Origin of the sequence: uncultured Arthrobacter sp. (assembly GCF_964021775.1) — a bacterium.
In the GTDB taxonomy this organism is placed as follows: domain Bacteria; phylum Actinomycetota; class Actinomycetes; order Actinomycetales; family Micrococcaceae; genus Arthrobacter.
The window spans coordinates 57,672-114,251 of record NZ_CAXHZI010000008.1; the positions used below are offsets into that span (position 1 = coordinate 57,672).

At 70.2% G+C, this 56,580-nt stretch carries 47 protein-coding genes (1 of these 47 cut by a window edge); 28 read left to right on the forward strand and 19 right to left on the reverse strand.

Features of this window, described 5'->3' with window-relative positions; genetic code table 11:
- From mca to ABIN76_RS09635, 4 genes are all read left to right on the forward strand, one after another.
- Positions 1–846, forward strand: the 3' portion of a protein-coding gene (gene mca / locus ABIN76_RS09620) for a mycothiol conjugate amidase Mca (protein ID WP_346959486.1). 60 nt of this gene lie to the left of the window's left edge; 846 of the gene's 906 nt are visible here — the last part of the coding sequence; its start codon lies beyond the left edge, outside the window; its stop codon occupies positions 844–846.
- Positions 847–927: 81 nt separating this feature from the next.
- A complete protein-coding gene (locus ABIN76_RS09625) occupies positions 928–1,311 on the forward strand; it encodes a hypothetical protein (RefSeq protein ID WP_346959487.1) in 384 nt (127 codons plus the stop codon).
- Positions 1,286–3,478, forward strand: coding sequence for a thioredoxin domain-containing protein (locus ABIN76_RS09630; protein WP_346959488.1), 2,193 nt, complete (start codon positions 1,286–1,288; stop codon positions 3,476–3,478). The genes ABIN76_RS09625 and ABIN76_RS09630 overlap by 26 nt, the downstream gene beginning before the upstream one ends.
- A complete protein-coding gene (locus ABIN76_RS09635) occupies positions 3,475–4,152 on the forward strand; it encodes an HAD family hydrolase (protein WP_346959489.1) in 678 nt (225 codons plus the stop codon). The genes ABIN76_RS09630 and ABIN76_RS09635 overlap by 4 nt, the downstream gene beginning before the upstream one ends.
- Before the next feature lie 50 nt (positions 4,153–4,202).
- Here ABIN76_RS09635 and ABIN76_RS09640 read toward each other — a convergent pair whose 3' ends face one another.
- Positions 4,203–4,844, reverse strand: a complete 642-nt coding sequence (locus ABIN76_RS09640; protein ID WP_346959533.1) for a hemolysin III family protein — start codon at positions 4,842–4,844, stop codon at positions 4,203–4,205.
- Between the two features lie 256 nt (positions 4,845–5,100).
- On the opposite strand from ABIN76_RS09640, the gene ABIN76_RS09645 reads away from it, so the two are divergent.
- Together ABIN76_RS09645 and ABIN76_RS09650 are read left to right on the forward strand one after the other, a co-directional pair.
- Positions 5,101–5,862 carry an isoprenyl transferase gene (locus ABIN76_RS09645; RefSeq protein ID WP_346959534.1) on the forward strand — a complete coding sequence of 254 codons (762 nt, stop codon included), beginning with the start codon at positions 5,101–5,103 and terminating at the stop codon, positions 5,860–5,862.
- A gap of 236 nt (positions 5,863–6,098) precedes the next feature.
- The gene (locus ABIN76_RS09650) at positions 6,099–7,538 is read left to right on the forward strand and encodes a PhoH family protein (RefSeq protein WP_346959490.1); all 1,440 of its coding nucleotides are present in this window, start codon (positions 6,099–6,101) and stop codon (positions 7,536–7,538) included.
- A gap of 294 nt (positions 7,539–7,832) precedes the next feature.
- Here ABIN76_RS09650 and ABIN76_RS09655 read toward each other — a convergent pair whose 3' ends face one another.
- A complete protein-coding gene (locus ABIN76_RS09655) occupies positions 7,833–8,483 on the reverse strand; it encodes a GNAT family protein (protein WP_346959491.1) in 651 nt (216 codons plus the stop codon).
- Between the two features lie 93 nt (positions 8,484–8,576).
- On the opposite strand from ABIN76_RS09655, the gene ABIN76_RS09660 reads away from it, so the two are divergent.
- From ABIN76_RS09660 to ABIN76_RS09670, 3 genes are all read left to right on the forward strand, one after another.
- The gene (locus ABIN76_RS09660; RefSeq protein ID WP_346959492.1) at positions 8,577–9,101 is read left to right on the forward strand and encodes an A24 family peptidase; all 525 of its coding nucleotides are present in this window, start codon (positions 8,577–8,579) and stop codon (positions 9,099–9,101) included.
- 9 nt (positions 9,102–9,110) lie between these two features.
- Positions 9,111–9,581: an NUDIX domain-containing protein gene (locus ABIN76_RS09665; protein WP_346959493.1), complete on the forward strand. Its 471-nt coding sequence runs from the start codon at positions 9,111–9,113 to the stop codon at positions 9,579–9,581.
- 107 nt (positions 9,582–9,688) lie between these two features.
- Positions 9,689–10,357 carry a vWA domain-containing protein gene (locus ABIN76_RS09670; RefSeq protein ID WP_346959494.1) on the forward strand — a complete coding sequence of 223 codons (669 nt, stop codon included), beginning with the start codon at positions 9,689–9,691 and terminating at the stop codon, positions 10,355–10,357.
- 127 nt (positions 10,358–10,484) lie between these two features.
- Here the strand turns inward: ABIN76_RS09670 and ABIN76_RS09675 are convergent, their stop codons facing one another.
- The 3 genes from ABIN76_RS09675 to ABIN76_RS09685 form a co-directional block, all read right to left on the reverse strand.
- Positions 10,485–11,921, reverse strand: a complete 1,437-nt coding sequence (locus tag ABIN76_RS09675) for a class II fumarate hydratase (RefSeq protein ID WP_346959495.1) — start codon at positions 11,919–11,921, stop codon at positions 10,485–10,487.
- A gap of 65 nt (positions 11,922–11,986) precedes the next feature.
- Positions 11,987–12,601: a carbonic anhydrase gene (locus tag ABIN76_RS09680; RefSeq protein WP_346959496.1), complete on the reverse strand. Its 615-nt coding sequence runs from the start codon at positions 12,599–12,601 to the stop codon at positions 11,987–11,989.
- 9 nt (positions 12,602–12,610) lie between these two features.
- On the reverse strand, positions 12,611–13,300 hold the full coding sequence (locus ABIN76_RS09685; RefSeq protein ID WP_346959497.1) for a DUF4245 domain-containing protein: 690 nt from the start codon (positions 13,298–13,300) through the stop codon (positions 12,611–12,613).
- A gap of 211 nt (positions 13,301–13,511) precedes the next feature.
- On the opposite strand from ABIN76_RS09685, the gene glpX reads away from it, so the two are divergent.
- Complete coding sequence (gene glpX, locus ABIN76_RS09690) at positions 13,512–14,534, forward strand: class II fructose-bisphosphatase (RefSeq protein WP_346959535.1); 1,023 nt, start codon at positions 13,512–13,514, stop codon at positions 14,532–14,534.
- Between the two features lie 3 nt (positions 14,535–14,537).
- Here the strand turns inward: glpX and ABIN76_RS09695 are convergent, their stop codons facing one another.
- The 6 genes from ABIN76_RS09695 to ABIN76_RS09720 form a co-directional block, all read right to left on the reverse strand.
- The gene (locus ABIN76_RS09695) at positions 14,538–15,527 is read right to left on the reverse strand and encodes a hypothetical protein (RefSeq protein ID WP_346959498.1); all 990 of its coding nucleotides are present in this window, start codon (positions 15,525–15,527) and stop codon (positions 14,538–14,540) included.
- A gap of 189 nt (positions 15,528–15,716) precedes the next feature.
- Positions 15,717–16,688 (reverse strand): peptidoglycan bridge formation glycyltransferase FemA/FemB family protein, encoded by a 972-nt coding sequence (locus ABIN76_RS09700; protein WP_346959499.1) that lies wholly within the window; start codon positions 16,686–16,688, stop codon positions 15,717–15,719.
- A gap of 3 nt (positions 16,689–16,691) precedes the next feature.
- Positions 16,692–17,975, reverse strand: coding sequence for a mannose-6-phosphate isomerase, class I (gene manA / locus ABIN76_RS09705; RefSeq protein WP_346959500.1), 1,284 nt, complete (start codon positions 17,973–17,975; stop codon positions 16,692–16,694).
- A 69-nt stretch (positions 17,976–18,044) separates the two neighbouring features.
- The gene (locus ABIN76_RS09710; protein ID WP_346959501.1) at positions 18,045–19,688 is read right to left on the reverse strand and encodes an LCP family protein; all 1,644 of its coding nucleotides are present in this window, start codon (positions 19,686–19,688) and stop codon (positions 18,045–18,047) included.
- Between the two features lie 11 nt (positions 19,689–19,699).
- Entirely contained in the window at positions 19,700–20,224 is a 525-nt protein-coding gene (gene purE / locus ABIN76_RS09715) for a 5-(carboxyamino)imidazole ribonucleotide mutase (RefSeq protein ID WP_346959536.1), read from the reverse strand.
- A 74-nt stretch (positions 20,225–20,298) separates the two neighbouring features.
- On the reverse strand, positions 20,299–21,495 hold the full coding sequence (locus tag ABIN76_RS09720; RefSeq protein WP_346959502.1) for a 5-(carboxyamino)imidazole ribonucleotide synthase: 1,197 nt from the start codon (positions 21,493–21,495) through the stop codon (positions 20,299–20,301).
- A 205-nt stretch (positions 21,496–21,700) separates the two neighbouring features.
- Between ABIN76_RS09720 and ABIN76_RS09725 the strand changes: the two genes are divergently transcribed.
- Complete coding sequence (locus tag ABIN76_RS09725; RefSeq protein ID WP_346959503.1) at positions 21,701–22,273, forward strand: GtrA family protein; 573 nt, start codon at positions 21,701–21,703, stop codon at positions 22,271–22,273.
- Positions 22,274–22,317: 44 nt separating this feature from the next.
- Here the strand turns inward: ABIN76_RS09725 and ABIN76_RS09730 are convergent, their stop codons facing one another.
- Positions 22,318–23,052, reverse strand: a complete 735-nt coding sequence (locus ABIN76_RS09730; RefSeq protein ID WP_346959504.1) for a TIGR03089 family protein — start codon at positions 23,050–23,052, stop codon at positions 22,318–22,320.
- Positions 23,053–23,436: 384 nt separating this feature from the next.
- Between ABIN76_RS09730 and ABIN76_RS09735 the strand changes: the two genes are divergently transcribed.
- From ABIN76_RS09735 to ABIN76_RS09745, 3 genes are read left to right on the forward strand one after another with little or no spacing between them, the layout of a single operon-like run.
- Positions 23,437–23,982, forward strand: a complete 546-nt coding sequence (locus ABIN76_RS09735; protein ID WP_346959505.1) for a WhiB family transcriptional regulator — start codon at positions 23,437–23,439, stop codon at positions 23,980–23,982.
- A gap of 29 nt (positions 23,983–24,011) precedes the next feature.
- Complete coding sequence (locus ABIN76_RS09740) at positions 24,012–27,416, forward strand: glycosyltransferase family 2 protein (protein WP_346959506.1); 3,405 nt, start codon at positions 24,012–24,014, stop codon at positions 27,414–27,416.
- On the forward strand, positions 27,409–29,157 hold the full coding sequence (locus ABIN76_RS09745; protein WP_346959507.1) for a DUF5719 family protein: 1,749 nt from the start codon (positions 27,409–27,411) through the stop codon (positions 29,155–29,157). The genes ABIN76_RS09740 and ABIN76_RS09745 overlap by 8 nt, the downstream gene beginning before the upstream one ends.
- 68 nt (positions 29,158–29,225) lie before the next feature.
- Here the strand turns inward: ABIN76_RS09745 and ABIN76_RS09750 are convergent, their stop codons facing one another.
- Positions 29,226–29,726 (reverse strand): metallopeptidase family protein, encoded by a 501-nt coding sequence (locus tag ABIN76_RS09750; protein WP_346959508.1) that lies wholly within the window; start codon positions 29,724–29,726, stop codon positions 29,226–29,228.
- A 191-nt stretch (positions 29,727–29,917) separates the two neighbouring features.
- On the opposite strand from ABIN76_RS09750, the gene ABIN76_RS09755 reads away from it, so the two are divergent.
- The 5 genes from ABIN76_RS09755 (at position 29,918) to ABIN76_RS09775 (ending at position 34,925) form a co-directional block, all read left to right on the forward strand.
- Positions 29,918–30,307, forward strand: a complete 390-nt coding sequence (locus ABIN76_RS09755; protein WP_346959509.1) for a DUF3499 domain-containing protein — start codon at positions 29,918–29,920, stop codon at positions 30,305–30,307.
- Positions 30,308–30,389: 82 nt separating this feature from the next.
- On the forward strand, positions 30,390–30,638 hold the full coding sequence (locus tag ABIN76_RS09760; protein ID WP_346959510.1) for a hypothetical protein: 249 nt from the start codon (positions 30,390–30,392) through the stop codon (positions 30,636–30,638).
- Between the two features lie 109 nt (positions 30,639–30,747).
- Entirely contained in the window at positions 30,748–32,235 is a 1,488-nt protein-coding gene (ahcY, locus tag ABIN76_RS09765) for an adenosylhomocysteinase (RefSeq protein ID WP_346959511.1), read from the forward strand.
- A gap of 144 nt (positions 32,236–32,379) precedes the next feature.
- A complete protein-coding gene (locus ABIN76_RS09770; RefSeq protein ID WP_346959537.1) occupies positions 32,380–33,603 on the forward strand; it encodes an Ig-like domain-containing protein in 1,224 nt (407 codons plus the stop codon).
- A gap of 59 nt (positions 33,604–33,662) precedes the next feature.
- Entirely contained in the window at positions 33,663–34,925 is a 1,263-nt protein-coding gene (locus tag ABIN76_RS09775) for an Ig-like domain-containing protein (protein ID WP_346959512.1), read from the forward strand.
- A gap of 43 nt (positions 34,926–34,968) precedes the next feature.
- Here ABIN76_RS09775 and ABIN76_RS09780 read toward each other — a convergent pair whose 3' ends face one another.
- Entirely contained in the window at positions 34,969–35,775 is an 807-nt protein-coding gene (locus ABIN76_RS09780) for an RDD family protein (RefSeq protein ID WP_346959513.1), read from the reverse strand.
- A 182-nt stretch (positions 35,776–35,957) separates the two neighbouring features.
- On the opposite strand from ABIN76_RS09780, the gene ABIN76_RS09785 reads away from it, so the two are divergent.
- Positions 35,958–36,950: a stage II sporulation protein M gene (locus tag ABIN76_RS09785; RefSeq protein WP_346959514.1), complete on the forward strand. Its 993-nt coding sequence runs from the start codon at positions 35,958–35,960 to the stop codon at positions 36,948–36,950.
- 125 nt (positions 36,951–37,075) lie between these two features.
- Positions 37,076–38,437, forward strand: coding sequence for a TIGR01906 family membrane protein (locus ABIN76_RS09790; protein ID WP_346959515.1), 1,362 nt, complete (start codon positions 37,076–37,078; stop codon positions 38,435–38,437).
- An 87-nt stretch (positions 38,438–38,524) separates the two neighbouring features.
- Here ABIN76_RS09790 and ABIN76_RS09795 read toward each other — a convergent pair whose 3' ends face one another.
- Positions 38,525–40,354, reverse strand: coding sequence for an AMP-dependent synthetase/ligase (locus ABIN76_RS09795; protein ID WP_346959516.1), 1,830 nt, complete (start codon positions 40,352–40,354; stop codon positions 38,525–38,527).
- Between the two features lie 61 nt (positions 40,355–40,415).
- Positions 40,416–42,170, reverse strand: coding sequence for a phospholipid carrier-dependent glycosyltransferase (locus tag ABIN76_RS09800; protein ID WP_346959517.1), 1,755 nt, complete (start codon positions 42,168–42,170; stop codon positions 40,416–40,418).
- A gap of 179 nt (positions 42,171–42,349) precedes the next feature.
- Between ABIN76_RS09800 and rsmI the strand changes: the two genes are divergently transcribed.
- On the forward strand, positions 42,350–43,171 hold the full coding sequence (gene rsmI, locus ABIN76_RS09805; RefSeq protein ID WP_346959538.1) for a 16S rRNA (cytidine(1402)-2'-O)-methyltransferase: 822 nt from the start codon (positions 42,350–42,352) through the stop codon (positions 43,169–43,171).
- 198 nt (positions 43,172–43,369) lie between these two features.
- Complete coding sequence (locus ABIN76_RS09810) at positions 43,370–44,869, forward strand: NAD-dependent succinate-semialdehyde dehydrogenase (protein WP_346959518.1); 1,500 nt, start codon at positions 43,370–43,372, stop codon at positions 44,867–44,869.
- On the opposite strand, the gene ABIN76_RS09815 is transcribed toward ABIN76_RS09810, so the two are convergent.
- The 3 genes from ABIN76_RS09815 to ABIN76_RS09825 are packed head-to-tail and all read right to left on the reverse strand — an operon-like array spanning position 44,866 to position 49,882.
- The gene (locus tag ABIN76_RS09815) at positions 44,866–47,361 is read right to left on the reverse strand and encodes a DUF3488 and transglutaminase-like domain-containing protein (RefSeq protein ID WP_346959519.1); all 2,496 of its coding nucleotides are present in this window, start codon (positions 47,359–47,361) and stop codon (positions 44,866–44,868) included. The genes ABIN76_RS09810 and ABIN76_RS09815 overlap by 4 nt on opposite strands.
- Complete coding sequence (locus tag ABIN76_RS09820) at positions 47,358–48,755, reverse strand: DUF58 domain-containing protein (protein WP_346959520.1); 1,398 nt, start codon at positions 48,753–48,755, stop codon at positions 47,358–47,360. The genes ABIN76_RS09815 and ABIN76_RS09820 overlap by 4 nt, the downstream gene beginning before the upstream one ends.
- A gap of 14 nt (positions 48,756–48,769) precedes the next feature.
- Positions 48,770–49,882, reverse strand: a complete 1,113-nt coding sequence (locus ABIN76_RS09825; RefSeq protein WP_346959521.1) for a MoxR family ATPase — start codon at positions 49,880–49,882, stop codon at positions 48,770–48,772.
- Between the two features lie 161 nt (positions 49,883–50,043).
- Between ABIN76_RS09825 and ABIN76_RS09830 the strand changes: the two genes are divergently transcribed.
- The 5 genes from ABIN76_RS09830 (at position 50,044) to ABIN76_RS09850 (ending at position 56,436) form a co-directional block, all read left to right on the forward strand.
- A complete protein-coding gene (locus ABIN76_RS09830) occupies positions 50,044–50,961 on the forward strand; it encodes a TatD family hydrolase (protein WP_346959522.1) in 918 nt (305 codons plus the stop codon).
- 282 nt (positions 50,962–51,243) lie between these two features.
- Positions 51,244–52,443: a ubiquitin-like domain-containing protein gene (locus ABIN76_RS09835; RefSeq protein ID WP_346959523.1), complete on the forward strand. Its 1,200-nt coding sequence runs from the start codon at positions 51,244–51,246 to the stop codon at positions 52,441–52,443.
- Positions 52,444–52,584: 141 nt separating this feature from the next.
- Positions 52,585–53,496, forward strand: a complete 912-nt coding sequence (gene rsmA / locus ABIN76_RS09840) for a 16S rRNA (adenine(1518)-N(6)/adenine(1519)-N(6))-dimethyltransferase RsmA (protein ID WP_346959524.1) — start codon at positions 52,585–52,587, stop codon at positions 53,494–53,496.
- A gap of 58 nt (positions 53,497–53,554) precedes the next feature.
- Positions 53,555–54,517 (forward strand): 4-(cytidine 5'-diphospho)-2-C-methyl-D-erythritol kinase, encoded by a 963-nt coding sequence (locus ABIN76_RS09845; protein ID WP_346959525.1) that lies wholly within the window; start codon positions 53,555–53,557, stop codon positions 54,515–54,517.
- Between the two features lie 89 nt (positions 54,518–54,606).
- A complete protein-coding gene (locus ABIN76_RS09850; RefSeq protein WP_346959526.1) occupies positions 54,607–56,436 on the forward strand; it encodes an ABC-F family ATP-binding cassette domain-containing protein in 1,830 nt (609 codons plus the stop codon).
- The last annotated feature ends 144 nt before the right edge of the window (positions 56,437–56,580 follow it).

Here is a 56,580-nt window from a genome sequence, read left to right on the forward strand (position 1 = left end):
GACGACGAGTCCAGCAAGGGCGCCGCGACCATGGCCATGTACGCCGCCGCCGGCATCGACGTGATGGTGGCCACCTGCACCGACGGGTCCCGCGGCGACATCCAGAACCCGGCCATGGAGAGCGCGCCGCACCCCAAGCGGGACATGGCGGGCGCCCGCCGGCTGGAGATGGACAATGCGGCCAAGGTCCTGGGGATCCGCCAGCGCTGGCTGGGTTTCGTCGACTCCGGCCTGCCCGAAGGCGACCCGCTGCCGCCGCTGCCCGTCGGTTCCTTCGCCACCCTGCCGCTGGAGCGGGCTGCCGCGCCGCTGGTCCGGCTGGTCCGCGCGTTCAAGCCCCAGGTCATCCTCAGTTACGACGAGAACGGCGGCTATCCGCACCCGGACCACATCATGGCGCACCGGGTCGCCGTCGAAGCGTTCGAGGCCGCCGGGGATCCGGCCCGGTATCCCGGAACCGGCGAGGCCTGGGAGCCCAGCAAGCTCTACTACGACCGGGCCTTCAGCCCCGAACGGTTCCGCGCCCTGCATTACGCGCTGGAGGAAGCCGGGCTGCAGTCGCCGTATGCCGAACGGCTCGCGGCGTGGCTGGAGGCCGACGCCGAGGGGCACACCCCGCCGGCGCCCACGCACCCCACCACTACCCAGATCGAGTGCGGGGACTTCTTTGAATCCCGCGACGACGCCCTGCGCGCGCACCGCACCCAGATCGATCCGGAGGGGTTCTTCTTCGCCGTGTCGCCGGCGATGCAGCGGCAGACCTGGCCGTGGGAAGACTACTCGCTGATCCAGTCCAGGGTCCCCGCGGATCTGCCCGAAACGGACTTCTTTGCCGGGCTAAGATAGATCCAGCAGGGACTTCTATGCCGCGTAGAAGAGTGGCACTGGAAGACCCGCAGAAGACGCTCCCCACAGAAGGTTTCCACCGTGCATTCCTTGCTCACCGCCCTGGCGACATCCCCGGCGCCCACACCGACGCCGTCGCTGCGCCCGGGGCTCAACCAGGACCAGGTCACCCCGGGCCTGCTGGGCTTCCTGCTGACCGCGTTCATCGTGGTGCTCACGGCGCTGCTGATTGTGGACATGGTGCGCCGGATCCGCCGGGTCCGGTACCGCGCCCAGGTGGAGGAAGAGCGCGCGGCTGCCGAGGAGGCCGGCCGGGGCGGGGAAACCGGCGCCTGGCAGGACGACACGGGCCGGCACGACAACGCCGGGCTGCCGGAAAGCGGCGGCCCTGCCGGCCGCCCGCCGGCCCGCGAGGCGGACACCCGGCCGGAGCCCAACGGTGACACAGGATCCGGGAACCGCTGACCGCGGCCCCTCCGAGGCCCGGCCCGGGGCGTCCAACGTCCTGGGCCGGGAACCCTCTGCCTACCTCCGCCAGCACGCCGGCAACCCGGTGCACTGGCAACCCTTCGGCGATGCAGCCTTCGCCTTCGCCGCCGCCCGCGACGTCCCGGTGTTCCTGTCGATCGGCTACGCGGCGTGCCACTGGTGCCACGTCATGGCCCGCGAGTCCTTTGAAGACCAGGACACCGCCGACTTCCTGAACGCGAATTTCGTCGCCGTGAAGGTGGACCGCGAGGAACGCCCCGACGTCGACGCCGTCTACATGACCGCCACCCAGGCCATCAGCGGCGAGGGCGGCTGGCCGATGTCCGTTTTCCTCCTGCCCGACGGCCGCGCGTTCCACGCCGGCACGTACTACCCGCCCCGGCCGATGCCCGGCCGTCCCTCCTTCCGCCAGGTGCTGGAGGCGGTCCGGGAAGCCTGGCTGGAACGCCGCAGCGCCCTCGAAGAGAACGCCGAGTCCCTGGCCCGCGGCATCGCCACGGCCCAGACGGGTTCCGCCGTCCGGCTCGACGCGCCCCCGCCTGCCCTTGACCCGGCGCTGCTCGCCGAGGCGGTGCGTGCGCTGGCACGAAGCGAAGATGCCGCCGGGGGCTTCGGCGCCGCCCCCAAATTCCCGCCGTCGGCCGTCCTGGAGTTCCTGATCCGGCACGCCGCCGCGGGCTCCGGGACCGCGGAGGCGGCCGCGGACCTGGCCGGCCGCACACTCGCGGCGATGGCGCGTTCGGCCCTGTTCGACCAGCTCGACGGCGGCTTCGCCCGCTACTCCGTGACCCGCGACTGGTCCGTCCCGCACTTCGAGAAGATGCTCTACGACAACGCCCAGCTGCTGCGCTGCTACACCCACTGGGTGCGGCTGGGCGGCACGGACGGCTACCCGGCCGGGGAGGCCGCCGCCGTCGCCGGCAGCACCGCGGACTGGATGCTGTCTTCGCTGGGGCTCGCGGAGTCCCCGGTGGCCACGGGCAGTGCCGGCGGCGCCGCGGCGCTGGCGTCCTCCCTCGATGCGGACACCGTGGTGGACGGGGAACACTCCGAGGGCGCCAGCTATCTGTGGACCCCCGCGGAACTGACGGCGCTGCTGGGACCGGACGACGGCCCGGCCGTGGCCCGGCTGATGCACGTCCGCGACAGCGGCACCGTCTCCGACGCCGGTTCGCCGCTGCATCCCGGCCGCGCGCTGGACGGACCGGAAACCGGGTTGTGGCAGCGGGTGCGGGCCGTGCTGCGCCAGGCCCGCGCGGCGCGGCCGCAGCCTGCCCGGGACGACAAGGTGGTGGCCGGCTGGAACGGACTGGCCGTCGCGGCCCTGGCCGAGGCCGGCGCTGTGCTGGACCGGCCCGAGCTGGTGGCCGCCGCCGAACGGATCGCCGGTTACCTCGAGCGGGTGCACTGGAGGCCGGGGACCGGAACGGAGCCCGGCAGGCTGGTCCGGGTCTCCCACGACGGCGCCGCCCGCGGAATCGGCGGCCTGCTGGAGGACTATGCCTTCTGCGCGGAGGGCTTGTTCGCGCTCTATGCCGTCACCGGGCGGACCCGCTGGTATGCCCTGGCCGACGCCGTCGTGGCGGCGGCCTGCTCGCGGTTCGCCGCCGGCGGGGAGTTGCGCGACGCTGCCGGCGAGTCCGAGCAGGTCTTCAACGCCCAAGGCCGCCGCGCCGGAATGGACCCGTTCGACAACGCAACCCCCAGCGGGGCGGCCGCCTTTGCCGGGGTGCTGCTGTCCTCCGCAGCCCTCTCCGGATCCGCGGAACGCCGGGCCATGGCCGGCAACATCCTGTCCCTGCTGCCGCCGCTGGCGGGCACCGCGCCCCGGGTGGCCGGGTGGCTGCTGGCCACGGCGCAGGCCGCGCTCGCCGGCCCGGTGGAGGCCGCCGTCGCCGGAGCCGACACGCCGCAGCGGGCGGCACTGCACCGCGCGCTGCTGCACTCGCCCAGCCCGGGGCTGGTGATCGCGCTGCAGGACCCGGCCGCCGGGGCCGACGCTGCGCCGGTGCCCCTGCTGCGGGGGCGGGCGGCGGCCCCGGACGGGGCGCCGCTGGCCTACCTGTGCCGCGGCATGGTGTGCGGGCTTCCGGCGGGTTCTGTCGAGGCGCTCCGGGACCGGCTGGCTAGCATGGCTGGATGACTTCTGTGCCGGTGGCCCCGGATCCTTTTGAACAGGTCGTGTTCGACTGCGACGGTGTCCTGGTGGACTCCGAGGTGATCTCCGTTCGGGTGGACCAGCGGGTGCTGGCCGATCTCGGCTGGGAGCTGGAGATCGAGGAGATCGTGCGGCGCTTCGTCGGCCGCAGCGAGGCCAACTTCATCGCCACCGTGGAACGGCAGTTGGGTATCGAACTGGTTGAAGGCTGGGACCGGAGCTACCAGCAGTGGTACCACGAGGCCTTCGAGCGGGACCTCACGGCCGTCGACGGCGTGGAGGAGGCCCTGGACCGGATCCGGCTTCCGCACTGCGTCGCCTCCAGCGGCAGCCACGCCAAGATGCAGCGCACCCTGGGCCGGACCGGGCTGCTGCACCGCTTCGCCGGCCGCATCTTCAGCGCCACCGACGTCGCCAACGGCAAACCCGCCCCGGACCTCTTCCTGCACGCGGCCGGGACGCTCGGGACAGCGCCGCACCGCTGCGCCGTCGTCGAGGACAGCGCCTACGGCGTGCAGGCGGCGCGGGCCGCGGGGATGCACGTGTTCGCCTACGCGGGCGGCGTGACCCCGGCGGAACGGCTGGCCGGCCCCGGCACCACCGTCTTCCACGACATGCGCCGGCTCCCGGAGCTCATCGCCGCGGGCCGGCCGGGCTGAGCGGTCAGCCGGCGCTGGGCGCCGGCCGAGGGCGGCGGGCCGAGGGTGGGTCAGCTGAGGACGGCGATCGCGATCGCGATGTAGTGCGCGGCAAAGGCAAAGACCGTAAAGGCGTGGAAAAGCTCGTGGAAGCCGAAATGCCGGTAGCTGAAGTTGGGTTTTTTCAACGCATAGAAAACGGCGCCGGCGATGTAGAGGGCGCCGCCGACGCAGATCAGCACCGCGGCGGGAACGCTGGCGGCGAAAAAATCCGGCAGGTAGAACAGGGCGCCGCAGCCCAGGGCGATGTAGATCGGCACGTAAAGCCAGCGCGGAGCGTGGGTCCAGAGCAGGCGGAAGAGCACGCCCAGCACCGCGCCGGACCAGATCACCCACAGCAGGACGACGGCGGTGGGCCGGGCCAGGAGCGCCCACGCCAGCGGTGTGTAGCTGCCGGCAATGACCAGCATGATATTGGTGTGGTCCAGCCGCTTCAGCACGATCTTCACGCCGGGGGACCAGTTTCCGCGGTGGTAGACGGCGCTGACCCCGAAGAGCAGCACACCGGTGAAGGCATAGACCGCCGAGGCGATTTTCAGCTCGGTGGTGGGGGCCAGGAGCACCAGCGCCAGGCCCGCGACGAAGGCCAGCGGTGCCGTGACGGTGTGGATCCAGCCCCGCCATTTCGGCTTGATCATCAGGAGCTCCGCGATCCCTGCGGCTGCGTCGTCCACCGGGCTGTTTTCGCGGCGCGCCGGGCCGGTGCCGCTGTCCGCGGACCGTCCGGGTCCGGGCTCGGGACTGGTGCTCTCCATCCGGCCATAATAACCTACGGCGCGGTAAGTTACCGGTGAGTAACAACGCGGTCGGGCATGAATCGCGCCCGGGGTGCGCGCGGGAGGAGCCGTCCGGCGGGTAGCCTAGGAATGCACTGCCGTCAGACCCCAAGGAAGCCAGGTGAATCTCCGGATGGAACTGCCCGGGTTCCTGTATGGCTTCTACGAGCGCAGCCTCCAGCGGTCCCTGGACCCGGAGCGCGTCCCCAAACACATCGGCGTGATGGTCGACGGCAACCGGCGCTGGGCGCGGCAGTTCAACGCCCCCACCAGCCAGGGCCACCAGGCGGGTGCGGACAAGATCCACGAGTTCCTCGGCTGGTGCCAGGAGCTCGGGATCAAGGTCGTCACGCTGTACATGCTCTCCACGGACAACATGAACCGCTCCGGTGAAGAGCTGGACCTGCTGATGGGCATCATCGCCAACACCCTGGACCGCCTCGACGAGGACGCCGACATCTCGGTCCACGCCATGGGCGCCCCGGAGCTGCTGCCGGACTACCTCGCCGAGCGGCTCAACAAACTCACCGCCCGCACGCCCGTGCACGAAAAGATCCACGTCAACGTCGCCGTCGGCTACGGCGGCCGCCGGGAGATCGTCGACGCCGTCCGCGAACTGCTGCACGACGCCGTCGCCCGCGGCGCCGACATCGGCAAGCTGGCCGACGAACTCAGTGTCGACGACATCTCCCGCTTCCTCTACACCCGCGGCCAGCCCGACCCCGACCTCGTGATCCGCACCTCCGGGGAGCAGCGGCTCTCCGGTTTCCTGATGTGGCAAAGCGCCTACAGCGAGTTCTACTTCTGCGAAGCGCTCTGGCCTGCCTTCCGCAAGGTTGACTTCCTCCGTGCCCTGCGGGACTACGCCGGCCGGCAGCGCCGCTTCGGCTCCTGACGCGGTTAAGCCGGGCTTCACCTGATGGCCACAGGAATCGCCGAAAAATAGACCGGCAATGCGCTGGCCGCGGACGTACGTTAATCCCATCAGCGGGTAAACCGCCGGCTGATCGGGGAGGCCAGTACTATGGAGCGGAAGTTCGCACCGGGTGTATGGGAGGCCGCGTCCGGCCTCAAGGCCGAGCCGCCTCACCAATAACCAATCCGGGCCGGCGGCCCGGGGCTGGAGTCGATGTGGCTATTTCTGAAAAACTGCCCGGCGTCATGTCTGACCAGGGCGGGAAAGCTACCTCTCGCGCCAAGCGAGCCACCTCACAGACCGGCACAGCGCATTCCGACGCTGCGGCCGGTCCCGCTGTTTCCGGGGAAGGAACAGCGGGGGAGACTGCCCGAAGCTACGTCATCGACACCTCCGTTTTGCTCTCGGATCCGCGGGCGCTGCTGCGCTTCGCCGAGCATGAAGTCATTGTGCCGATCGTCGTCATCACCGAGCTTGAAAGCAAGCGGCACGACCCGGAACTGGGCTACTTCGCCCGGAAAGCGCTGCGCCTGCTCGATGACCTCCGCGTGGAGCACGGCGGCCTGGACCGCGCCATCCCGCTGGGCCGCGACGGCGGCACCCTGATGGTTGAGATGAACCACATCTCCGCCGAGGTGCTGCCGGCCGGATTCCGCGGCGGCGACAACGACAGCCGGATCCTCGCCGTCGCCAAGAACCTCGCCAACGAGGGCCGCCACGTGACCGTGGTGTCCAAGGACCTGCCGATGCGGGTCAAGGCCTCCGCCATGGGCTTGCTCGCCGACGAATACCGCAACGAGCTGGTCAAAGATTCCGGCTGGACCGGCATCGCCGAGATCGACGCCGCCGAGGACGAAGTCGCCACCCTCTACGGCCACGAACCCGTCTTCATCCCCGCCGCGGCCGAACTTCCGGTGAACACCGGCCTGGTGCTGCTCTCCAACCGGGGCTCCGCCCTGGGCCGCGTCGGAGCCGACAAACAGGTCCGCCTGGTCAAGGGCGACCGGGACGTCTTCGGCCTGCATGGACGCTCGGCCGAGCAGCGGCTCGCGATCGATCTCCTGATGGACCCGTCCGTGGGCATCGTGTCCCTCGGCGGCCGGGCCGGCACCGGCAAGTCCGCCCTGGCTCTGTGCGCCGGCCTCGAAGCCGTCCTGGAACGCCGGGAGCACCGCAAGGTGATCGTTTTCCGGCCGCTCTACGCCGTCGGCGGTCAGGAACTCGGCTACCTGCCCGGCTCCGAGTCCGAAAAAATGAACCCATGGGCCCAGGCCGTCTTCGACACGCTGGGCGCGCTGGTGAGCCAGGAAGTGGTCGAGGAAGTGATGGACCGCGGCATGCTGGAGGTCATGCCGCTCACGCACATCCGCGGCCGTTCACTCCACGATGCCTTCGTGATCGTGGACGAGGCGCAGTCGCTCGAAAAGAACGTGCTGCTCACGGTGATGAGCCGGATCGGCCAGAACTCCAAGATCGTCCTGACCCACGACGTCGCCCAGCGCGACAACCTGCGGGTGGGACGGCACGACGGCGTGGCCGCCGTCGTCGAAACCCTCAAGGGCCACCCGCTCTTCGGCCACATCACCCTCACCCGCTCCGAGCGCTCGCCGATTGCCGCGCTGGTGACGGACATGCTCGAGGGGGCGGAGATCTAAGGTCCTCACGCTCATGCGCGAGGGGCCGTGGTTGGGTTCGCCGGGCCGCGGCCCCTTTGCCGTCGGGCCGTGGTCGGGTTCGCCGGGCCACGGCCCCTTCGCCGTCGCTTAGACACGACCCATCGACCGCCGACGGTCGCTGGGCGACCTCTGGAGGTCGATGTGCCGCGATGCGCTCCTACGCGAAGGAGCCGCGGCTCGGCGTGTGAGCATCCCTCGCCCCCGCGAAGGAGCGCATCGGCGACGGGAGGTGTCTAAGCGACGGCGGGACGCCGTGGCCCCGTTTGCGGGGTCCTACGGTTCGATCCCCAGGTATTTTGCGGTGGGGTCGTGGCCTTGGACTTTGAGGGTCCAGTCGGGGCGTTTGAAGGTGGCGGGGGTGAGGCGGACCCGCGGGGAGTCTTGAAGTTTGCCGCCCCAGTTCGCGCGGGTGACGCCGTTGAGCTCGTAGCCGAGGGAGCGGGAGACGCCCAGGGACTGCTGGTTCCAGACGGCCGCCTCGGATTCGGCGACTTCGGCGCCCAGCCAGTCGAAGGCGTAGAGGGCGACGGCGGCGCGCATCTCCTTGCCCAGTCCGCGGCCCTGCACGCGGCGGGTGAGCCAGGAGCCGGTGCTGACCGTCCGCAGGGTGGCGAAGTCCTTGGCTTCGACGTCCTGGCAGCCGATGAACTCGCCGTCGTGCCAGATGCCGAGCAGCAGGGTCCATTCCTGCGGCGACATATTTCCACGGCAGCGCCAGTACCACTGCGCCATGTTTGGGCCCAGTTCCTCGGCCGGCATTTCCGCCCAGGGCCGGCTGAACGGGCTGCGGCCGGGTTCGTGGACGCCGGCCAGGGCCGCTTCCACCGCCGCCGGGATGTCCTCGTCCCGGATGGGACGGAGGGTCAGGCGCGGCGTGGCCAGTGAGAGGGCGAACGGGGGCCAGTAGGAGCCGGGGGCGGTCATCCCGGAAGCCTAGCGACGGGTTCCCGCGGCCGCCAGTCACACACGCCCCGCGGGGAGCGGCGCGCGGGCGGCAGTATCCAGTAGCATCCGAGGGTGATCCATCGACTCGGCGAACTCGGGGGAGCCGCCCCGCTGGCCTTCTGGCTGGTGCTGCTGGCGTGCGCCTACTTCGCGGTGATGGCCGCGCGACTGACGGTCATCGACGTCAGGCACCACTTGCTGCCCAACCGGATTATTTTTCCCTCCTACGCAGTTGCCGGCATCCTGTTGGTCGGCGCGGCGGTAACCGGTGCGGGCGCCGGGCTGTTCGGCGTGCCGGGGCTCCGGGTCGTGGCCGGCGGAGGCATGCTGTGGCTGTTCTATTTCCTCCTGCGGGCCGTTTATCCGCCGGGCATGGGCTTTGGCGACGTCAAACTCGCCGGGGTGCTGGGCATGTACCTCGGGTTCCTCGGCTGGGGGCACGTCTTTGCCGGAACGTTCGCGGCCTTCCTGCTCGGCGGACTCTGGAGCGTGGCCCTGCTGGTTTCGCGGCGCGGAACGCTGAAATCTGACATCCCGTTCGGCCCGTTTATGCTGGCCGGGACTGCCGCTGCCATGCTGCTGCTGCCGGCGGGCTAGGCTGGCGGGATGGCCACCCCGGAATTCATCCTGAAACTGCGCGAAAAGATCGGCCACGAGAGCCTGTGGATCCCCGGCGCCCGCGCCGTGGTGTTTGACGACGCCGGCCGGGTCCTGCTCGGCCAGCGGGCCGACAACGGCCAATGGGGGCTCATCACCGGGATCCTCGAACCGGGCGAGGAGCCGGCGCCCGGCCTGCTGCGGGAGGTGCTGGAGGAAACGGGTGTGGTTGCCGTCGCCGAGAGGCTGGTTTCGGTCGACGCCGTGGGCCCCACCATCTACCCCAACGGGGATGTCTGCCACTTCCTGACCTTGGTGTTCCGGTGCCGCTACGTCTCCGGCGAGGCGCGCGTCAACGACGACGAATCCCTCGCCGTGGGCTGGTTTCGGCCCGAGGAGTTCCCGGAGCTGATGCCGGGCCATCTGGAGTCGATTGATCAGGCCAGGGACCCGGACGGCGCTGCGCACTTCCGGAGCTGAGCGGTCGGGGCAATATTGTCGCAGCCCCGCCGTAGCCTGCTGCTATCCAGCTCTTCGGCTGGCGACAGTGGGCCCGGGCCATGCACCCGGGCCGGAAATGGGGAAGCATGACAGATTCAGCACTGACGCACGTGTACGTGCTCCTGGACCGTTCCGGTTCCATGAGCTCCATCGCCGATGACACGGTGGGCGGCTTCGCCGCGTTCGTCCGCGAGCAGCAGGCGGTGGCGGGCCGGTGCAAGCTCTCGCTGGCGCAGTTCGACGACGTCTACGAGCGCGTCTATACCGCGGTGGATATCCAGGAGGTGCCGCCCCTGGTGCTCCAGCCCCGCGGGAGCACGGCCCTGCACGACGCCATGGTACGGCTGATCGGGGAGGCCGGGGCGGAGCTGGCTGCGCTGCCCGAGCACGAACGCCCGGGCACCGTGCTCGTGGCTGTGCTGACCGACGGCCACGAAAATTCCTCCCGCGAGGCCAGCGGGGCCATGGTCAAAGCGCTGGTCGAACGCCAGCAGCAGCAGTGGGGCTGGCAGTTCACCTACCTCGGAGCGAACCAGGACGCGGTCCTGACGGCGCACGGGCTGGGCATCCGGGCCGAAGACGCCCTGACGTACGCGGCCGGCAACGTGGACGCTGCCTTCTCCGGGCAGTCCGCGAAAACCCGACGGCTGCGCGAGGCCCGCATGGCGGGCGCCAGCCTGGACGAGGCCGCGGCCTACTCCGCCTACACCGCGGAGGAACGCCGTGCCGCCGGCGGCGAGGTTGCCCTGGAGTAGGAGCCCCTGCCGGCACCGGGGCAAGGGCAGCCGGACGGTTAAACGCACGACGGCGGCCGGCACCTTCCGCTGGGAAAGTGCCGGCCGCCGTCGGACTGGGCGTGCGGGCCGCGGGCCCGTGGCCTGACTAGGCCTTGTGCGGCGGACGCGTCATGGACATGACGTCCAGGGCGGTGTCGAGCTGCTCTTCGGTCAGCTCGCCGCGCTCCAGGAAGCCCATGGCGACGACGGTCTCTCGGATGGTGAGGCCCTCGGCGACGGCCTTCTTGGCGATCTTGGCGGCGTTCTCGTAGCCAATGAACTTGTTCAGCGGCGTGACGATGGAGGGCGAGGCCTCCGCGAGGAAGCGGGCACGCTCCACGTTGGCGGTGATGCCGTCGATCATCTTGTCGGCCATCACGCGGCTGGTGTTGGCCAGCAGGCGGACGGATTCGAGCAGGTTGGCGGCCATCACGGGGATGCCGACGTTCAGCTCGAAGGCGCCGTTGGTGCCGGACCAGGCGATCGCCGTGTCGTTGCCGATGACCTGGGCGCAGACCATGATGGAGGCCTCGCAGATGACCGGGTTGACCTTGCCGGGCATGATCGAGGAGCCGGGCTGCAGGTCCGGGATCGCGATTTCGCCGAGGCCGGTGTTGGGGCCGGAGCCCATCCAGCGCAGGTCGTTGTTGATCTTCATGAAGGAGATCGCGATGTTCCGCAGCTGGCTGGACGCTTCGATCAGGCCGTCGCGGTTGGCCTGCGCCTCGAAGTGGTCGCGGGCCTCGGTCAGCGGCAGTCCGGTGTCGGCGGCGAGGAGTTCGATGACGCGCTCCGGGAAGCCGGCCGGGGTGTTGATGCCGGTGCCCACGGCGGTGCCGCCGAGCGGAACCTCGGCGACGCGGGGGAGGGAGGCGTTGATGCGCTCGATGCCGTAGCGGACCTGCGCGGCGTAGCCGCCGAACTCCTGGCCGAGCGTGACCGGGGTGGCATCCATCAGGTGGGTGCGGCCGGACTTGACGACGTCCTTGAACTCGACGGCCTTGCGGTCCAGCGAGTCGGCGAGGTAACCGAGCGCCGGGATCAGGTCGTTGATCAGGGCGGACGTGGCCGCCACGTGGACAGACGTCGGGAAGACATCGTTGGAGGACTGCGAGGCGTTGACGTGGTCGTTCGGGTGGACGACCTTCTCGCTGCCGGCCGTCTTGAGCGCGCGGGAGGCGAGCTCGGCGATGACCTCGTTGGTGTTCATGTTCGAGGAGGTCCCGGAGCCGGTCTGGAAAACGTCGATCGGGAAGTCGCCGTCGTACTTCCCGGCGGCAACCTCGTCGGCGGCATCCGCAATGGCCTGGGCCAGCTCGCCGTCGAGCACTCCCAGTTCTGCGTTGGCCTGGGCAGCAGCCTTCTTGACCCGGGCGAGGGCCTCGATGTGGGCGCGCTCCAGTGTCTTGCCGGAGATCGGGAAGTTCTCGACTGCACGCTGCGTCTGGGCGCGGTACAGCGCGTTCACGGGAACGCGGACTTCGCCCATCGTGTCGTGTTCAATGCGGAACTCTTCAGTGTTCAAATCTGCTGTGGAAGTCATGGGGCTAGCTTATTCGGCCCAAGCGTCCCACCGAAAACCGTGAACCGGCGCTGAAACGAAGGCCCCTAGAGCTCGCCGATGCCCGAGACCAGATCGGCGCGGCCCTCGGCAAGGCTGTAGGCAAGCCCGATCACCGCGGCCCGGCCGCTGCCGACGGCGTCGGAAATCACCCGCGAGCTGTCCACCAGGCGCTGGGACGTCTGCTTGACGTTCTCCACCACCATGTCGTTGACCTCGTGCTGGTCGTTCCGCAGCGAGGTCAGCACCGACGGCGTGATGCGCTCGACCAGGCTGCGCATGAAACCGACCGGCATCTGGCCGGTCTCCACGGCGGCCTTGGTCGCGATGACCGCGCCGCAGCTGTCGTGGCCGAGGACCACGATCAAAGGCACACCAAGCACGCTGATGCTGTACTCAAGCGAGCCGAGCACGGCGTCGTCGATCACCTGGCCGGCGGTCCGGACAACAAACGCGTCGCCGAGTCCCAGGTCGAAGATGATTTCGGCGGCCAGGCGCGAGTCGGCGCAGCCGAAGATGACGGCGAACGGGTGCTGGTTCTCCACGAGGGAGGACCGCCGCGAGGCGTCCTGGTTCGGGTGCGAGGACTCGCCGGCGACGAAACGTTCATTGCCCTCACGCAGGCGGCGCCAGGCGAGGGCGGGAGTCAGATAAGTAGCCACGGACCTACTTTACGGCGCGGTAGTGGCCGAAGGTGAAACCGTTGCCGGCGGGTTACTTTCCAACGACTTCACCACCGCGGCGGCGAGCACGGAGAACTCCTCCAGCTGCGCGGGCCCGGTCAGGATGACGGTGGTCCCGCGGTAGTCCAGCACCATGGACTTCTCGCCCTTGCCGGTGTCGCGCAGCTCCCAGTCGCGGCCGCCGGCGTTCCGGGTTCCGGTCACCGGGGCGTTTTTGGTCTGCTGCAGCAGCCAGGTCGGATTGGCCTGCCGGGTCTGGACCAGGCCAATGAAAGATTCCTTGGGCGTCAGGTAGCCGACCTCCCAGGTGGCCACGCCGCTGCCGGAGCCGGACTCCCAGCGGGCGTAATTTGACCGGAATGTGTCGCCGGTTTCCGGGGCGACCGGTGTGAATCCCGCCACACCCGCGGCGTTCTGCGCGATGGCGCTGACGTTGATGTCCGGGCGGTAGCCGTCGCTCTTGGGCGACGGATTCATCAAGACCACCGGCAGGAAGGCGCCGATGCTCAGGACCAGCGCAATGATCATGCCGATCACCGAGGCGTTGGCCCGCTTTGCCGCCGCGGCGCGGATCACGGGCTTGACGGGCTGCTCGACGGCGGCGCTGTTGGTGTCATGTCGTGCTCCGCCGGCGGGCGGTCCGGGGGCCTCGGGCGGCGTGTCCTGCAATTCATTCACCCCTCTATAGTCGCCCATTTCGGACCGATCTCACATTCGGTGCAGGGGTGCCGGGCGGAGCATGCCGTTTCACGGTTCGGCCATTCCATGACCGATGGAGGCCGCCGCGACTATGATCAGTAACAGACGAATCACCGCGGCCGCCGGAGACCGGCTGCCGCGGGTTCAATGATCGCCACTCGAAGAAGAGGTTCACGTGTCACCAGCGTCCATGACCCAGAAGTACTCCACGCTTTCCCCGTCGCTCGCCGTCGGCATCGACGAGCCTGACCGCAACCTTGCCCTGGAACTGGTCCGCGTCACCGAGGCCGCGGCCATCGCCGGCGGCCACTGGGTCGGGTTCGGCGACAAGAACAAGGCCGACGGCGCCGCCGTCGACGCCATGCGCTCCTTCCTGCAAACCGTCCACTTCAACGGCGTAGTGGTCATCGGCGAAGGCGAAAAAGACGAAGCCCCCATGCTGTTCAACGGCGAGCGTGTCGGCGACGGCACCGGCCCCGAGTGCGACGTCGCCGTCGACCCGATCGACGGCACCCGGCTGACCGCCCTTGGCATCAACAATGCCCTTGCTGTCCTGGCCGTGGCCGAACGCGGTTCCATGTTCGACCCCTCCGCGGTGTTCTACATGGAGAAGCTCGTCACCGGCCCGGAAGCTGCCGACATGGTCGACCTGCGCCTTCCGGTCAAGCAGAACCTGCACCTCATCGCCAAGGCCAAGGGCGTCAAGGTCAACCAGCTCAACGTGATGATCCTGGACCGTGACCGGCACCGCCCGCTGGTCGAGGAAATCCGCGAGGCCGGCGCCCGCACCAAGTTCATCATGGACGGCGACGTCGCCGGCGCCATCGCCGCCGCCCGCGCCGGTACCGGGGTCGACGCCCTGATGGGCATCGGCGGAACGCCGGAAGGCATCGTCGCGGCCTGCGCGATCAAGTCCCTCGGCGGCGTCATCCAGGGCCGGCTGTGGCCCACCAGCGATGAAGAGAAGCAGAAGGCAATCGACGCCGGGCACGACCTGGACCGGGTGCTCTCCACCAACGACCTGGTCTCCAGCGACAACTGCTACTTCGCGGCCACCGGCATCACCGACGGCGACCTGCTCAAGGGCGTCCGTTACTCCAAGGACAAGGTCCTCACCCAGTCCATCGTGATGCGCTCCAAGTCGGGCACCATCCGGTTTGTGGACGGCGAGCACCAGGCCAGCAAGTGGGAGGGCTACGCCCGCAAGAACTAGTCTTCACATCGCGCGAACGTACACTTGGGGCCCCGAATCCACCCGGTTCGGGGCCCCAAGTGTACGCTCGCCCGCGCTGTGACGGCCCAGGGCGGCCCGGACTTTTTCAACGACGAAGGGCCGCTCGCCGTCGAGGTCTTCTTTGAAGACGCGCACCTCTTTCCAGCCGAGACCCTCGGTGGCGGCCAGCCGGCGGATGTCGAGTTGAAGCTGCCCCGGGTCGGCGTGGTGAGCGCCGTCGTACTGCAGGGAGATCCGGTGCTCCGGGTAGGCGGCGTCGGGCCAGACCCGGGCGCGGCCCCAGGTGTCGCGGATGACGTGGTTCAGCAGAGGTTCGCCCAGGCCGGTCCGGCTGAGGATCAGCCGCATCTTCGTTTCCTGCGGCGAATCCGAGCCCACCCGGATGTCCGGCAGTGCCGCCCGGGCGGTGCGCACTCCGCGCATGCCGGGGTGGGCCGCGACCATGCGTTCAAGGTCCGCCAGCGTTGCCAGCGCGATGCGGGGGACCGGAAACTCCGGCCCGTGCGCGACGACGATCGAGTCGCCGGCCGCCACCAGTTCGTCCGGTGTCAGGACAGCGGCGAGGTCAAGCCAGGTGCGGGCGGGTGAAGTGACCCGCACCCCGTTCACCACTACAACCTCGCCCGGCAGGAAGGTCAGCCGGTGGCCGACGACATTCCGCCGTCGCGGTTTACTGCTGTCCCGCTCCCGGGCCACATGGATCCGCCAGTCCTCCTCGAGCCAGCCCGGCAGGCCCATGGCCCAGAACCGTCCGCCGGAGTGATGCGTGATCGTCGACTCGCCGTCGAGGGCGGAGAAGGCGCGGAGGCTGGCCGCCGGCCCGTCCGTGGCCGCTGCGGGAACCCTGACCCCGCGTGAGGGCACGTAGACGTCGGGCCGGCGGGTGCGCTTGCGGGAGACACCCGCAGCCTGCGCGTCCCGGCTGGTGAAGGAGCCGGCAAGCAGTTCCGGCGGCAACGGAAGTCGGGCCATGCTTCAGTGTGCGCCGGCGGGAGCCGGTCAATTGGGTTATCCACAGCTTGGATGAGCGCGACTGCGCGAGCGGACACTTGGGGCCCCGAAAACGCGGCTTAGGGGGCCTCAAGTGTCCGTTCGCGCGGTGGGGTGGGGCCTCAAGTGTCCGTTCGCGCGGTGGGTGGGGGCCTCAAGTGTCCGTTCGCGCTATTTGCGGAGCTTGGCGCGCAGGCCGGTGACGAGCTTCTTTCCGGACTGGGCGGCCCTGCGGGCGAGCTGGTACGCGCCGTAGCGGAGCTTCTTGACCGGCAGGTCCCAGGTCCCCGGGTACGCGACCTCGTATCCGCCGAAGGACTTCTTGAACGCCGTGAAGCCGGCCCATTTATGGTCGGGCTGGTCCGCGGGCGCCACACCCCAGAGGTCCACGTGCGCCAGGCCCTTGTCCTTGGCATCGGCCATCAGCGTCACCAGCAGCGGAATGCCGGCGCTGAGCTTCCGGTGCGTGTCGTCCAGGGCGGCGTGGGCGTAGGTGCGGGTATCCGCGGAGTCGTAGGCCAGGGCGGCGGCGATCGGCTCGCCCTCCAACTCCGCGATGAACAACGTGGCGGCACCGGACGGCATCAGCGACCGCGCCACCTGGCTGAGGTACTCGTCACTTTGGGGCTTGAAGCCGTTGCGCGCCGCGGTCAGGTGCAGGAACTTCAGCAGCACGGAAATCTCCGCCGGATCCTGGCTGGACCGGAACGTCACGCCCTTCTTGTGGATGTTGCGGTACAGGTTGCGGTTCACCGGCTTCATGTCCGCCAGGACGTCCTTGAAGTCGCGGTCCACATCCACGATCCAGCTCAGCTCGGGCTGCAGGTTCGCCGGCGCGGGCTGCAGGCCGCGGCTGCGCAGCACGGTCCCGGCGTCGGAGGCGGCAAACCCGGCGTCGACCGGTTCCAGCCGGACGAACACCGCCCCGCACCTGCGGGCCAGCGCCGTCAGGGACTCGAGGGCGGCGTCGAAGGCGGCGAGCGAATCGGCCAGCGGACCGTACGGCACGTAGAGCAGTTTGCCGGCCGGGTTGCTTTCCTCGACGGCCAGGAAACGCCAGCCGTCGCCGGAGAGTTCGTGCACGGTGCGGCCCAGGGCGCGCTGGACGTCGGCCCAGTGCGGGCCCTGCAGGAAGTAATCCACGGTTCAGGCCTTCATTCCGGTAGTAACGGCAAAGGCCACGGCGGGCCCGGTGGCACCGGTGACGGGGTGCACGTTGACCGGCGCCTCGGCGGCCGGCAGGAAGGCGGAGGCGCCGCGTTCCAGCTGCAGGTCGCCCTTGGGTGAGTCCAGCAGGACCGCGCCGGAGACCACGATGATCACTGCGGCCCCGGACTGCGCCAGCGGGACCGGCTCCGCGCCAGGCAGCAGTTCCACCCGCTGCAGCGCGAACTCCCGGAACGGCGGCCGGTACAGTTCCTGGCCCAGCATGGTGGTCTCGGCGGAGAGCCTGGGCACGCCAACGGCGTCGAAGGCCACGGTCTGCAGCAGCTCGGGCACGTCCACGAACTTCGGCGTCAGGCCGCCGCGGAGCACGTTGTCCGAGGAGGCCATCACCTCGATGCCCAGGCCGTGCAGGTAGGCGTGCACGTTGCCGGCCGGCAGGTACACGGCCTCGCCGGGCGCCAGCGAGATCCGGTTCAGCAGCAGCGAGATCAGCACACCGGGGTCCCCGGGGTACTCCTGGTTGAGGTTCACCACGGTGGTCAGCTCTGCCACGTGGGACCCCATCGGCGCTCCGGAGACCAGCGCCGCGACGACGGCGTCCGTCGCCGCCGCAACGTCCGCGCCGCCGGTGATCAGCCGCTCGAAGGCGGACCGCAGCGCGGCCGGCTCGTCCGGCTGGGCCAGGTCATCCAGCAGCCGGGGGAGCAGGGCGGGCAGCTCCAGTCCGGCAAGGTCAAAGCACGCTGCCAGGTGGGCGAATACGGCCCGCGGCTCCGCGGCCGGGCGGAAGCCGCACAGCGCCTCGAACGGCGTCAGGGCAAAGATCATTTCCGGCTTGTGGTTATCGTCCTTGTAGTTCCGCGTGGCGGCGGAGCGGTCGACGCCGGCCGCCTCCTCGCGGGCGAACCCGGCCCGCGCCTGCTCCAGCGTCGGGTGTACCTGCAGGGACAGCGGGCGCTCCGCGGCCAGGACCTTGAGCAGGAACGGCAGCCGCGGCCCGAACTCGGCAACACTGTCGGCCCCCAGATGGTGCTCCGGGTCACCGGCAATCAGCCCGTCCAGGGCCAGCCGTCCGCCGTCGTCCGCGCCGTCGTCCGCCCCGGACCCGTCCGCTCCGGTGAGAGCCAGCGAGGGGGAATCCGGGTGGGCACCGATCCACAGCTCGGCCTCCGGGCCGCCGGTCGCCGGCCGGCCAAGCAGCCCGGCGATCGCGGTGGTGGAACCCCAGGCGTAGGGCCGGAGGACGTTCTCAAGTTCGTACACGGAATACCTATCTGCTCGGGGAGAGCCGGGGACTGGAGCGTGCGGATAAGAGGGACCGGGCGCCCGTTCCTACAAGGGGGAGCACTGGCCGTTGGTCGCAACCAGGTTCCGGATTGATTGCTCATCACCGTTGCGCTTGAAGTCATTGAGCATCTGCTCCGTGATCGGCTCGCCCTCGGGCGTGGTGGTCACGGGGGTGAAGTCCGACGACGACGGCGACGGAGCGGGCTGCGTGCCGGGCACTGCCCGTGACACCCCGCCGGCGGCGGAAAGCGGACCGGGCACCCCGGCCGGCTGCCGGATGGAGTCGTCGGCAGGCCCCGCCGCGGGAGCGGGACCCAGCAGCTTGTCCACGGCCTGGTGGATCTTGTCGAAGTCCGGCACCGTGGAGAAGGAGGCGTCGAAGTCCGGCGGTCCGATCGTCAGCCGGCTCACGGGCTGGCCCTTGGACTTCATCGCGAGGTCCACGAAGCTGCCGAGCTGGCTGGCGGAGACGTTGGAATCGACCACCTTGGTGCCGGCCTTGACGATGCCCTCGAACTTCGAGAGCAGCGTTGCCGGATCCATCTGCTTGAGCATCGCCTGCTGGACACACTGCTGGCGTGCGATGCGGGCGTAGTCGTCCACGAATTCGCGGGAGCGGCCGTACCAGAGGGCGTGGTAGCCGTCCAGCTTGTTGTCGCCCGCCGGGATCCAGCCCAGCGGCATACCGTGGATGCCGTTGGCCTCGTCAATGGTCTCGCCGCTGATCGGGACCCAGCCGCCGGCCTTGATCCGGATGCCGCCCATCGCATCGATGAGCTTGGCGAAGCCGTCCATGTCCACCAGGACGTAGGCCTGCACCTTGATGCCGAGGGTGCCGGACACCGCCTCCAGCGTGGCCTGCGCGCCCGGATCCTGCACCCCGGGATAGAGGTCCTCGTACTTGTTGGTGACCTCGGTGTTGATGGCGTTGATGAGGCACTCATTGCCGCAGTCATAGCCGTCCGGGTAGATTTTGCGCATCGGCGAGTCCGCGCTGAACTGGGCGTTCTGCAGGTTGCGCGGGATGGAAATGATGGCGGCCTTGCCGGTCTTGGCATCGACGCTGATTACGGACAGGCTGTCCGGCCGGCGGCCGGTGCGGTCCGCACCGGCGTCGCCGCCCATCATCAGGAAGTTGTAGCGGCCCTCGGACGGCTCCATCGCGGGGCCGTTGGCGAAGATGGTGCCGATCGCGTCCCGGCCGACGTTCAGCAGGTAGGCCGCGTAGCCCAGGCTGCCGCTGCTGAGCAGCATGGCCAGTAGCAGGACGACGACGACGGCGGCGCGCGTCCCGGTCTCGAGCAGGACCGGGCGGACCAAACGGAGCGTGTTGAGGAACAGCGCCGCCCAGCCGAGGGCCAGCGCCGCGAGCACGACGACCAGCACCAGCGCGGTGGCAGGGTTGGCGATGAGGTTGATCAGCGTCGGCCGGGAAGCCACCAGCAAAACGAGCGCCGCTGCCACCAGGAACCAGGCCGTGAGGGTGACCCGGAGGGCCAAGCGCCCCAGCCGGCGGTTGCCCGCGACAGTCTGGGCACTGCCCGGGACCAGCAGCGTCATCAGGATCAGCAGGAAGGCACGCTTGGCCAGCACCGGCGACGCGGCGCCGGCGGGGTAGCGGACGGGATCCGTCAGGACACCCCGCGGCGGCTGCGATTTTTCCCGCGCAGCGGCGAAACCTTTGCTCATCTGCGCAATCCCTACCGGCCGCCCCGCGGAACGTTGTTTTCGTCGGAAAAGACGTCGGCCACCTTGCTGCGCAGGTTCGCGCCCTTGCGGGTGGCGGCGTCGTTGAGCTCCTGGGCGAACTGCAGCAGATCGGCCCGCAACTGCTCCGCGAGGGCGTCCGTGCCCGCGGCCAGCATCCGCACCGCGAGCAGGCCTGCGTTGCGGGCTCCGGCGATCGAGACCGTGGCGACCGGGACGCCGGCGGGCATCTGCACGATGGACAGCAGCGAGTCCATCCCGTCCAGGGTCTTCAGCGGCACCGGCACGCCGATCACCGGCAGCGGGGTGACGGAGGCGAGCATGCCGGGAAGGTGCGCAGCGCCGCCGGCGCCGGCAATGATGACGCGCAGGCCGCGCTCGTGGGCGGTCTGCCCGTAGCGGATCATCTCGGTGGGCATGCGGTGGGCGGAGACGACGTCGGCCTCGAAGGGGACGCCGAACTCGGCCAGCGCCTCGGCGGCGGCCTCCATCACGGGCCAGTCGGAGTCGGACCCCATTACGAGCCCCACCAGCGGGGCGGCCCCGTTGCCGGAGGGCCGGGAGGCGGAGTCACGGGATTCAATGCTGGCGTTCACGCGTTCTCCTCGGAGGTCCCCGCGGCGGAACCGGCGTGCGCCCGTCCGTCCCGGATGATGTTGGCGACGTCGCCGGCCCGTTGCCGGACGGAGTCGACGTCGGCGGCCGACGTGCCGACCAGGTTCACGTGGCCAATCTTCCGGCCCGGCCGCACGGCCTTGCCGTAGCAGTGGACCTTCGCGGCCGGTTCGCTGGCGAGGGCTGCGGGGTAGGCGGAGAACAGGTTCTGGTTCGCGCCGCCCAGGAAGTTCTTCATCACCACCACCGGCCCCAGCAGATCGGTGGCCCCGAGCGGCAGGTTCAGGATGGCGCGCAGGTGCTGTTCAAACTGGCTGGTCACCGAGCCGTCCTGGGTCCAGTGGCCGGTGTTGTGCGGGCGCATCGCGAGTTCGTTGATCAGGAAGCCGGCGCCGACGCCGGGGGTCTCGAACATCTCCACGGCCATGACGCCCGTGACGCCCAGCTCGTGGGCGATCCGGACGGCGGCGTCTTCGGCCGCCGCGGCAACCTCCAGCGGGATGTCCAGGGCGGGGGCGATGACCTCGTCGCAGACGCCGTCGACCTGGATGGTGTGCACCACCGGCCAGGCCCGGCATTCGCCGTCGGGGGTGCGGGCGACCATCGCCGAGAGTTCGCGGCTGAATTCGACCTTGGCCTCGGCCAGCAGCGGGGACATGGCCTCGAACCAGTCCGCCGACTCTGCGGCGTCCTGGGCGGAGGCGACGATCCGCACGCCCTTGCCGTCGTAGCCGCCCCGGGGAGTTTTGAGCACCACCGGCCAGCCGGCGTCGTCGCCGAAGGCCACCAGTTCCCCGACGTCGGCCACCGCGGCCCAGCGCGGATTGGGCAGCTCCAGCCGGTCGACCGCGGCGCGCATCACCAGCTTGTCCTGGGCGTTGACCAGGGCGTCGGGGCCCGGGTGGACGTTGACGCCGGCCTCGATCAGGGCGCGCAGGTGCCCGGTGGGAACGTGCTCGTGGTCGAAGGTGAGCACGTCCAGCCCGCGGGAGAACTCGAGCAGGTGGTCAAGATCCGTATAGTCGCCGACGGGGGCCTTGGCCACAGCGGCGACGGCGGAAACGTCCTCAGCCTCGGCGAGGACACGGAGTTCAAAGCCGAGGGCGGTCGCGGCCGGGGCCATCATGCGGGCAAGCTGGCCGCCGCCAACGACACCGATTACTGGAAAAGTCACATCTCCCAGCCTACCGAAAACCTGCGCGGAACCGGCCCTTGGCCGCCGTGCCCGCCGAAACAGCGCCATTTTCCGGCGCGGTCTGCCCGCCCAGGCAACGCGAACCAGCGGCAGCCGGGGGCGCGTTCCCGGAAAACGGCGCTAAAATGGGCCGTTGGCCGTTTGGCCGCCAGCTTCTCCCAGATTCAACCGGCCACGGAGGGTCATGATTAACACACTTGCAGATCGAGCGCGCGGGCTTGCCTCGCTCTTCTGGCGCGAAGTGGCCAAGTTCGGCGCCGTCGGCGGTGTGGCGTTCATCATCGACAACGGCCTGACGTATTACCTGATGCACGGCCCCATGTCCGACAGCGAGGCGAAGGCCCGCTTCGTCGGGGCGACCGTCGCCACGGTTTTCTCCTGGATCGCGAACCGCTTCTGGACCTTCCGCCACCGCCGCCAGGAAAACGTGCTGCGCGAGTTTGCGATGTTCGTCCTGATCAACGGCATCGGCATCGGCATTTCCACCGGGTTCACGGCCCTCGCCAAGTACGGCATGGGCATCACGGACAAGAACACGCTTTTCTTCGCCGGAATTGTCGGCATCCTCGTCGCCACGGTCGTCCGGTTCTTCGCCTACCGCTTCCTGGTGTTCAACAAGGAACTCGACGACGAGCCGGAGTTCTCGCACGACCACGAGATCATCGAACGCCACCCGCACGGCCAGGAGGCCGTCGGGGTTCCCGGCCAGGCCGCCCAGGATCCGGACGGCCCAGGCAGCACACCCGAACGCCGCTGAGCCGCACCCTGCCGATCCTGTCCCGCTGATCCTGCCGACGCAGGTCAGCTCCGGCTCACGCGCTCGTCACTGAGCAGCCGCTCGGTCACTGCGACGTCCGGGTGGACCAGCACGACGGAACCGTCCCGCTGCCACGCGCCCAGGGACTGGGCCAGGACCGATTCGAGTCCCTCCGCGGCCCGGACGAGCACCCGCTCGCCGCCTTCGGCAGACGACGCACCGGCCGCCGGGGCCGCCGAGGGTGCCGCAAAACCTGCCAGCAGACCGCCGTGCGCGTGCACGGTGCCGGCGGCGCTCCGGACTGCCCGGCGGTCCGCCTCGGGCTCCACGTGCGGCATAAAGAAATCCCCGTGGGAGCGCACCTCGGCCGCATAATCCACGACGCCGGAGGGCAGCTCGCCCAGCCACCGCATCGCCAGCGCCGGCAGCGCGACCGCCATGACGGCGTCGAAGGCGCCTTCGGCGGCCGCCGGTCCGGGCTCGGCCGTGGCGAGCAGTTCGGCTTCCGCCGCGTCAAGCACCACCTCCATGCCGAGCTGCCAGGCCGCCAGCGCCAGCACCAGCGACTTCCAGTGCGCCGGCAGGTCCAGGCGAAGCCGCGTGCCGGGCTCCGCGTCCAGCTCGTCCTGCAGCAGGTTGCTGGTCTTGGCCACCCAGTTGTCCAGCACCCGGCCGGACAGTTCCACCCGTTCACCGGCCGGCCCGTACCAGGTCAGCCGGGGAGAGGTGGACTGGCCGGAACGCAGGGCTGACATCAGGTCGATTGCCGGGATACTCATGCCCTCATCTTGCCACGGCGGCCGGGTACGTGATCTCTGTCACGCCCGCGGCGCCCTGGTGCCCGCCCCGGCGGCGGGCCGCTGGCGGTCGGCGGGGGAAAATCACCGTAAACGCAGGAAAATCCCAGGAAGAACGCAGCGCCAACGCAGGAAAGTACTCAGTAGGCTGTCAATTCCGCGCCAGCATGCGGCGGAGGCCGGAAAACTCCCGGGCGTGGCGTGCACGGCCAATGCGGCGGAAATTGATTATTATCTCCGCCGCGGCTTGACTCCCGGATACTTACACACGTGTAATTAGGTATCGAAAGCCAATGCGCATCAGGCGGCACACAACCGAGTGTCCGAGGGTCAGGCAAAGGCTGCAAAATCAGAGAGGGAACGCCAATGGGGCTTGCAGAGCGTATCCATGAAGATGAAGTCGTCGCCGGCCAAGCGACGGCGAAATACCGTTCACGCGGGGTGCCGAGTGATTGGTACGTAGACCCCGCCGATCCGGATGCCGCGGAGCGGTACAACGAACACACCCAGGACTCACTGCAGGACCAGGCCACGGCCTTCCTCGCAGCCCACGAAGCACTTCTGGCCGGAAACCCGGAGCAGGACGACGATCCGCTCGACCCGCCCATGGAACTGCAGACCCTGCACCCCGGAACCACCGCCCAGCCGGTGTGGATCGGACTGCCGTCCCGGCAGGACTTCGATGATGAAGGCGAACTGGGATGGCAGACCGACGCGCTCTGCGCGCAGACCGACCCGGAGGCCTTCTTCCCTGAAAAGGGCGGCTCCACCCGCGACGCCAAGAAGGTGTGCGGTGCCTGCAACGTCCGTTCACAATGCCTGGAGTACGCCTTGTCCAACGACGAGCGCTTCGGCATCTGGGGCGGCCTCTCCGAGCGGGAACGCCGCCGGCTTAGGAAGCGGGCAGTCTAATTCTTCAAGAAGTACAAGTCACCGCCGTTGTGGTAGCCCACAACGGCGGTGACTATCTCCCCAGGACCCTGGCGGCATTGGCGGCGCAGACGCGTCCGGCGGATGCGGCCCTCGGGATCGATGCCGGCTCCCGTGACCACTCGGCGGCCCTGCTTGGCCAGGCCCTCGGCCCGGCCAACGTCACCGTCGTCGAGCCGGGCAGGAGCGGCATGGGCGGCGCCGTCCAAGCCGGGCTCAAGGCACTCGCGCCCTGGCGCGGGGAGGCCGCGCCCGCGGGCCCCGAATGGATCTGGTTGCTGCACGACGACGCCGCACCGGCCCCCGAAGCCCTCGCCGAGCTGCTGCACGCCGTGGAACGGGCCCCCTCCGTCACCGTGGCGGGCTGCAAGCAGCTGGACTGGCACGCCGAACGCCGGCTGATCGACGTGGGACTCTCCACCAGCCGCTGGGCCGAGCGGCTGACCCTGATCGAAGCCGATGAACTCGACCAGGGCCAGTACAACGGCCGCAGCGACATCTTCGCCGTTAACTCGGCCGGCATGCTGGTCCGCCGCGACGTCTGGGAACACCTCCGCGGCTTCGACCCGGCCCTTCCGGGCAGCGGCGACGACGTCGACTTCTGCTGGCGCAACCGGCTCGCCGGCCACCGGGTGGTGGTGGTGCCGAGCGCCCGCATGTTCCATGTGTCGCACCGCCCGCACGCCCAAGGCAATGCAGCGGCGGCCCGCAAGGCGCAGGTCCACCTGCGGCTCAAGCACGCCCCGGCCTGGAAAGTCCCCGTGCACGCCGTCGGGGCCCTGCTGGGCAGCCTCTTCAAGCTGGTCCTCAGCATCGCCGTCAAGGACCCCGGCCACGGGTTCGCCCAGCTGCTGGCAACCCTCGGCGCCCTCGCCCGCCCCGCCGCCGTGTTCCGCGGCCGCCGCAACGCCGCCCGCACCCGGCGCATCCGCCGCTCCGTCATCAAGGGGCTGCAGACGCCCCGGCGGGAGGTCTGGGCGCACCGCCGCTCGCTCATGGAGGCGCTCGGCTCGGACGACGCCGGCGACGCCGCCGGCCACGACCTGCTCGCCGACCAGCCCAGCGGCGATTCCACCGACGACTTCGCGGCGCTGGGCACCACCGAGCGCGGCTGGGTAGGCAACGGTGCCCTGCTGGCCTTGCTGGTCACCGCCGCGGCGTCGCTGATCGGCCTGCTGGGGCTGTTCCGCGCCGACGCCGTCACCGGCGGGGCGCTCATCCCGGTCTCGGGCCGGATAAGCGAGATCTGGAACCATGCCTCAAGCTGGTGGGTTGCGCTCGGGGCCGGGCTGCCGGGTCACGGCGACCCGTTCGGCTACGTGCTCTGGGTGCTAGGTGTGCTTGGTGCGGGCAACGCCAACGGTGCCGTGGCCTGGCTGCTCATCCTGGCCATGCCGCTGTCCGCGCTGGGCGCCTGGTTCGCCGCCGGAGCCCTGACCCGCCGGCGCAGGCTTCGTCTGGCGGCCGCACTCCTCTGGGCCGGTGCGCCCGCCCTCCAGGTTGCCCTGAACCAGGGCCGTCTCGGCGCGCTTGTGGCGCACGTCATGATGCCGCTGCTTGTCCTTGCCCTGCTCCGCGCCACCGGGTCCGTCCCGGGCCGCGGGCGCTTCGCGGTCCCGGTGCCGGGGGACCGGCGTTTCACCGAGAAACCTCCGGTCAAGCCCGGGGTCAACGGCACACCGTCCTGGACCGCGGCAGCCGCTGCGGGGCTCGCGCTGGCCGTCATCACCGCGGCCGCCCCGTCCCTGCTGCTGCCTGCCGCCGTCGTCGTGACGCTGTGCGGTGTCCTGTTGCGGCGCCGGGGACGCACCATCTGGTGGGCGCTGCTTCCCAGCGTCGCCCTGTTTCTTCCCTTTGCCCTGCCGGTCCTGGACCGGCCCCGGGCCCTGCTCGCCGATCCGGGCCTGCCGCTGGGCTTTGACGCAGCACCGCTCTGGCAGCAGGTGCTGGGCCAGCCGCTGCGCTTCGAGGGCGCCGCGGGCCTCGCCGGGCTGTCCGCCTTCGGCCCCGGGGCCGTGCCGTGGGCCCTGCTGCTCGCCCTGCTAATCGGCCTCCCGGTCCTGGTGCTGGCGGTTACCGCCCTCTTCCTCCCGGGCCGGCGTGCCGCGGGGCGGCGGCCCTGGCTGGCCCGCTGCCTTTGGGCCGCGGCCGTGCTGATGCTGGCGGGCGGCTGGCTGGCCGGACACATCGCCACCGGCGCCAGCGCCGAGGTCCTGGTCACGCCGTTCACCGGCCCGGCGGTCTCCGCCGCGGCGTTCGCGCTGCTGGGCGCGGCGCTGATCGGTGCCGAAGCCGTGGTCGACGCCGCCGACGCATCCGCCGCGGGCGGTCTTGGCCGCAAAATCCTGGTCCGCGGCACCGCCGTCACCGCAATGGTGCTCCTGCTCGCCGGTCCGCTGGCCGGACTCGCTGCGTGGGCGGCCCACAATGTGTTGCAACCGGACCCGCCCGCGGCTGCCGCCACAGACCTGGACGGCGCCCCCGCTGCTGCCGGGATCACCGGTACCGCCGACGCGGGCACCGGCGCCGTCCCTGGCGGCGCGCTCGGCGTCCGCCGGCTGGTCCAGGCCGGCATGCCCCGCCTGCTCCCGACGACGGCGATCGACCGGGGGGAGGGACCGGAACAGACCCGGACGCTGGTCCTCTCCGCCAAGGAGGACGGGAGTTTTGCCGCCGCGCTGATGCGCGGCGACGGTACCCGGCTGGACGCCCTCTCCGCCGTCGCCTCCGCCCGCACGGTGACGGGCGCCCCGGGCAAGGAAACAGTCCGCGACGACGACGCGGTTGCCGCGTCCCTGCGCAGCGTGGTCGCCACTATCGCCGCCGGCCAGGGCGTGGACCCCCGCCGGCAGCTGGAGCAGCTCGGCGTCGGCTTTGTCGTACTCGAGGCCAGCGACAGCTCGGCGGAACTGACCGCCAGCCGGATGGATGCCGTCCCCGGCCTCGTCGCCGTCGGCCGCACCGACGTCGGCTGGTTGTGGCGGATCAGCCCGCTGAACGAAAAAGAAGCCAAGAACGCCGACGTCGCGCACCGCGTCCGGATCGTCGACCGCTCCGGAACTACTGTCGGGCTGCTGCCGGCGGAGCCGGTCTCCGCCGACGCAACCGTACCGGCCGGACCGGAAGGCCGGCTGGTGGTCCTCACTGACCGGGCGGACCCGGGCTGGAGCGCCTGGCTGGACGGCCGCCGCCTGACCGCCACCACCGCGGACTGGGCGCAAGCCTTCACCCTGCCGGCCCAGGGCGGCCGGCTCAGCATCCGTTACGAAAACCCGTGGGCACTCTGGACCGGCATCGGCCAGGCCGTAGTGATCGGCCTGACGGTCCTCCTGGCCATCCCCATGCCAGCCCGCCGGCCGAACACCGGGCTCTCCAGGGACGAAGGCTCCCTGCGTAAGGAACACCAGCATGCATGACGACAACGAGGGCGTAACGCCCCCGGAACAGCCTGCTCCCGCCGGGCAGCCCCGCGACCTGGAGGCCCCGGCAACGGAGGCCAAACGGGACCGGGGCGGGCGGGGCGGCTCACCGCGCACCGTCGCGGGCCGGGTTCCGCTCCCGGCCCGGCTGAAGCGCGTTTCCGGGACCGTGGGCGGGGTGCTCTCCGCACTGGTGCTGATCGCGGCAGGCGGCGGCCTGGTGGCGGCGTCCGCCCTCTCGCCACAAAACCCCGGCAGCCGACAACTGGAAGCGCCGCTGGCCGCGGTCCCGGCCGGCAGCAACGTGGGTGTCTGCCCCGGACCGGCGCGGCTGCTCCAGGGTACGCCCGTGGGCACGGACCCGCAGTTCAGCCCGGAATCTGCCACCGCCCGGAGCGCGGTCAGCGCGGTCGTGCTGAGCTCCAGCGCCGGGTTGCTTCCCGGAAGCCGGCTGGCCGCGCTCACCGGCACCCCGCTGGTGCAACTGGCCAAAGCCGCCCCGGCGACCGCCCCGGGGTCCGCGGCGACGCCGTCAGCCCCCGCCGCGACCGCACTGCGCGCCGGAGTTGTACCGGAGCGCAGCGTCGACGCCGTCAGCGTGCTCAGCGCGGACGCGCAGGGAAACCAGCAGCCCTCGGCCGGCGCGGTGATGAGCTACACGGCCACCGACGGGGACCTCCGCGGCGCTGCCGCCGCCGCCTGCCAGCGGCCGGCCAACGATCTGTGGCTGGTCGGGGCGAACACCGCACTGGGCCGGACCGCGGTCCTGAAAGTCAGCAACGCCTCCGGCACCCCCGCCACCGTCAGCCTGGATCTGTTCGGTGCCAAGGGCGCCATCCAGGCTCCCGGGAGCCGCGGACTGCTGGTGGCGCCGGGCAGCACCCGGTCCATCATCCTCGCCGGGCTGGCGCCCGGGCAGGAACGGCTGGGCGTGCGGGTGCGCAGTACGGGCGGCCCGGTCTCAGCCGTCATCCAGCAGAGTGTGCTCCGCGGGCTGACCCCGGGCGGAGTGGAATTCATTTCGCCGGGAACAGTCCCCGCCACCGGGCAGGTCATCTCCGGCATTGACCTGCAGGGCCCCGCGGCGCTGGCGTCCCTGGGTGCGAAACCCGGCTTCGCCGACGCCAAACCCGCCCTGCAGATCGCTGTCCCCGGGGCCGCGGACGCCGTCGTTGAAGTGAAACTGTTCGGACGCGACGGCCAAAAGGCGCTGCCAGGCGGAGTGGTCACTGCCAAGGCGGGTGCGGTCACGGAGGTCTCCCTCGCGGGGGTGCCGGCCGGCCATTACACCCTTGCGGCCAGCTCGGACGTTTCCTTTGCCGCCGCGGCCAGGGTCACCCGCGGGGTCAAGGCCGAGGATGCCGCGGACTTTGCCTGGGCACCGGCCTCGGCGCGGCTGGGAAGCCAGCACGTGGTCGCGGTGCCGCGGACGGGCGAGCGGTTCCTGATGTTCGGCGCCCCGGAAGGCCGTGCCACGATTACCTACACGCCGATCACCGCCGACGGCAAGATCCGCGCCGCAGCCACCGCTGACATTGCGGGCGGGACCACCGCCTCGGTCAGGGTCCCCGCTGACGTGGGCGGGTCACCGCTGGTGGGGTACCTGGTGTCGGCGTCCGGGGACGCGGCCTACGGTGCCGTGCTGCTGGAGCAGGACGGCAGGGCCGACATTGCGAGCATCCCGGTCACCCCCGGTGCGGCCGGCCAGGAGCAAGTCCCGGTCACCCTCGGGTACTAGCCCGGGCAGGTAGCCGCAGGTCACTCTCCGGTACTAGCCCGGGCGGGTAGCGGCGGCGGGCTGGCGGGCTAGTAACGGCGGCGGTAGACCGGGTCCAGTGACTCCGGCGGCACGCCGAGCATCTCGGCCGTGCGCTCCACGACCACGTCGTGCACGAGGTCCTGGAGTTCTTCGCGGCTGCCGCAGGCCTGTTCCACCACCCGCCGGTAGAGCGTGATCACGGGACCGTCTTCCGCCGTCGCCGGAGCGTAGGATCCCATCGGCGCCGGGGTGCCGTCGGCCACAAGCTGCTCCAGCCCGGGCGGGATCTCCTCGACCGCGAAGCGGACGCCGTCCAGCGGCTTGCCCCAGATATCGTGCAGGCGCTGCGCCGAATCCAGGACAAAATCATCGAAACGGTCCGAACGCGTCCGGTACCCGGGCAAGGTCGGGAGCATCAGCTCGCCGCGCAGGCCGCGGCCGTGCCGGTTCCTGCGGCGCTGACGAAAGCTCTTCCCCGGGGCGGTGCCGCCGGCGCCGGGGTCAGCCAACCGGACCGTAAAGCCGGGATCATGGTGCGATGACTGCATACCTTGACTCTAAACCCGGCACCTGATTTCTGCGATATGGCGGCCGCCGCGACCCGCCGTCCGGTACGCGCCCGACGCCCCGGCCGGGCGCGCTGGTGCCGGCCGTTATATAAAGCAAGCCGGCAGACAGCCGGCCGCCGGGGCGTTTCAATGCGCGGACGCGCGGGCCGGGGGGAGTAGTCTGTGATGTCGTGGGTGCAATTCGTCAATGTTCAAGGTCAGCCTGCCGCAATTCGGCGGTAGCCACTTTGACGTACGTGTATGCCGACTCCACGGCCGTGCTCGGCCCGCTGGCCACCTACGCCGAACCCCATTGCTACGACCTCTGCGAACAGCACGCCGGTACGTTGACGGTCCCGCGGGGGTGGGAAGTGCTGCGCCTCGCGATGCCGGCCACCCCGGCCGGTCCCGGACCCGATGACCTGCTCGCCCTCGCCAACGCTGTCCGCGAAGCCGCGGCCCGGCCCGCTGCGGGGGAGCCCGTGCAGGGCCAGCGCGCCGCGCATCCGGCGCTCGAAGCACCGGCCGCCGCCGAAGGAACCCGGCGGGGGCACCTGCGCGTCCTGCGCGAACCCTCCTGAGCCGCGAACTGGCGGTAGGCTGGGAACTGAAATTTCCGTACGCCACCGGCGCCAGCGGCGTCGCCCCCAGGGAGCCTTCACCATGCCACTGATCAGTCCCGAACTGCTGTCTGTCCTGCGCTGCCCCGTGACGGGCTCGGCCCTGGTGCAGGAGGGCGACGAACTCGTCGCCGCGACGCCCGGCGCGGACGGGCAGAAGCCGCGCTACGCGATCGAGGACGGCATCCCGCTGCTGCTGCCGCCGGAGTTGCTGGCCGCGGCCACCGCTGCCCCCTCCGACCAGCACGACGGCGGCCGGCCCGACGGAGGGCCCCGCCACGCCGCGCAATAGCCCCCGAGGGAAGCCCCGGGAAAATCCGCAGGTCGGCCCATCGGCAGCTGCCCCGGCGTCGAACCACTTGCAGTCCCTTCAGTACATCCGGCTACCACAAAGGATCCCCATGACTTTCGATTACAAAATTGCGGACATCTCGCTGGCCGAGGCCGGCCGGCACCAGATCCGCCTCGCCGAGCACGAGATGCCCGGGCTGATGGCCCTGCGCGAGGAATTCGGCGCCAGCCAGCCGCTGAAGGGCGCCCGGATCGCCGGTTCCCTGCATATGACGGTCCAGACGGCCGTGCTGATCGAAACCCTCACCGCGCTCGGCGCCGAGGTCCGCTGGGCCTCCTGCAACATCTTTTCCACCCAGAACGAGGCGGCCGCCGCCGTCGTCGTCGGCCAGGGCACCGTCGAGGACCCGCAGGGCGTTCCGGTGTTCGCTTGGAAGGGCGAGACGCTCGAGGAATACTGGTGGACGGCCGAACAGATCCTGACCTGGCCGGGGGCGGACAGCAACCCGGACCTGGGCCCGAACATGATTCTCGATGACGGCGGCGACGCCACCATGCTGGTGCACAAGGGCGCCGAGTTCGAAGCCCTCGGCGCCGTCCCGGCCGCCGGAGACGACGAATCCGAGGAAGGCCGCGTCTTCCTCGAGGTACTGCGCGCCTCGCTGCAGCAGGACCCGCAGAAGTGGACCCGGATCGGTTCGCGCCTGCTCGGCGTGACCGAGGAGACCACGACGGGTGTCCACCGCCTGTACCAGCTCGCCGAGCAGGGCAAGCTGCTGTTCCCGGCGATCAACGTCAACGACTCCGTCACCAAGAGCAAGTTCGACAACAAATACGGCATCCGCCACTCGCTGCCGGACGGCATCAACCGCGCCACCGATGTGCTGATGGGCGGCAAGGTCGCCGTCGTCTGCGGCTACGGCGACGTCGGTAAGGGCGCCGCGGAGGCGTTCCGCGGCCAGGGTTCACGGGTGATCGTGACCGAAATCGATCCGATCTGCGCGCTGCAGGCCGCGATGGACGGCTACCAGGTAGCCACGCTGGAGAGTGTCCTGGAAGAAGGCCACATCTTCATCACCACCACCGGCAACAAGGACGTCATCATGGCCGAGCACATGGCCGGGATGCGCGACAAGGCGATCGTGGGCAACATCGGCCACTTCGACAACGAGATCGACATGGCCGGACTGGCCCGGATCCCCGGCATCAAGAAGGTCGAGATCAAGCCGCAGGTGCACGAGTGGGTCTTCGAGGCCGACCCGGCCACGGGCAAGGACAGCCGCTCCATCATCGTCCTGTCCGAAGGGCGCCTGCTGAACCTCGGCAACGCCACCGGGCACCCATCCTTCGTGATGAGCAACTCCTTCGCCAACCAGACCATCGCGCAGATCGAACTGTTCACCAAGGCGGGCCAGCCGGAGGGGGAGCGGGAGTACGAGAAGCAGGTTTACGTGCTGCCGAAGATCCTCGACGAGAAGGTCGCCCGGCTGCACCTCGACGCCCTCGGCGCGGAACTGACGGAGCTGACCAAGGAACAGGCCGCCTACCTGGACCTCGACGTCGCCGGCCCCTACAAGCCGGAGCACTACCGCTACTAGGCGCGACCCCAGCTGCCTGAGGGGCCCCGGACCGTGAGTCCGGGGCCTCTTTTTGTGACCGTATCGTGGCGCTGGCCAGGGCGGCCCGCACCGGAAATTCACTTATGCTGTCAAGGTAACGTCTGGAAGGACCCGAGTACTGTGATCGCACCCAAGACCTGGAGCACCGGCCGGAAGGCCGCCGTACTGGCCGCGGCGTGCGCGCTGGCGGCCGGCGGCGGAGTGTTTGCCGCGGCAGGACCCCTGGCCCATCCTTCCTTTGCTTCCGAAGCCGGTTCGCCGGAGCGGTCCACCCAGGGGCTTGCCTTCCCAGTCGTGGCGCCGCTGAAGCTCGCGGCCGCGCCCGCCGACGCCGCCGTCCAGGTCAACCCGGCCGCGACGGTCACCCTGAAGGTGGGCAACGGCCGGATCGAGCGCGCCGCCCTCACCAGCGATTCGGGTGACGCCGTGGACGGAAAGCTCAGCGCCGACGGTTCCAGCTGGGCCGCCACCGGGCCGCTGCAGTTCAACACCCGCTACACCTACAGCTACTCCGTGGTCGACGGCGCGGGACGCAGCACGGACGCCACCCGCAGCTTCACCACGGTGAGCACCGCCAACGAGGCGGACGCGGCCATCTACCCGCTGGACGGCATGAAGGTCGGCGTCGCGCAGCCGCTCCAACTCACCTTCAGCGAACCGGTGCTGAACCGCGCCGCCGTCGAAAAGGCAATTAAGGTCAGCTCCACTTCGGGGCAGGCCGGCGACTTCCACTGGTACAGCAACACCATGGTCCGCTACCGGCCGCAGAATTTCTGGGCGGCCAACAGCACCGTCACGATGGACATCAAGCTCTTCGGCGTCGACCTCGGCAAGGGCCAGATCGGCAATTTCAACAAGAAAGTCACGGTGCACATCGGCGACAAGAAGGTCGCCATCGCCGATGCCAAGGCGCACACGTTCACAGCCTCGGTCAACGGCCGCCAGGTCGGCAGCTGGCCGGCGACGCTGGGCGACACCCGTTTCCCGTCGGCGCGCGGCTATCTCGTCCTGATGGAACAGTACCGGGTTGAGCACATGGACGCCTCCACCATCGGGCTGAAGCCGGGCGACCCGGCCTACTACGGGCAACTCGACGTCAATTACGCCACCCGCCTGACGACCAGCGGCGAATTCATCCACCAGGCGACCGAGTCCGCCATGCCCTACATCGGCAAGGTTAACCTCTCCCATGGCTGCATCGGGCTGGGCCCGGCCGGCGCCAAGTGGGTTTTCGACAACATGACGACCGGCGACGTGGTCCAGGTGGTCAACACCGGCGGCGACTACGCGGCCAACGACGACGGCTACGGGGACTGGAACATCCCCTGGGTGAAGTACGCCAACTAAAGCCGCGGAGAATTGTGGTTGGGGGACAGGATTTTGGGGGACACCGGATGGACGAGACGATGAGCACCCGCGCTGGCGCCGGTAGGAACGCCGGGAAGGCTACCGGGAAGAGTACCGGGAAAATGCTGGCCGTGGCCGGGCTCTGCCTTGCCATCGGCGCCGGCGGGATCGGCGTCGCCACCGGCCCGGTCTGGGCGGACAGCGACCTGCCCTCGGAGTCGGCGTCGCCGATGCGCAACGTCCCGGGCCTGGCCGCACCCGTGGCGAAAGCCGTCGAACTCGGGGTGACGCCGCTGGACGGCGCCACGGACGTCAATCCGGCCGCCCTGCCCTCCGTCAAGGCCGTCAACGGGCTGGTCAAGGACGTGCGGCTGGAGCCCGAGGCCGGCGGCGACGCCGTTGCCGGGACCCTCAGTGCGGACGGTTCCACCTGGACCGCCGGGGACCCCCTCGCGTTCAACACCCGGTACCGCTACAGCTTCACTATTGTTGACGGGGCCGGCCGGGAGACGAAACAGGAGCGAAGCTTCACGACGGTGGGCACAGCCAATGAGGCCGACGCCGCCGTCTATCCGTTCAACGGCAGCACCATCGGGGCCGGGCAGCCCGTCGAGATCGTCTTCAGCGAGCCGGTGCTCAACAAGGCGGCCATGGAAAAGGCCGTCAAGGTCAAGGTTTCCTCGGGCCAGGCCGTCGCCTGGCGCTGGTACTCGGACCGCCGGGTGCGGATCCGGCCGGACAAGTTCTGGGCGGCCAACAGCCGGATCACCGTGGACCTGAAACTGTTCGGCGTCGACTTCGGCAACGGCATGGTCGGCAACTCCAATGTTCCGGTCTCTTTTACGGTGGGGCCGCAGCGCATCGCCGTCGTGGACGACATCACGAAGACCATGAAGGTGTACTTTGACGGGCGGCTGGTCAAAACCGCGCCGGTCACCCTCGGCGGCGAGGACTGGCTCTCACCCTCCGGCTACGCGGTCATCATGGAGCAGGAGCGCCGTTCCAAATTCAACGCCGGCAGCATCGGCCTCAAACCCGGCGACAAGGGCTACTACCCGCCGCTGACCGTGGAATACGCCAACCGGCTGACGACGTCGGGCGTCTACGTGCACCAGGCGCTGGAGTCCGCGTGGGGCGCGGTGGGCAGGTTCAACGTTTCGCACGGCTGCGTCGGGCTGCTCCCGGCGGACGCCCAGTGGTTCTTCAGCAACATGAAAACCGGCGACATTGTGCAGACGCTGAACACCGGCGCGGCGCCGGTGGAGCCGCTGGAAGGCTTCGGCGACTGGAACATCCCCTGGGCCAAGTACGCCCAGCGCTGAGTAGGCCCAGCGCTGAGTAGGGTCCCGGGCCCCGGGTCCGCCGTCAGCGCTCCCGCTGGTGCGGCAGCCGGCCCAGCCGTGCACCGAGCCGGGCGCTGCGTTCCCGCGTGAGCCGCAGCCGGTCCAGTTCGCGGCGGCTTCGCTCGCCGAGCACCGCCGCCAGGTACTCCTCGGCTCCGGTTCCGGCCGGCGGCGGGGGAGCGACGTGCGCCGCCAGCTCGCTGGCCAGCGATTGCGCCATCCCCGCCCTCGAAGCGGGCGCCATGCGGCCGGCCTGGCGGAGAAAGAGCGCGCCGCGGCGGGCCGCGGCGTCCGGGATCCGGCCGATATCCGCCATCGACACCCAGGGCTGCAGCTGGAACGGGACGCTGTGCAGCACCGGCGCCTCGGCCCGCACCCGGCGCCGCAGCGCGTAGGTGCCGGCCACCAGGTCGCCGAGCCGCTTGGATTTTCCGTTGAACAGCGCGACGGCCACCGCCAGGCCGCCCAGCGTCGCGTAAATTTCGAGGAACCCGATCAGGCCCCGGATCAGGGCGTGCCGGAAGCGGATGGCCCCGCCGTCGTCGCGCACAATCCGCAGCCCGGCGGCCAGCTTGCCCAGGGACAGGCCGCGGCTGAGCGTCTCCACCGTGACGGGCAGGACCACAAAACAGAAGACGACGGCGACCGTGACCAGGGCGCCCAGCGCAGCGCCGTCCAGCTCGGGGGCGGCGGCCCCGACCACCGCGAGAAGGCCCCACAGCGCGGCGCCGTGCACCAGGACATCCAGCAGCAGGCCCAGCGCCCGGGCAGCGAACGACGCCGGGCGCAACTCAAGGACGACGGCCTCGCCTGTGATGATGGAACTCAAACCGGACCCCCGCTTCCGTGCCAGTGAGGCACAGTCTAACCATCCTCCCCGCCGGTCCTGAGCGCGAACGGACACTTGGGGCCCTCTTTTCCCCGCGCAACCTGGGCCTCAAGTGTCCGTTCGCGCGCTGGGTGGGGGCCGCAAGTGTCCGTTCGCGCCGGGGTGGGGGCTAGGGTGGTGCCGTGGACATCGAGGCGTTCTCCCTGGTGAACGGGGACAAGTGGGCGCGGCTGCACGCGCTGGCGCATCAGCGCAGGCTCAGCGGCGCCGACGCGGACGAGCTGCTGCGGCTCTACCAGGGCGCGTCGGCGGACCTCTCGCTGCTGCGCTCCGTGGCGCCCGAGAGCGGCCTGTCCGCGGCGCTCTCGGCCAGCCTCGCCCAGGCGCGGACCCGGTTCACCGGCGCGCGGTCCAACTTCATGGAGGACCTTGCCCGGTTCTTCGTCATCGCGCTGCCCGCCGCCCTGTACCGGATCCGCTGGCTGACGCTCTGCTGCGGGCTCGCGTTCTGCCTGGTCGCAGCCGCCTACGCCGTCTGGATCGGCAACTCCCCGGAGGCCCTGCGCGCCCTGGGCTCCGACGCCGCGGTCCGCCGCTACGTGGAGCAGGACTTCGTCAACTACTACTCCGAGAACCCCGCCGCGTCCTTCGCCGGCCTGGTATGGACCAACAACGCCTGGATCGCCGCGCAGGCCGTGGCCCTGGGTATCACGGGCTTCTGGGTCCCGATGGTCCTGATCGGCAACGCCCAGGGCGTCGGCGTCGCCGCCGGCGTCTTCGCCGGTGCCGGGAAACTTGACGTGTTCTTCAGCTACATCCTCCCGCACGGCCTGATGGAACTGACGGCCGTTTTTGTGGCCGGCGCGGCGGGGCTGCGGATCTTCTGGGCCGTGGTGGCTCCCGGCCCGCGCCGGCGCTCGCAGGCGCTCGCCGCGGAGGGCCGCTCGCTCATCACGGTGGCCCTGGGACTAGTCCTGGTGCTGCTGGTTTCGGGCGTGGTCGAAGGCTTCGTGACGCCCAGCGGTCTTCCGGTCTGGGCCAAGATCAGCATCGGTGCCGCGGTCCTCGCCGCCTACTGGGGCTATGTCCTGAGGTTCGGCGGCCGGGCATACCGTGCCGGCGCCAGCGGGGACCTGGACAGCCGGGACGCCGGGTACACCGAAATTTCCGCCTGAATCGGGCGCCCCACGGGGTGGCACCTCGCCGGGGTTGAGGCCCTGACGGTAGGCTCGGAGTCAGAGATGTGGCGCTGCCTGGCCCAAGGCACGGCGGCGCGGAAACCTACGGAAGCGAAGCTGCAGTGACGGAAAAAAGTCCCACCCCTCCGAATCGGCAGGATCCGGACCTGGACCCTGCCGACGACGCCGGCGAGCCCGCTTTCGAGTGGATGAAGCCGGCCGCCGCGGGCAAGCGGGCCGACGCCGCCTCCGGGACCCCGGACACCGGGCGGACCAGCCCGACACCGGACGCTGAACTAGGCGATGCGGCCCCGGCAGCCGGGTCCGGGATCCCGGTGCCCGGTGCGGTGGATTCCGACCGGACCCCCTCCGCAGGCGAACGCCAGGGCCGCCGCGCCGAGCGGAGGGCCGCCGACGCCGGCGCAGCCAGCAGTGCGGGCGCATCCGCCGGAGCCACTACAGCCACAACCGACGGGCCGGCAGCGGAACACTTCAGCGAGTCGCTGCCCACCTCAGCGCTGCAGGTCCGGCCGCCGCAGGAGGAGGTAGAACGGCGCAACGCCGAGCGGGAACACGCCGCCAACGCCAAGCCCGTCGCGCCCCGGGTGATGCAGGTCCTGCTCGCGGTCTGCTACCCGGTCATCCTGCTGGTCCTGGCGGTCCGCGCCGTGACCAGCCCGCTGTTCCTCTGGGTCGAGTACAACCGCCCGGGCTTCCCGGGGGACGGCTACGGCTTCAGCACCGACGACCGGATGACCTACGGTTCCTACGCGGTCGACTACCTGAGCAACTGGTCCGGTCCGCGGTACCTCGGGGAGCTGGTCAACCGCGCCGGGGAACCGCTGTTCAAGCAAGGCGAAGTCAGCCACATGGCCGACGTCAAGCTCGTGATTCTGTCCGCCTTCGGCGCCGGCGCCCTGCTGATCCTGCTCAGCCTGGTTGCCATTCTCTACCTGCGCCGCCGCAGCACCGGGGGAGTCCGCCGCGGGCTGTTCGCCGGTTCGATCGTCACCCTGGTGATCATCGTCGGCCTTGGTGTGCTCGCGGTGCTGGGCTGGGAGCAGTTCTTCACCGAGTTCCACCGAATCTTCTTCGCCAACGGCACCTGGACCTTCTCCCTGGAGGACACGCTGATCCGGCTGTTCCCCGGCCAGTTCTGGGTGGACGCCGGGATCGTGATCGGCGCGCTCGTCCTCCTGGCCGCCCTCCTTACCCTGATCCTCACCTGGCCCACCCGCAAACGCCGCGGACTGCCGCCCCGGCGGCGTGCTGCCGAGGCCGCCGCGGACGGGTCGGAAGCGTCGGACGCCGCAGCCTCCACGGATCCGGCCGAGCCCAGGGGCCGCCGCTTCAAGCGCAACCGTAACGGCGCCGGGGACAGCCCCGCCGGCAGCGATGGGCACACCGACACCGGCGCGGCGCAGGACCCGACGCTCGAGCAGAAGCTGGAGCAGAAGCAGCAGAAGCAGCAGGACCGCGGCTAGCAGGACCCGGACCAACCACGGCACAGCAAAGCGGCCGGCACTGCGGTGCCGGCCGCTTTTGCGTGCGCCGCCCCGTAACCGAAGACCCTAGCCGTAGATCCGGTTGATCTGTGCCTCGAAATCGCGCACGACGGCGGAGCGCTTGAGCTTCAGGGACGGTGTCAGGTGCCCGGACTCGACGGTAAAGTCGGCGTCGAGCACCACGAAGCTGCGGATCGACTCTGCCTTGGACACCAGGGTGTTGGCCGCGTCGACGGCTGCTTGGATGGCCGCGCGGACCTGCTCGTTGGCCGCCGCCTCGGCGGTCCCCATGACGGGCACACGCTGCGCGGCGCACCAGTTCTCCAGGCCTTCCGGGTCCAGGTTGACCAGGGCCGACACAAACGGCCGCCCGTCACCGACCACCACGGCCTGCGCCACCAGCTGGTGCTCGCGGATCTTCTCCTCCAGCGGTCCGGGCGCCACGTTCTTCCCGCCGGCGGTGACCAGCAGGTCCTTCTTCCGCCCGGTGATGGTGAGGAAACCGTCCGCATCGAGGGAGCCCAGGTCGCCGGTGCGGAAGAACCCGTCCACAAAGGCCTCGGCGTTGGCCGCCGCGTTGGCGTGGTAGCCCTTGAAGACGCCGATGCCCTTGACCAGGATCTCTCCGTCGTCGGCAATCCTGATGGTGGTGCCCGGCACCGGGATACCCACGGTGCCTACCTTGGTGCGGGCCGGGGTGTTGGCCGTGCACGGTGCCGTGGTCTCGGTCAGGCCGTAGCCTTCCAGCACGGGCACGCCGGCGCCGCGGAAGAAGTGCGCGTCATGCGAACTGAGCGGGCTCGCCCCGGAGACGGTGTAGCCCAGGCTGCCACCGAACGCCTGCCGCAGTTTCGGGTACAGCAGCCGGTCGAAGACGGCGTGCTTGGCGCGCAGCACCCAGCCGGGGCCGGCGCCCTCGCCGCGTGCCGCGGCATCAAGGGCTTTCGAGTAGTCGATCGCGACGGCGGCGGCCGCCTCGAAGAGACGGTCCTTGCCGGCCAGCGCCGCCTTGTGCTCGGCTCCGGCGTAGACCTTCTCAAAGATCCGGGGCACCACTAGCAGGAACGTGGGCTGGAAGGTGCCAAGATCCTCCAGCAGTTCCTTGGCGTTGGAGGTGTGGCCCAGCGTGGTGCCGGCGGTCAGGCAGATCACCTGCACGGCGCGGGCCAGCACGTGGGCCAGCGGGAGGAACATCAGCGTGCGGGTGTGTTCCTGGAGCAGGATTTCCGGCAGGAACAGGACGATGTTCTTCGCGACGAGGGCGAAGTTGCCGTGCGTGATTTCGCAGCCTTTGGGCCGACCGGTGGTGCCGGAGGTGTAGACCAGCGAGGCGACATCGGCCAGGCCAGCCGCGGAGCGCTGCCGCTCCAGTTCGGCATCGCTGACCCCGGCGCCGGCCGCCGCGAGGCTGGCGAGGTTCGGGGCGGCGCCGTCGTAGTCCATCCGGACGACGCCGAGCAGCCGGCCCGCGAGCAGGCCGGAGCCGTCCAGGACGCCCTGGACCAGGGTGGCCTTCACCTGGTCTTCGACGAAGACGCGGCGGGCGCCGGAGTCGTGCAGGATCCATTCGACCTGGCTGGCGGAGGAGGTCTCGTAGATGGGCACGGTGACGCCGCCGGCGAACCAGATGGCGAAGTCCACCACGGTCCATTCGTAGCGGGTGGCGGACATGACGGCGACCGTCTCACCCGGAGTGAGGCCGCCGGCAATCAGGCCCTTGGCCAAGGCCTTGACCGCATCCAGGAACTGCCGGGCCGGAATGTCGGTCCAGCCGGACGGGCCCTTGCGGGAGTAGAGGGCGTGCACCGGATCCTTGCCGTGCTGCTCCAGCAGCAGGTCCGTCACGTTGCTCGCCGGGTCCAGCTCGACGAGCAGTGCGGTGCTAGCTTCTCTCACAACCATGTCTCCCGTTCCGGTCCGCGGCCCGGCGGACGCGGGCTCCGCTAGTTATCCTGCCCTAGATCCAGGACGGCATCCACATCCGCAGCCGCCAGTCCTGGTACGAAATCAGCTCCGCGGTCCAGACCGGGTAGAAGAAGGCCGAGAGCAGTACGGCCGCGACGACGAACAACGCGACGAGGTAGAGGCCGGAGCGGCGCCGCCAGAGCGGGTCGCTGCGCCGGCCCAGGACCAGACCCAGGCAGTACACCAGGGCGAGCACCAGGAACGGTTCGAAAGATACCGCGTAGAAGAAGAACATGGTGCGTTCCGGGTACATGAACCAGGGCAGGTAGCCGGCGGCCACACCGGCCAGGACGGCCCCGGCCCGCCAGTCGCGGCGGCCGGCCCACCAGAAGAGCAGGACGCCCAGGCAGACCGCCGCGCTCCACCAGATCAGCGGGTTGCCGACCGAGAGGATGGCGGACGTGCAGTTGGGCAGCTCGCAGCCGGCGGTGCCCTGCTTGGACGATTCATAGAAGAAGGAGGTGGGGCGCCCCATCACCAGCCAGCTCCAGGCGCTCGCCTCGTAGGGGTGTTCGGCGCTCAGGCCCTGATGGAACTTGTAAGCCTCGAGGTGGTAGTGGGCCAGCGAGCGGAGCGAATCGGGCAGCCAGCCCCAGTCCGCCGACGGGTTGGTCTCGGCCCAGTGCCGGAAGTACGCGTTGCTGGAGCGGAACCAGCCGGCCCAGGTGGCCAGGTAGACCAGGCCCGCGACCGGGACGATGCTCAGGAAGGCGCCGATGCCGTCCTTGAGGATGCCGCCGGTAATCCAGCCGTGGACACCGGCGATCCGGCGCGCGCTCAGGTCCCACAGCACCGTCATCAGCCCGAAGCCGGCCAGGAAGAACAAGGCGGACCATTTGGTCCCGACGGCCAGGCCGAGGCACACGCCGGCGGCTAGCCGCCACCAGCGGATGCCCAGCCACGGCCCGGCGGCGAGCTGCAGCCGGGAGGGCTGGCCGTCCGCGGAGGCCGCGGCCTGCCTGCCGAGCCGGGCCGCGAGCCGTCGCCGGCCGTCGTCGCGGTCCATCAGCAGCGCACCGAAGGCGGCAAGGATCCAGAACATCAGGAAGATGTCCAGCAGCGAGGTGCGGGACATCACGAGGTGGTGCCCGTCCACCGCCAGCAGCACGCCGGCCACGGCGCCCAGGGTGAGGGAGCGGAAGAGCTTCTGGGCGATCAGGGCGAGCAGGAAGATGGAGAGGGTGCCCGTCAGGGCCGCCCCGAAGCGCCAGCCGAAGGAGTTTTCCGGGCCGAAGAGCCACATCCCGGCGGCGATCATCCACTTGCCGACCGGCGGGTGGACCACGTACTCCGGGCTGTCCAGCAGCACCCCGGGGTTGCCCGCGATGAAGGAATCGTTGGCCTTGTCCGGCCAGGCACGCTCGTAGCCGCTGACCAGGAACGAGTACCCGTCCTTGACGTAGTAGGTTTCGTCGAACACCAGGTTGTGCGGGGAATCCAGCCGGACAAAGCGCAGGATGCCGCCCAGCAGCGCGGTGAGGGCGGGGATCAGCCAGAACCAGAGGCGCAGCGACGGCGGATAGTCCCGCCAACTGCGGATATTGCCGACCAGCCGTTCCGTGAGCGCCTCGGCGGTGAACGCCTCGCCGGGGCGGCGGATCCAGCGGTGCCCCTCAAGGTTGCGCCCGGCACCGGCAGGGTCCGGGCTGCGGGCGGGGCGGGGGTTGTCCGGGCTGGCATCGGCGGGCACCGATGCGGCTGAACCGGCCTCGGCAGGCCGCATGGGGGTCTGCGTCACGTTGCCCATGCTACCTTTCGCGGCCGTGATCGTCGGTCCCGCGCGCCCGGCAGTAGGCTGGTGGGGTGGATCCAGAACAACGCACGTCACCGAGTACTTCACCGGCCCCGGCCGCCGCCGACGCGGCTCCGTCCGCAGCCGACGCCGCCGCGGCTCCGGCAGCGGGGACGGCCGCCGGTCCGGGCCGGATCGTGCTGGCCGCCACCCCGATCGGCAACGTCGGGGACGCCTCCGCCCGGTTGATCGGACTGCTGGAGACGGCAGACATCGTCGCCGCCGAGGACACCCGGCGGCTGCACCGGCTGGTCCAAAGCCTCGGCATCACTGTGGCCGGCCGGGTGATCAGCTACCACGAGCACAACGAGGCGGCCAAGACCGGCGAGCTGCTGGACCAGGTGCGGTCCGGGAAAACGCTGGTCATGGTGACCGACGCCGGCATGCCCTCGGTCTCGGACCCGGGCTTCCGGCTGGTGGAGGGCGCCGTCGCCGCCGGCCTCACTGTCACCGCCGTCCCCGGCCCCTCGGCCGTGCTGACCGCGCTCGCCCTGTCCGGCCTGCCGACCGACCGCTTCTGCTTCGAGGGATTCCTGCCGCGCAAAGCCGGCGAACGCGCCTCCCGGCTCGCGGACCTCGACGCCGAACGGCGCACCATGGTGTTCTTCGAGGCGCCGCACCGGCTGGAGCCCATGCTCCGCGCCCTGCACGAACGCTTCGGCGCAGACCGCCGCGCGGCCATCTGCCGGGAACTGACCAAGACCTACGAAGAGGTCATCCGCGGAACCCTGCGTGAACTCCTCGAATGGACCGAGGCGAACGAGGTCCGAGGCGAGATCGCCGTCGTCGTGGGCGGCGCGCCGGAACGGGAGCCCGGCAAACCGGAGGACCAGGTCGCTGCCGTGAATGCGCTGATCGCGCAGGGCATCCGGCTCAAGGAAGCCGTCGCCGCCGTCGCGGAGGACGCCAGGGTCAGCAAGCGCGAACTGTATTCGGCGGTCCTCGCCGCGCGCTGACCCGGGCCCCGCAGCCCCGGCGGGACGCGGATCGACCTTGTGCAGCTGCACAGCAAAACCTGCGGGGGCTAGTGCGCGCAAGCGTAGACACTCCGGAGAATCCGGCAGTACCGTGGCAGTAGTCCAGCCCCGCGGCGCACGACGGCGCGGGCGCCGATCATCGATTTTTTCCAACCCATTGCCGACGAGGGAGTCATTGTGACTGTAACTGCCCAGCCCACCGTTACCGCGGAGCGTGAGGCCGCACTGCTGGCCACCGTGCCGACAGGCCTGCTGATTGACGGGCAGTGGCGCCCGGCCGCGTCCGGCAAGACCTTCGACGTCGAGGATCCCGCCACCGGCAAGGTGCTGCTGAGCCTCGCCGACGCCGGCCCCGAGGACGGCGCCGCGGCCCTGGACGCCGCCGCTGCCGCGCAGGAGTCCTGGGCCAAGGTCCCGCCGCGGGAGCGCGGTGAGATCCTGCGCCGCGCCTTCGAACTCGTCACGGAACGGGCCGAGGACTTCGCGCTGCTGATGACCCTCGAAATGGGCAAGCCGCTGGCCGAGGCCCGCGGCGAAGTCACCTACGGCGCCGAGTTCCTGCGCTGGTTTTCCGAGGAGGCCGTCCGCGCGTTCGGGCGCTACTCGGTGTCCCCGGACGGCAAGTCCCGGCTTCTGGTGACGAAGAAGCCGGTGGGGCCCTGCCTGCTGATCACGCCGTGGAACTTCCCGCTGGCCATGGCCACCCGCAAGGTGGCCCCGGCCGTCGCGGCCGGCTGCACCATGGTGCTCAAGTCCGCGAACCTGACCCCGCTGACCTCGCAGCTCTTCGCCGCCGTGATGCTCGAGGCCGGCCTGCCTGCCGGCGTGCTGAACCTGATCCCCACCTCCACCGCCGGTGCCACCACCGGGCCGCTGATCAAGGACTCCCGGCTGCGCAAGCTCTCCTTCACCGGCTCCACTGAAGTTGGCCGGCGGCTGCTCGCGGACGCTTCCGAGACCGTGCTGCGGACCTCGATGGAGCTGGGCGGCAACGCACCGTTCGTGGTGTTCGGGGACGCCGACGTTGACGCGGCCGTGGCCGGGGCGATGCTGGCGAAGCTGCGGAACATGGGCGAGGCCTGCACCGCGGCGAACCGGTTCATTGTGCACGAGTCCGTGGCCGACGAGTTCGCGGAGAAATTCGCCGCGAAGATGAAGGACATGACCACGGCCCGCGGCACCGAGTCGGACTCCAAGGTGGGCCCGCTGATCGACGCCAAGAGCCGCGACAAGGTCCACGAGCTGGTCACCGACGCGGTCTCCGCGGGCGCCGTCACGGTGCTGGGCGGCTCCGCCGTCGAGGGTCCGGGCTACTTCTACCAGCCCACGATCCTCAAGGGCGTTACCGAGGGCACCCGGATCCTGACCGAGGAGATCTTCGGCCCCGTCGCCCCGATCATCACCTTCGACACCGAGGACGAGGCCGTCCGGCTCGCGAATAACACTGAGTACGGCCTGGTGGCCTACGTCTTCACCAAGGACCTGAACCGGGGCATCCGGATGGGTGAACGCCTGGAAACCGGCATGCTGGGACTGAATGCCGGCGTGGTGTCCAACGCGGCCGCACCGTTCGGCGGAGTCAAGCAGTCCGGCCTGGGACGCGAGGGCGGCCTCGAAGGCATCGAGGAGTACCTCTACACCCAGTACATCGGCATCGCCGACCCCTACGCCGGCTAGTTCCGGCGCAGCTGGCGGACGGCGCCGCGGAGCCTGGACCAGGACCCCGCGGCGCCGTGCCCGGCACCCCTCCCGGGCCCCGGCGCCGCGGCGCGCGGCGTCGACACCCGGCGCCGCAAGCGGGCCGTCAGCGAGGGCGGCAGCCAGGTGGCGCGCAGCCGCGTGCTCCACGACGCGTGCGCCCGCAGCGCGTCCTGCACCGCTGCGATCCTGTCCGCGGAGGCGCCGCCGGGCAGTGGCACACCGGCGGGGGAGCCCGTGTCCGGGCGGCCGTACTGCTGGCGTTCGTAGTCGCCGGTCAGGGAGTCCACAGCAGCGTGCGCTGGTGCGTCCACCCCGCCCGCTTCGCCCAGCGCCGCTGAACCGCGTAGCCGCGCTGCAAAGTGCCGCGGTGTTTCGCTGCTCTGCGGCGCGACCCGGAAGTCCGTGGCGAGATCCCGCAGTTCTTCCCAGGCCGGCACCGCGGACCCGGCCGCGCCGGTCGCTGACGCGTTGAGCCGCCGCCGCCGCACACCGCCGCGGAGCAGCGCCGGCGCCGCCAGCAGCAGCAGGACCAGCAGCACCCCGCCGGCGCCGTACAGCAGCGCCGGCAGCGTGCTGCCGGAGCCGCCCCCGCCCGCGACGGCGGGCGCCGGCAGCGGTACCGGCGCGGGCGCCGACGTGGGCTTCGGGTCATCCTCCGGGATCAAACCGTCGTTGTTTTCGTTGGTGCTGGCCCCGCTGGGCGCCGCAGGCTCCGTGGCGTAGGCCGGCACCACGCCGCGGGAGGGTGTCGGCTCGAAGGCCACCCAGCCCACGCCCTGGAAGTAGAGTTCGGGCCAGGCATGCGCGTCGCGGGCGTCGACCTCGTATTCGGGCAGCGCCCCCTGACCGGCGATCGACACGGTGGACCCGGTGACGCGGCCCGGGGCGTAGCCGACGGCGATCCGGCTGGGAATCCCCTCCAGCCGCGCCATCACGGCCATCGCCGAGGAGAAATGGATGCAGTAGCCGCTCTTCTGGGTCAGGAAGTCCGCCAGCACGGACAACCCGTTGCCGTCGTAGCCGCCCTGCACGGGGGACTGGAGCGAGTAGCTGAACTCCGCGGAGCGCAGGTAATTCTGGATCGCCATGGCCTTGGCGTAATTGCTGCCGCTTCCCGCGGTGACGCTCTCGGCCGTTTGCCGCACGATCTGCGGAACGTTGGCGGGGGTCCGGGTGAAAACGTCCGGCACCCCCTGCACCCGGTCCGGGGACTCCGCCAGCACGGCCCGGGTCAGCTTGGGGGCCACCGACGTCACCACGTACTGCTGGTTGCGCGAGTTGGTGTCCAAGCCCTTGATGCTCAGGGTTGCCGGGTCCCAGCTCCACCGGCCGGTCAGGCCGTTCACCGCCTGGGGCGCGTAGGGGACCGGCAGGTAGGGGCTGGTGAACTGGCCGGCATTTACGGCCGTGACCACCCTGAGCTGTTCCTCGACGTTGGATTCCGGGCCCGGGTCGATCCTTCCGGTGCCCGGCCGCCGGCCGGAGTCACGGTCATCCGGGGACCACGCGTCGCCCTCGAAGCTGTCCACTGTGACGGAGCGGAGATACGGCGCCTGGGCGGCGCTGGTGGCATAGGTGATCCGCCCGTCTCCCGTGGGACTGCGCAGGTTGTTGCCGAGGCTGATCATCGGGTTTAGGCCGCTGGCCGGGCCCCAGGGATTCAGCCGGGATCCCTGCGGGAAGGTGCCCTGGTCGAAGCCCGGGATGACCAGCTGGAACAGCAGGGTCAGGGCCAGTGCCATGGCTCCGGTGAGGGTGGCGCGTTTGAGCTGGCCGGGGTCGCGTGCCGTGTCCACCCGGGTCCGGGAGGTCGGATGGAACCAGTGGCTGCAGGCCAGGATCATCAGGAAGCCTGCCGCGGCACCGGCGAACCCCAGCCAGCCCACGCTCTGTGGTTTCACCATGGCCGGCACCACCAGGACCGCCAGGACGCCGAGGCCGCTGGTTGCCGGCAGGGCGAGCGGGACGGCCAGGGCGTCGACCAGGATGACCACCAGGCCGAGCACCCCGCAGACCAGCAGCACGATCCCGGCGTTCGGAGCCACCGGGGAGCTCTCGGCCAACACCGTCTCGCTGGCCCGCCGGAGGTAGCGCTGCAGCTGGGTCATGGTGTCCGAAGAGGGGATGAAACCGGCGATGCTGTGCTGCCGGAAGAATGTCGAGGTGAGGACCAGGGCCAGTGCCACGAAGCCGCCGGCGCCGACCAGGAACCCGCGCAGCCGCAGGGCCCGGAGCGCCGCCATGGCCAGCGCGACGGTGAACACCGTGGTCAGCACCGATGGGTACCAGGCCCAGCCGCGCAGCACGCCGTTGAGGCCCAACGCGGCGCCTGCGACGGCCAGCGCGACCGCGACCCCCATGGCCCAGGGTTCGACGCCGGCCCCGGTCCGGCCCGCCCCGCCGGAGGCAGCCGGCGTTCCGGTACCGGGCGCTTCCGGGGCCACGCTGCGCTGCGGAGTCAGGGTCATCGCCGGCCTCCCGCAGCGCGCCGGACCTCGGCGGCGGCCTGGAGCCCGGCGGCGCCCTGTTGCCCGGCGCCGCCCTGGTCGAAGGCTGACCAGGCGGCCGGCAGCGGGGTGGCCGCGGTGACGGACGCCGCGCGCCAGCCCCCGCGGCGGAGGATCTCCAGGACCGGTCCGGCGTCGGACGGACGGTCGGTGACCAGCAAGGCGAAGGCATTCGCGCCGAAGCCTGCCGCCGGCGCCAGCGCCCGGGCCTCTGCCGGAGTGAGGCGCCCGAGGATGGCGAGGATGGGTCCGCGAAGCCGGTGCGCGGAGAGCTTGTCCATCAGCCGGTCGTCGAAAGGCTGCGGCCCGGCGTCGGACGGGGCGTGCCGGGGACCGCTGAGCGCGATGGCGGCCAGGCTCTCGGCAATGGACTGCAGGCCGCCGGCCCCGGTGAACTCGTCGGTGTCCGGTTCCGGCGCCGAGGGCGAATTCAGGAAGGCGGGCTCGCCGGCGGGGTCCAGGCAGCGCAGCGCGTAGTTGCGTTCACCGAGGTGGGTGCTGATGGACATGATGGCTGTGACGGCCCATTCGAAGGCGTCGCTGGTGACCAGTTCGTGGCCGTCCGCGGCGCCGCCGGAAACGTACCCGGCGCCCTGGGCGAAGGCGTGGAACCGCTGGTCCAGGATGATCGTGGCCTCCGGTGTGGTGACCGATTCCTCCTGGCGCACCATCAGGGCGCCGTGGCGGGCCGTCGCCGCCCAGTGCACCCGGCGCATCGGATCGCCGTGCCGGTACTCGCGGGTCATGATGTCATCGTCGCTGGGGTTGGCGCGGATCCGGGTCGCGGTGACGCCGTCGCTGCCGCGTGCGCCGGCCAGCCCGGTCACCGGGAGCTCGACGGCGGCCGGCGTCACCGTGAGCAGATCGCCGTCGTCGATTGCGTGGCGGTGGACGGAAAGCCCGAAGGGGTCGCTGAATTCGGCCGTGACTGGCCCGATCAGGAACTGGCCGCGTTTGGCGCTCCGTAGCTGGTATTCGTAGCGGCTGGTCCCCGCGGCGGCGGTCCGCGCCGGAAAGCGGAACACCGGGGAGTGTCCGAACCGGTCCGGCAGCTGCTCCTCCATCAGGGCCTGGCCGGATCCGGGCCCGGTGCGGGCCACCGCCAGCCGGACCGTCGTGGTGGCCGAAGTCTCCACCGGGGACGGGCTGAATTCGCGGTAGACCCGGAACCGGGGCTTGAGCACACGGGTCCCGGCGAGGGACAACAGCGGCAGGACCAGCAACAGGAGCGCCAGCGCCAGCAGGTCGCGGCGCCCCATCACCTGCGCGGCCAGCAGCGAGAACACGCCCGCCCCCAGCAGGCCCCAGCCGCGGGAGCTGAAGATGTGCCTCGGGAACAGGTCCAGCAACGCCACGGCCGCGTCCGCCCCTAGCGTCCGGTGGGCTGGGTCGAGGGCCGCACCGCGTCCTGGCCCACCGGCACCTTCGCCAGGATCGAGCGGATCACGCTCTGCGGGGTCTCCCCGGTGCCGGCGGCCTTGCGGTCCAGGATGATCCGGTGCGCCAGCACCGATTCGGCGACGCTCACCACGTCGTCCGGCAGCACGAAGTCCCGGCCCTCCAGGGCGGCGGTGGCCTTCGCCGCGCGGAGCAGCTGCAGCATGGACCGGGGGCTCGCGCCCAGCCGCAGCAGGGTGCTCTCCCTGGTGGCACGTCCCAGGGCCACGGTGTATTCCTTGATCGAGCGGGAAACGTACACCTGCTGGACGGTGGCGATCATGGAGGCCACCTCGTCCGCGCTGACCACGGCCGTGACCCGGGTCAGCGGGGACGTGGCCTGGTGGGTTTCAAGCATCTCCATCTCGGCGTCCCGGTCCGGGTAGCCCATCGAGATGCGGGCCATGAACCGGTCCCGCTGCGCTTCCGGGAGCGGGTAGGTGCCCTCCATCTCGATCGGATTCTGCGTGGCCACCACCATGAAGGGTTCGTCCAGCTGGTAGGAGTTCCCGTCCACCGTGACCTGGTGTTCCTCCATGCATTCCAGCAGGGCGGACTGGGTTTTGGCCGAGGCGCGGTTGATCTCGTCGCCGATCACGATGTTGGCGAACACCGCCCCGGGCCGGAACTCGAACATCCGGGAGGCCTGATTGTAGATGGACACGCCCGTGACGTCGGAGGGCAGCAGGTCCGGGGTGAACTGGATCCGGCTGACCGAGCAGTCGATGGTGCGCGCCAGGGTCTTGGCCAGCAGCGTCTTGCCGACGCCCGGAACGTCCTCGAGAAGCAGGTGCCCCTGCGCGAGCAGCACGGTCAGGGCCAGTTTGGCAGCCTCGGCCTTGCCGTCAATCACGGTGTTGATGGCGCGCAGGATGCGCTCGCTGGCGGCATGGAACGCCGCGGCCTCCATCGGCGGGGGCAGTGCGGCCCCGTGTTTCCGGGCGCCGGGTCCCACCGCGGCGGCGCGTGTCTCACCGGCTCCGTCAGGAAAGTCCTGCGGCTCGGGCAGTGCTTCGTCCACGGAGGTGCGTCGGTGGTAGTCCATCGGCAGCCTTTCAGCCCTGGTGCGGCCCGGGCGGAGCGGCAGGAAAGCCGGTCCCGCCTCTGGTGCACGCCTGTCTTGGTATCAGCGTACTAACACAACTGACAAAGCAGACAGAGAGTTCCGGGGTAATTCTGAGCCCGGGCCGCGGCTAGGCTGGAAGGATGTGCAACCCGCTGACCCCCGCCCCCTACCGCGCGACCGGCAGCGACGGAACCGGCGGCGCTTCGTCCGAAACCGGCCCGTCCGGCCGGAAACCGTATCCGCCGGCCCCGGAGCCGCTGCCCGTGCCGGTGATGGACAACCACACCCACCTGGACTTTCCGGACGCCATAACGGCGGTCAGCATCAAGGACGCCCTCGACGCCGCGGAGGCCGTCGGGGTCGGGGGAGCCGTGCAGGTGGGGTGCGACCTGGAGTCATCCCGTTTCACCGTGCAGGCGGTGGAGCAGGATGCCCGGCTGCTGGGCGCCGTCGCGCTGCACCCCAACGACGCCCCGGCCTACGCCGCCCGCGGCGAGCTGGAGGAGGCGCTGGCGGAGATTGAAGCGCTCGCCGCGCACCCGCGGATCCGTGCCATCGGCGAGACCGGGCTGGATTTCTTCCGCACCGAGGGCGAAGGGCTGGCCCATCAGCGGTACTCGTTCCGCCGCCATATCGACATCGCCAAACGGCTCGGCCTGACGCTGCAGATCCACGACCGCGACGCCCACGATGACGTGGTGCAGGTGCTCCGCGAGGAGGGGGCCCCGGAGCGGGTAGTGTTCCATTGCTTCTCCGGCGGCGAGGAGCTTGCCCGGATCTGCAACAGTGCGGGCTGGTACATGTCCTTCGCCGGCACCGTGACCTTCAAAAACGCGGCGAACCTGCGCGCGGCACTGGCCATTGCCGACCCGGCGCGGATCCTGGTCGAAACCGACGCCCCGTTCCTCACTCCGCACCCGCACCGGGGGAGGCCGAACGCCAGTTACATGGTCCCGTACACGGTCCGGGCCATGGCCGAATTGACAGGCCGGGAGCTCTCCGCGCTGTGCGCCCAACTGGCCGAAAATACCGTGCAAGCATACGGATCCTGGGACTAAAACCCGTCTCCGCCGTCACTCTGGCAACATACCGGGTATGCACAAATTCTTGGTTGGTTTATAACGCTACGGTTACAGTGGTCAACTATTAGCCGGGGTCGGGGAAGGCCTTCGGATAATTTCACTCCCTCAGGGCGCGCACCGTGGCAAGGAATCCACGTGTGCGCTCTCGTTTGGAAGTGTGGCGGTGCCCGCGTTTTCCGCAAATATCCGGACCTGGTCCGGAACTGCCCTTGGGGGTGTTTGCGCCGGGGAGACGTGCGCGCTTTTCCCCGTGCCCGGATGGTCCGAAAGATATGGGCAATCGTGGTCAAGTTCTTCACATCGGATGGCAAGTTCAGCTTCGTCAAGGTCGGTGCGCAGCTGGTGGTGCTCGTGGCACTCGTGCTGGGCCTGGTCGCCTTCGTTGGCAACAACAAGACGGTCACCCTCAACGTCGACGGAAAAGTGAGCTCCGTCCAGACTTTCGGCGGCACCGTCGGCCAGGTGGTCCGCGGCGCCAAGGTGGAGCTGCAGGCAGCGGACAAGGTGTCGCCCTCGGCTGAGTCGCATGTGCAGGACGGATCTGTCATCAAGGTGAACCTCGCCAAGGCCGTCAAGGTCAACCTGGACGGCGCGGAGCGGACCATCAACACCACATCCCCGACCGTTGAGGGGCTGGTGACTGAACTCGGCGTCGCCCCCGCCTCGGAGATTTCGGTTCCCAAGGACGCCCAGCTGGCCGTCTCCGGTTCGTTCGTGAGCATCACGACGCCGAAGGCCGTCACGCTCGTGGCGGACGGCAAAGCCAAGAAGACCACCACGACGGCGGCAACCGTCGGCGGTCTCCTCGCCGACGCCGGCGTCAAACTCGGTGCCAGCGACCGCACCTCGCAGCCCGGCAACGCCCCGGTCGTGAACAACATGGTGGTCAAGGTCTCCCGCGTCGACGTGACCAAGACGGCGGCCACCACCGAAGCCGTCCCGTTCGAGACGCTGACCGCCGAGGACTCCGCCCTGCCCAAGGGTGAGCAGAAGGTCGTCCAGGCCGGCGTGGCCGGCAGCATCAGCAAGAGCTTCAAGCTGGTCCTCGTAGACGGCCGTATCGCCTCGAAGACGCTCGTGGCCCAGAAAGTCACCCGCGAGCCGGTCACCGAGAAGGTCAGCATTGGCACCAAGGAAAAGCCCAAAGTGGAGGCGGCCGCCACGGCAGCCGCCAGCACTGGCGGCAACACCGGCGCCGCTGCCCCGGCGATGATGAACGTAGCCATGTGGGACAAGATCGCGCAGTGCGAGTCCGGCGGCAACTGGTCCATCAACTCCGGCAACGGCTACTACGGCGGACTTCAGTTCGACATCCAGACCTGGCTCGGTTCCGGCGGCGGCGCCTACGCACCCAACGCCAGCCAGGCCAGCAAGGCCCAGCAGATCGCCGTCGCCAACCGGGTCTACGCCCAGCGCGGCCTGCAGCCCTGGGGCTGCGGCTGGGCAGCCTCGAGCTGACACCCCGCTCCGGCCCGCGAGGCCGGCAAGACACCCACGGTTCCCGCACCGGCTGACCACCGCCGCGGAGCGCCCCACGAAGGCCGGTCCCGACTCCGGGGCCGGCCTTCGTGCGTTGCCGCCGCGGGATAGGATACCTAGGTGACTGAACCGACCCCCTCCGCCCCGGCCGGCCCTGCCGCGAACCTGCCCTCCGGCGCCCCCGCGCAGCTCCTGGGCGCCTCCGACATCCGCAGGCTGGCCGAGGAAATCGGGGTCCGCCCCACCAAGACGCTGGGCCAGAACTTCGTCATCGACGGCAACACCATCCGGCGGATCGTCGCCGCCGCGGACATCAGCGCGGATGAGACGGTCCTGGAGGTCGGTCCGGGCCTCGGCTCGCTGACTCTGGGCCTGCTGGACGCCGCCAAGTCGGTCGTCGCCGTCGAGATCGACCCGGTCCTCGCCGGCAAGCTCCCCGCCACCGTCGCCCGGTGGCGGCCCGACGCCGTCGCGGACTTCCACCTGGTCCTCGCCGACGCGATGAAGGTGACCGAGCTTCCGGTACAGCCGACGGCGCTGGTCGCCAACCTTCCCTACAACGTGGCGGTGCCGGTGGTCCTGCACCTGCTGCAGCACTTCCCGAGCCTGCGGCACGGCCTGGTCATGGTCCAGGACGAGGTCGCCGACCGGCTCGCGGCGCCCCCGGGTTCCAAGACCTACGGCGTCCCGTCCGTCAAGGCTGCCTGGTACAGCGGCATGCGCAAGGCCGGGGTGATCGGAATGAACGTCTTCTGGCCGGCGCCCAAGATCCACTCCGGACTCGTCGCCTTCACCCGCCGGGAACCGCCGGCCACCACGGCCACCCGGGAACAGGTCTTCGCCGTGATCGACGCGGCCTTCGCGCAGCGGCGCAAGACCCTCCGGGCCGCGCTGGCCGGCTGGGCCGGCAGCGCTGCCGAAGCCGAACGCTGCCTCCGGGCCGCCGGGGTCGACCCCACCGCGCGGGGCGAAGTCCTTGATATCGCCGCCTTCGCCCGCATCGCCGAAGCGCACGCCCAGCCCGGCTCCTGACCGGGGCTGCCGCGGCGCCTGCTTGGAGCCACAGCCCGCCATGCCATAGCGTGGAGCCATGAACGCAGTGAGAGGGCGCTTTTCCGCGAGGACTGTCCGGGTCAAGGCACCCGGCAAAGTAAACGTCTCACTGGATGTCGGACCGCTGCGCGCGGACGGCTACCACTCGGTGGCGAGCGTGTACCTGGCGGTGTCCCTGTATGAAGAGGTCGCCGCCACCAGCACGGACACCGGCGGGATCACGGTCAGCATCAGCCCGGCCAGCACCCTGGACCTGGACGGCGTGGACATCCCGCTCGACGAGCGCAACCTGGCGTACAAGGCCGCGGCCATCATGGCCGATGTCTCGGAGCACTCCACCGGCGTCCACCTCGAAATCACCAAACGGGTTCCGGTCGCCGGGGGCATGGGCGGCGGCTCGGCCGACGCCGCGGCCACCCTGCTGGCCTGCGACGCGCTGTGGAACAGCGGGCTCTCCCGGGACGAACTGGCCCACCTCGCCGCCGAGCTCGGAGCCGACGTGCCGTTCTCCCTGCTGGGAGGCACCGCCGTCGGACTGGGCCTGGGCGACGAGCTCTCCCCGGCGCTGGTCAAGGCGCAGACGGACTGGGTGCTCGTCACCGCGGACTTCGGCCTGCCCACCCCGGAGGTCTACAAAACCCTCGACCGGCTCCGCGCGGACGAAGGGGTGGAAATCGAGGCGCCCACCGCCGTCGATCCCCGTGTCCTCGCCGCCCTCCGCAGCGGCGACGCCGACGCGCTCAGCCGGGTCCTGGTCAACGACCTGCAGCGCGCCTCGATCGAGCTGGCACCCGGACTGCGCGACGTCCTGGGGCTGGGTGAATCCTGCGGCGCGATCGCGGGAATCGTCTCCGGCTCCGGCCCCACCGTGGCGCTGCTGGCCCACAGCCCGGCCGCGGCCGAGGGACTGGCCGAAGACCTGCGCCACCACGGCCTTGACGCCTTGGCGGTCCACGGCCCGGTGCACGGCGCACGCATCATCTCCGATACGCTCCTTTAAGAGGATTGTGGTCGTGATCCGCCCGGCGTCCGGGCCGGGGTCCGCCCGTCTTCGCTTAACAATATTTTTCTCTAGGAAAGCAGTTCCCCGTGGCACACCTGCTCGGCGGCGAGAACCTCACGGTCTCGTACGCAACCCGTACCGTCCTCAACGGCATCACCCTCGGCCTTGAAGAAGGCGACCGGATCGGCATGGTGGGCCGCAACGGCGACGGAAAGTCCACGTTGATGCGGCTGCTGGCGATGCGCGCCACCCCGGACTCCGGCCGCGTGACCAAGCGCAGCGAGGTCAACATCGGCTACCTGGACCAGAGCGACGTGCTCGACGGCGACCTCACCGTCGGCGCCGCGATCGTCGGGGACCAGGCCGACTACGAATGGGCCCGCAACCCGCGGATCCGCGAAATCATGGGCGGGCTGGTGTCCGACGTCGACTGGCACGCCAACGTGCATGCCCTCTCCGGCGGGCAGAAGCGGCGCGTGGCGCTGGCCAAGCTGCTGATCGAGGACCACGACGTCATCATGCTCGACGAGCCCACCAACCACCTCGACGTCGAGGGCGTCGCGTGGCTGTCCCGGCACTTGAAGACCCGCTGGCGGGCCAACCAGGGCGCCTTCCTCGTCGTCACCCACGACCGCTGGTTCCTCGATGAAGTCTGTACCAAGACCTGGGAAATCCACGACGGCATTATGGACCCGTTCGACGGCGGTTACGCCGCTTATGTGCTGGCCCGCGCCGAACGCGACCGTTCCGCGTCCGTGATGGAAAGCAAGCGCCAGCAGCTGGTGAAGAAGGAACTGGCCTGGCTCCGGCGCGGCGCCCCGGCGCGCACGGCCAAGCCGAAGTTCCGGATCGAGGCGGCCAACGCCCTGATCGCGGACGTCCCCGAGCCGCGCGACTCAACGGCGCTGAGCAAGATGGCCACCGCCCGGCTCGGCAAGGACGTCCTGGACCTCGAGAACGTCTCCCTCGACTTCCTCGGCGGCGACGCCGGGCAGAAACTCTTCGACAACATCACGCTGCGGCTCGCCCCCGGGGAACGGCTGGGCCTGGTGGGTGTCAACGGCGCCGGCAAGACCACGCTGCTGAAGCTGCTCAACGGCGAGATCCAGCCCAGCTCCGGGAAGGTGAAACGGGGCAAGACAGTGGTCACCGCGGTCCTGACCCAGGAGGTCAAGGAACTCGACGACGTCTCCGACCTGCGGGTCATCGAGGTGATCGAGCGGGAAAAGCGCTCGTTCAACGTCGGCGGCAAGGAATTCACCGCCGGGCAGCTCGTGGAGCAGCTGGGCTTCACCAACGAGAAGCAGTGGACTCCGGTCAAGGACCTCTCCGGTGGCGAACGCCGCCGGCTGCAGCTCCTGCGCCTGCTGGTGGGGGAGCCCAACGTGCTAATGCTCGACGAGCCCACCAACGACCTCGACACCGACACCCTGGCCGCCGTCGAGGACGTGCTGGACGGCTGGCCGGGCACCCTCGTCGTCGTCAGCCACGACCGCTACCTGCTCGAACGCGTCACCGACCACCAGATGGCACTGCTGGGCGACGGCAAGATCCGGGCGCTGCCCCGCGGCGTGGACCAGTACCTCGAACTGCGCGAGGCGGCGCTGGCCGGCTCCACCATCACCGGCGGCGGCAACCCGGTCACCGCCGCGGGCGGAGCGTCGGCCCCCGCGGCCGCCGGACCGTCCGAGGCCGAGAAGCGGGATGCCCGCAAGGCCAAGAACCGGATTGACCGCCAGCTCGGCAAGCTGCAGCAGCAGGAGGACAAGATCCACGCCCAGATGACGGCCGGTGCCGGGGACGCCTCCAAGTTCGACGAGCTCGCCGCCCTGAACGCCAGACTCCAGGAACTCGCCGCCGAACGCGAGGCCCTCGAACTCGAATGGCTCGAGGCCCTCGAAGTCCTCGGCGAGTAGGCACCCTGCCGGGGCCTGCGTTGGGTGCCGGATCCGGCGAGTGCACCTGCGCCCGCGTTACTGCGGGACATGCCCCGTCCGCGGCTCCAGCATTGGGCATGTCCCCTCCGCCCTGCAGGACTACGGGACATGCCCAGCGGCCGG

Excerpts from the sequence above, each read along its gene's own strand:
- ABIN76_RS09635 (WP_346959489.1), top strand. The coding sequence starts at position 3,475 with ATGACTTCTGTGCCGGTGGCCCCGGATCCTTTTGAACAGGTCGTGTTC.
- ABIN76_RS09645 (WP_346959534.1), top strand. The coding sequence starts at position 5,101 with ATGGAACTGCCCGGGTTCCTGTATGGCTTCTACGAGCGCAGCCTCCAG.
- ABIN76_RS09655 (WP_346959491.1), bottom strand. The coding sequence starts at position 8,483 with ATGACCGCCCCCGGCTCCTACTGGCCCCCGTTCGCCCTCTCACTGGCC.
- ABIN76_RS09665 (WP_346959493.1), top strand. The coding sequence starts at position 9,111 with ATGGCCACCCCGGAATTCATCCTGAAACTGCGCGAAAAGATCGGCCAC.
- ABIN76_RS09670 (WP_346959494.1), top strand. The coding sequence starts at position 9,689 with ATGACAGATTCAGCACTGACGCACGTGTACGTGCTCCTGGACCGTTCC.
- ABIN76_RS09675 (WP_346959495.1), bottom strand. The coding sequence starts at position 11,921 with ATGACTTCCACAGCAGATTTGAACACTGAAGAGTTCCGCATTGAACAC.
- glpX (WP_346959535.1), top strand. The coding sequence starts at position 13,512 with ATGACCCAGAAGTACTCCACGCTTTCCCCGTCGCTCGCCGTCGGCATC.
- ABIN76_RS09695 (WP_346959498.1), bottom strand. The coding sequence starts at position 15,527 with ATGGCCCGACTTCCGTTGCCGCCGGAACTGCTTGCCGGCTCCTTCACC.
- ABIN76_RS09710 (WP_346959501.1), bottom strand. The coding sequence starts at position 19,688 with ATGAGCAAAGGTTTCGCCGCTGCGCGGGAAAAATCGCAGCCGCCGCGG.
- purE (WP_346959536.1), bottom strand. The coding sequence starts at position 20,224 with ATGGGGTCCGACTCCGACTGGCCCGTGATGGAGGCCGCCGCCGAGGCG.
- ABIN76_RS09725 (WP_346959503.1), top strand. The coding sequence starts at position 21,701 with ATGATTAACACACTTGCAGATCGAGCGCGCGGGCTTGCCTCGCTCTTC.
- ABIN76_RS09730 (WP_346959504.1), bottom strand. The coding sequence starts at position 23,052 with ATGAGTATCCCGGCAATCGACCTGATGTCAGCCCTGCGTTCCGGCCAG.
- ABIN76_RS09735 (WP_346959505.1), top strand. The coding sequence starts at position 23,437 with ATGGGGCTTGCAGAGCGTATCCATGAAGATGAAGTCGTCGCCGGCCAA.
- ABIN76_RS09745 (WP_346959507.1), top strand. The coding sequence starts at position 27,409 with ATGCATGACGACAACGAGGGCGTAACGCCCCCGGAACAGCCTGCTCCC.
- ABIN76_RS09750 (WP_346959508.1), bottom strand. The coding sequence starts at position 29,726 with ATGCAGTCATCGCACCATGATCCCGGCTTTACGGTCCGGTTGGCTGAC.
- ABIN76_RS09760 (WP_346959510.1), top strand. The coding sequence starts at position 30,390 with ATGCCACTGATCAGTCCCGAACTGCTGTCTGTCCTGCGCTGCCCCGTG.
- ahcY (WP_346959511.1), top strand. The coding sequence starts at position 30,748 with ATGACTTTCGATTACAAAATTGCGGACATCTCGCTGGCCGAGGCCGGC.
- ABIN76_RS09775 (WP_346959512.1), top strand. The coding sequence starts at position 33,663 with ATGAGCACCCGCGCTGGCGCCGGTAGGAACGCCGGGAAGGCTACCGGG.
- ABIN76_RS09800 (WP_346959517.1), bottom strand. The coding sequence starts at position 42,170 with ATGGGCAACGTGACGCAGACCCCCATGCGGCCTGCCGAGGCCGGTTCA.
- ABIN76_RS09815 (WP_346959519.1), bottom strand. The coding sequence starts at position 47,361 with ATGACCCTGACTCCGCAGCGCAGCGTGGCCCCGGAAGCGCCCGGTACC.
- ABIN76_RS09825 (WP_346959521.1), bottom strand. The coding sequence starts at position 49,882 with ATGGACTACCACCGACGCACCTCCGTGGACGAAGCACTGCCCGAGCCG.
- ABIN76_RS09830 (WP_346959522.1), top strand. The coding sequence starts at position 50,044 with ATGTGCAACCCGCTGACCCCCGCCCCCTACCGCGCGACCGGCAGCGAC.
- ABIN76_RS09835 (WP_346959523.1), top strand. The coding sequence starts at position 51,244 with ATGGTCCGAAAGATATGGGCAATCGTGGTCAAGTTCTTCACATCGGAT.
- ABIN76_RS09845 (WP_346959525.1), top strand. The coding sequence starts at position 53,555 with ATGAACGCAGTGAGAGGGCGCTTTTCCGCGAGGACTGTCCGGGTCAAG.